Genomic DNA, 57,671 nt, shown 5'->3' with positions numbered 1-57,671 from the left:
GTTCGATTACTAAAACTTTCACAGCAACTATGATTATGCAATTGGTTGACGAAAAGAAACTGACTTTAGATACAAAACTTTCAAAATTTTATCCAAAAATTCCAAACGCGGAAAAAATCACCATTCATCATTTGTTGCATCACCGAACTGGAATTCCTGATTTTTTGAATGACGATCCAACGGTTGGAGAATTCATTTATGTAGAAAATAAAAAGGAAGATTTGGTAAAGCGAATAGAGAATTACACTTCTGCATTTGAACCCAATTCGCAACACAAATACAGTAACTCCAATTATAATTTACTCGGTTATATCATTGAAGATATTACCAAAAAAAGTTTTTCAGAAAATCTAAACACTCGAATTATTAAGAAAATAGGCTTGAAAAATACGCTATTCCCAACTAAAATTGACATTACAAAAAACGAAGGTTACTCTTATTTTTTTGATGGAAAAAATTGGGCGAAAGTTCCAGAATGGCATAGTTCATTGTCCTTTGCAGCTGGCGCAATGGCCTCAACAACTAGTGATTTGAACCTGTTTTTAGAAGCTTTATTGGAAGGTAAATTAACTTCAAAATCTTCTTTGGAACAAATGAAATCCATGGAAGATTATTATGGAAAAGGATTAATTATTGCACCATTTGAAGACCGAAAATTCTATGGCCATACTGGCGGAATTGAAAACTTTCGTGCCGCAGCAGGTTATAATCCAGAGGATAAAACGGGTTTTGCGATTATTGTAAATGGCGATAATTATAATAGAAACGACATTATGATTGGTGTATTGAGTTTGTTTTATGGTAGTGACTATTCTTTTCCTGAATTCAAGCAATTTGAAGTTTCAAAAGCGGTGTTAGAAAAATATGTTGGAACGTATAAATCGGCTGCATTTCCAATGAAAATTAAAGTTTTTGTTGAAAATGGTAATTTATTAGCACAAGCAACTGGACAAAGTTCCTTTCCATTAACAGCAAAAAGCGAAACCGAATTTGTTTTTGAAGCTGCTATGATACAATTGATTTTTGGCGAAAATAAAATGAATTTTAAACAAGGAACGATGGCATTTGAGTTTGTTAAAGAATAAAAAAGGATGACTATTGCCATCCTCTTTTATCTTATTTTTAAAAAGCTTCTTATTCTACAATCAAATTTTTAGTAACGTTTCCATAATCTGTTCTCAATACTACCAAATAATTACCTGTTTTTAAATCGGAAGTAGTTATTTGATTTTCTGTTGCTGTAATGGTTTGATTTTTTACCACTCTTCCTAAAACATCGTACATTTTTACAACTCCCGTTTCTATGTTGTTGGGCAATTCAATAACAGTTAGTCCTTGCGAAGGATTTGGATACATTTTAAAGTCATTGAATTTAAAAGTAGCGTTATCTAAAGTTACCGAATAGGCTGCTGTGGATACTGCGTTCGCCGATCCACCATGTGGCGCTAAAGTAAAAGAGGCACTCGAAGCTCTGGCACAAGCCAAATTGATAGATCCTGCAGTAGCGCTGAAAACATAATCATCAGGTTCACCAGTGTTTAGCGCTCTTGTAGAAACAACTGTTCTTACGTTACCAGTTACAGTGTTACTTATTGTAGTCCAACTCTGAACTGCATCAGCAACCGGAACTGCAAAACCACCAAGCTGTCTATCAGAAATATTGGTAGTGTTTATAAATGCCACAATGTCTCCTGAGTCCATGCCGTTATTATTAAAAGCCAAAGCATACCATCTATCACTTGGCATTATTTGCGTTAGCGTAACTTGGGTTGTTGTAACGTCAATTTTTACGGAATACTCGGGGAAAAATTGAATTGTACCAGTCGAAAAAGTTTGACTGAACAAAGAGTTGGTCAGTAAAATTGTTAATAAACTTAAAGTAATTTTTTTCATAGTTTTTTATTTTTTAGTGTTTCGATTAATTTATCATCATCAAGAAGAATCGCAGAATCTAAGGCAGATTTTCCTCGTTTGTCTTTTTTGTTACAATCAGCGCCTGCTTTAATAAGTAGCGACACTATTTCATAATTTTGAGCATTAGTAGCATAAATTAACGCTGACGTTCCATTGGCATCTTCAATTGAAAGGTCTGCATTATTTTCTATCAAATATTTTGCAATTTCAGTATTGCTTTTAAAAATTGCTGCCATTAATGGCGTTCCCATTTTTGAAACTCCGTTAATATTGCATTTATAATCAATCAACAATTTTGCAACTTCATTATTTCCTCTGTAGCAAGCCAAGGTTAGCGGCGAGTATCCGTCTTCGTTTAAAATAGTAAATGCCTTTGGATTTGATTTCAAAATTTCTCTTGCTTGTTCCAAAGTTCCTTTTCTTGCAACATCAAAAACATCATAATTTTCTTGAGCATTAGCTAATTGTACAAGTAGAAATAAGCAAAATAAAACAGCTATTTTTTCAAGATTTATAAACTTCATATTAAACTATTAAATTCGATAACATTATTATTTTGTGAAAACAATGAAGAAACCTAACTTATCTTTTTAGTGGACTCCCTTTGTCTAAGCTCTGTATTGATGACTGTAGTTTTAAAAGTAAAAGTTTCTTCTTTACTCTCTAGTTTATCAATTAAAATTTTGGCTGCAACTTCACCTATTTCTGGACCGTGCTGACTTATTGTCGATAAACTTGGTGTCATTCTTCTTGACCAAACTCCATCGGCAAAACCTATTATTGAAAGCTCATCCGGAATTTTATAACCATTTTTCAAACCTAGTTTTAATGCTGAAACTGAAGCGTGTTCATCAAGTGCAAAAATAGCGTCAACTTTATTTTTCTTAAAAAAAGTAGCTACTTTATCATCAAAATCACTTTCGTTATCAGTTAGAATAATTGATTGTTCCTCCACAGAAACACCTTTGCTTTCCATAGCTTTAAAAAATCCCTTGGCTCTTAATTTGCCAACACTTAAATTGTCTATGGCAGAGAAAAGTGCAATTTTTTTACAGCCAGTTTTAATCAAGTGATTTGTTGCGTTGACTGCAGATTCAAAATCATCAACTACTACTTTATCGCAATTTACATTATCGGAAATTCTATCGAACATTACTATAGGTGTTCCTTCATTAATAATAGTGTTAAAATGATTAAACTGTTGCAGTTTCTGTGTTTCCTCTGCAACAGAAAGAATAAAACCATCGATGGTACCGTTGCTTAACATTTCGAGCGTATTAATTTCTTTTTCTAATGATTCATTGGAAATACAAGTAATTACTTTATATCCCTTTTCGTCGGCTACTTTTTCGATACCTGTAAAAACTTTTGCGAAAAATGAATTTAATATATTTGGTATAATAACACCTATAGTTTTTGTGCTTCTGTTTTTTAAGTTTAAACCGATAACATTGGGCTTATAATTTTTTAGCTTAGCATATTCTTGCACTCTCTGTTTGGTTGGCTCACTGATTTCAGGACTTCCGTTTAAAGCTTTGGAAACAGTAGAAACTGAAACTCCTAATTCTTTGGCAATTTGTTTTAATGTGGCTTTCGATTTCATTTTTGCTTTGTGTTAAAATGTAAAAATAGCAAAATTTATACTTATTAAACATTTACAATTCAATTCTTTATTGATTTCGTGTAAATGTTTAATTGCAACAACATAAAATAATATTACGCTAATGTCATCTTTTTATTTCAACAAACAAAAACAGTCTTAACTAAACCAATTGATATGTAAGGTATTGAACTAATTTCGATTTCTTGAAAAATAATTAAAAAATCGTATTTGCTTTATTAATAATTAATTGTACTTTTGCACTCCCTTTACTGGGATAGGAATGTTTAATTAAAAAAATATTATGGACGCATTAAGCTACAAGACACAATCTGCAAGCAAAGCCACTGTTACAAAAGAGTGGATCATTGTAGATGCCGACGGTCATAACTTAGGTCGTTTTGCTTCAAAGGTCGCTATGATTCTTAGAGGTAAATACAAGCCAAGTTATACACCTCACGTCGACTGTGGAGATAACGTAATAGTTATCAACGCAGAGAAAATCAACCTTACAGGTAACAAACTTGACGACAAAACGTATATTCGTCATACAGGTTATCCAGGAGGACAAAGAAGTTTGACTGCAAAGGTTTTGCAATCAAAAAACCCTGCTGCACTTGTTGAAAAAGCAGTTAAAGGAATGTTACCTAAAAACAAATTGGGTGCTGAACTTTTCAGAAATTTAAATGTAGTAGTAGGAACTGAGCACAAATATGGTGCACAAAAACCTAAAACAGTTAACCTAAACGATCTTAAGTAATGGGAGTTATTCACAAAATCGGTAGAAGAAAATGTGCAGTAGCACGTGTTTATGTTTCTGAAGGAACAGGAAAAATTACAGTAAACAAAAGAGAGTTTGCAACGTACTTCCCAACAGCAACTTTGCAATACAAAGTGATGCAACCAATGTCTATGACAAACAATGCAGACAACTTTGATGTAAAAGTAAATGTATACGGTGGTGGTTCAACAGGTCAGGCAGAAGCTGTTAGAATGGCTTTAGCAAGAGCAATGTGTGAAGTGGAAGCTGAAAACAGAGCTATCCTTAAACCAGAAGGATTACTTACAAGAGATCCAAGAATGGTAGAACGTAAAAAATTCGGTCAGAAAAAAGCGCGTAAGAGATTTCAATTCTCTAAACGTTAATCGAATATTAGTTCATTTATTATTGAAATTAAAAACAAAGTTGTCGATATTCCTTGTAAAAAGGGAATTAGTTTAGCATCGAAATGCAGTCCAAAGTCTCAAAACCACTTGGTTTAAAGCGAAAAAGGTGACGCATTGCTAATCAAACGGAACGTAAACTATTACACAATGGCAAACAAAATTGACGTTAAAGAATTATTAGAAGCGGGTGTTCACTTTGGACATATGACTCGTAAATGGGATCCAAATATGGCTCCATACATTTATATGGAACGTAATGGAATTCACATTATCAATCTATATAAAACAGCTGCAAAAATTGAAGAAGCTAACGAAGCTTTGAAAAAAATTGCAGCATCAGGTAGAAAAATACTTTTTGTAGCTACCAAAAAACAAGCTAAAGACATTGTTTCTGAAAAAGCAATTGCTTGCAACATGCCTTACATCACTGAAAGATGGCCTGGAGGAATGTTAACTAATTTCGTAACTATTCGTAAAGCTGTTAAAAAAATGGCTACTATAGATAAAATGAAGAAAGATGGAACATTCATGACACTTTCTAAAAAAGAAAGACTTCAAGTTGATCGTCTTCGTGCAAAATTAGAGAAGAACTTAGGTTCAATTTCTGATATGTCTAGACTACCTGCTGCATTATTTGTAGTAGATATTAAAGCAGAACACATCGCCATAAAAGAAGCACAAAAATTAAACATTCCCGTTTTTGCTATGGTTGATACTAACTCTGATCCACGCGAAGTTGATTATGTTATCCCAGCCAATGATGATGCTTCAAAATCAATTGATAAAATTTTATCTTTAGTAACCGACGCAGTAAAAGACGGATTAGCAAACAGAACGTCTGATGCTGTCGAAGTTGAAACAGAAGAAGTTGCAGAAGTGGTTGCTGCTGTTGAAGCACCAATTGCTGAAGTAGAAGCAGTTGTTGATACTGCTTCTGAAGCAGATGCTACTGAGGAAACTAAAACTGAAGAATAAAACACAAAATTCCAAAAGTGAAATTCCAAATTCCAAAAGTTGTCAATCATTTGATAATTTAATAAAGTTGGTATTTGGGATTTTACATTTGGATTTTATTTTTTACAAAAAATTAATTTAAAAAAAGAAATATTATGTCAACAATCACAATTACTGCTGCAGACGTAAATAAATTAAGACAAACTACAGGTGCGGGAATGATGGACTGTAAAAAAGCTTTAGTTGAAGCGGAAGGAGATTTCGATAAAGCTATACAAAACCTCAGAGAAAAAGGGCAAAAAGTTGCTGCTAACCGTTCTGATCGTGAGTCTTCTGAAGGTGCTGCTGTTTCTTTTATCAATGCTGACAATACTAAAGGAGCAATTATTACATTAAACTGCGAGACTGATTTTGTTGGTAAAAACGAAGGTTTCGTAGCTTTGGCAAAAGAACTAGTTGAAAAAGCTATTAATTTCAGCACTAAAGAAGCATTTTTAGCATCAGATTTCAACGGAATTACTGTGGCCGAAAAATTAATAGAACAAACTGGTGTTATCGGTGAAAAAATCGAAATCGGTGGTTTTGAAATCTTAGAAGGTGCTTTCGTTGGCTCTTATGTTCACGTGAACAAAATTGCGGCATTAACTGCAATTTCTTCTCCAGTAGCAAATGCTGAAGTTTTAACAAAAGATATCTCTATGCAAGTGGCTTCGATGGGTGCTGATACTTTATCTTACAAAGATTTCGATCCTGATTTCGTGGCTTCTGAACTTGCTGCTCGTATTGCTGTAATCGAAAAAGAAAATGAAGAAGCAAAACGTCTAGGAAAAACTTTGAAAAATGTTCCTAAATATATCTCTTTCTCTCAATTAACTGATGAAGTTTTAAAACAAGCGGAAGAAGATGCTAAAGCAGAATTGAAAGCAGAAGGCAAACCAGAACAAATTTGGGATAAAATTATTCCAGGTAAAGTTCAACGTTTCATCTCTGACAATACAACTTTAGATCAAGAGAAAGCCTTATTAGACCAAAACTTCATCAAAGATGATAGTAAAAAAGTAGGCGACTATGTTAAAGGATTCAATGTTGAAATTACTGGTTTCAAAAGAGTTGCTTTAGGTTAGTTCTAAGCTAATTCAAACAAATAATAAAGCCGTTTCAAAGTATGAAACGGCTTTTTGTATATAATTAATCTAAAAATTTTTAATCATCACCGAATGACGCTTATCCATTAAGCCGCTGGAATTTACAATTAATAAACTCTAGCTTATCGACTTCTTATTAGATACAGTTCGTCGCGCTTCCTTGAAGTATTTAAAAGGAACGATGAGCATACCAAAAACTTCTCCGTCTTCTTTTCCTAAGTGTTTGTGGTGGATTTTGTGTGCTTTTCTTAATGCAAGTAAATATACATTATTGGAATTCCTGAATAATTTAAACCGTTGATGAATAAAAATATCATGCATCAAAAAATAGGACAAACCATATACGGCAATGCCAATTCCTATCGAAGTCACGTAGTAATTGAAGTTCATCATACCAAGCATAATACAAAGCCAACTAGGAATGGCAAAAATCAGAAAGAACACATCGTTTTTTTCAAAAAACCCAGGTTCGTGCTGGTGATGGTCTTTGTGAAAATACCACATAAAACCGTGCATAACATATTTGTGTGTAAACCAGGCCATAAATTCCATAAAAAAGAATGTGACCACAACTGTTAAGATGTAAAAAACTATTTCCATAATGCAAAATTAAATATTCCGAAAAAAATAAATTGTAATAAAAGTAAAAAAGGTGCTAAAGAATTTTTAGTTTCTTTCTTAAAATAGCTCAAAACATAGCAAAAGACAAATCCGATACAAAACCACGCAATATAGTTTTTAATTGGAATAGATATATTTTTCCATGTCCAAAAATCATATGCTATCGCAACGGGTTCAATTAAAAAATCCAATGCCACTAAAATTGTTGCACAAATCAGTGCTTTTAAAATGGTATTGTTAACTCTATTTCCTACTGTATAAACGACGGCGTAGGTTAACATAATCCAATTAACACCAATAATTAAAGGAGTTTCAACGAATTTCCATCCTAAAGTTTCGCCATAGGTGTATTCACCAAAAATAACTCCTGTATTCACCCCGACTAATTCTACTAAAAATCCCATGACACCAATGAAGAGAAAAATAAACCACTGTTTTAGGTTTCCATTTTCGTGATTTACTAGTAACAATGCCATATTAACAATCAAATTTAAAGGCGTTAGCGAGAGAAAATCAATAGTTTGAGAATTCGATAAAATACCTATCAATCCTGATACATAAAAAGCAATCAAGAGCATTATTGATATCGAAAACTTATATTTTTTTAATGTATCAAGCATAACTAGTCGCAATTTTAGCACTCAATAAACATAGCGGAATTCCTCCACCAGGATGAACACTTCCACCTACAAAGTGCAAACCTTTAATATTCTTCTTAAAATTTGGATGTCTTAAAAATGCAGCAAATTTTGAATTACTCGACGTTCCATAGAGCGAACCTTGATAAGATAACGTTTTGCCTTCAATTGACCTTGGATCAAGAATTTCTTCGGTTTCGATGAGATCTTCAATGTTTGTTTTCAAAACATAATTAATTTTTGAGATTATATTTTTTCTTGTTTCATTAATTAAGGTATCCCAATCTTGACCTTCATTTGCTGGAGCATTTACCATGACAAACCAATTTTCTGAATTTTTTGGTGCATCTGACTTCGCAATTTTTGAAGAAATATTGATGTATACAGTTGGGTCAGAATGCATAGATTTATTATCGAAAATCGTTTCAAATTCTTCTTTATAATTTTTAGAAAAAAAGATATTATGCAAATCTAATTCGGGAAATTCGTTCTTAATTCCCCAATAAAAAATGATAGCAGAACTAGAACGTTCTTGTGATAATGTCCTTTGCGGCGACTTGATTTTCGGAAGCAACCGTTTATAAGTAAAATAAACATCCATGTTACTGACGATTAAATTAGCTTGTAAAAAATTACCTTCAATTATTATTCCTTTTACTTGCTTTTGCGATTCATCAAGTACTATTTCATCTACTTGTTTGTTATAAATAAAATCAACTCCTAAATCCTTTGCGAGTTTAACCAATGATGTAGTAATAGAGTTCATTCCTTCTGTGGGAAAAAAAGTACCAATATTGTGCTCATAATGGGGAATTATACCCATAATTCCTGGCGTTTTATATGGATTTGAACCATTGTAAGTTGCATAACGGTCAAAAAGTTGGACCAACTTTGGATGCTTCACATCGTCTTGGTTTGCTTGATGAAGCGATTTGTGAATATCTAAACCACCCATTTTTAGAATAGCTTTAACTGTCTTCAAATTTAAAAAATTCTTAACCTGATGCAAACTTTGCTCTAAAAACAAATCACCAATTACGCTGTTGATATGAGCTGCTTTTTTTAATTTTTTTTCAATGATACTTGGACTGACTTGAAAGATTTCATTGATCTTTTTAGATAACTTTTTCACATCACTATCGGCTTCGAGTTTCGTTCCATCATCCCAAAAATAATGACACGATTTGTCATGTTTGATATACTGGAAATAATCACGTGGATTTTTGCCAGCCAGTTCAAATAACTCATCCACGAAATGTGGCATTGTGAATAATGACGGTCCGGCATCGAAACGGTATTCTCCCGATTTAAATGCAGATAATTTTCCGCCAGGATAAGAATTTTTTTCAAATACGGTTACAGCATAACCTTTCAGTTGTAAACGAATAGCACTAGCAATTCCGGCAATTCCAGAACCAATAACAATAGCGTTTTTAGTGTTTGTAGTACTATTCACTTTTCTGTTTAATTAATATGCAAATATATTAAACAAAAGAGAAAATTTAATTTATTTAACGTTAAAATATAGTCAAATTGTGGCATCATTAGGCTTACTTTTGTTTTCAGAAATTATTTAAAACTTTAAGGTTTATTCTTATTTCTATTAGATATAACATTATATGACGTTAATAAACGAAATAATCACAATTCATTCCAAAAATGCATTGTTTACTTAATGACCTAGACAAAATTTTCAACATTTTTTCCATCCCAAATTCCTTCAAATTTATAGGGAACAAATCGGGCAAACATTTCTTCTTTGTACCAATTTAATTTTCGTGTCAATATAACCACTTCTCTATGTTTTGGATTTTTATAAGCATAATCAAGCATCTCTGCTTGTGTTTTCCAAATACTAATTGTTGCTTGTTGAATTAACGGCCATTCGCCCACACCAATGGATAACATCACTCCTTTGTAACCTTCTAAACTCTGACTTACGATACCAACTTTACTCCAAAAAGACCAAAGCTTTTTAAAACGAATACTTGCTCTAGTTAAAACTACGATGGGTTTGTCCATTTCTAATTTTGCCGTTTTCTCAAATGGCTGAATTCCGTCCCAATAACCATGTGCCTCAGCTGAGTTTAAATACACTGTAAATAGTTCTGAGCTGCGCTTTTTATAGGTATTAAAAAAAGAATTTTTATTAAAAAAAAATTGTGCTTTATCCTCATTTTCCCATACTGAAAAAAGGGCATACGTGCCAAAATTAGGCGTTGCACTAAATCCATTTTTAGCACCAGAACCTAATAATTTATAAAAAAGCAAACCATCGGAACTTTTCAATTTTCGGTGACCGAGTTGCATTTGTGAAAATGCCCACCATTTATTTGACAAATTTACAACCTTAAAAAATGTAACTGTAGTTATTTGACTCATAAAATTAAAACCAATTAAATAGAAAAATACTCTTTTCTTTCTGTTTATAAAATCTGACGCGTTAAAAAAATAGTACGTATTAAAATTTATTGAATAGTTAAAAATTGATTAATCTCAAACCATTGCAAAGGTAGCATAAGAAAAAATGTATCTACCGTAAACTAATGTTAAACATACCTTTGATTTTATTCTTTTTTAAAATGTTCTTCGGTTTAAAATACATGAAAATTAAATTACGAATAAAGGCATTTTAAATTTATATAATCCTATTAAGAAAAAAAGTACATTTGAAATTATTTGAATAGTATGTTTAAATCAAGAAAAGACACTGTATACGTTGTATTGGCTGGAATTTTTATTACCAATGCAATTGTAGCAGAGTTAATTGGCGGAAAATTAATTGACGTTTTTGGCGTTCCAATGAGTATTGGAATTCTACCTTGGCCAATTGTTTTTATCACCACTGATTTAATCAATGAATATTTTGGCGAGAAAGGCGTTAGAAAACTTTCCTTAATCACAGCCTGCTTAATTGCCTATACTTTTATTATTTTATCTCTTGCAATCAAAATTCCTTCCACTGGAATAAGTTCAGTTTCTACAGTAGAATTTCAGGCTGTTTTTGGACAAAGTCAGTTAATCATTGTGGGAAGTATCGCAGCATTTTTAGTTTCTCAACTTATTGATGTTACTGTTTTTCACTTCGTGAAAAAGAAAACGGGAAACAAAATGATTTGGTTAAGAAGCACTGGCTCGACGATGATTTCTCAACTGTTTGATAGTTTTATTGTACTGGGAATTGCCTTTTATTTGCCCGGAATTATGGACACAAAAACCTATGTAATTTCTGGATTTACTGGATATAGCGTTAAACTTGTTATTGCGGTTGTAATGACACCTATGATTTATTTGGGACATTATTTAATTGAAAAGTATTTAGCCAAAGATGGAAACTAAGACACGCTGCGCATGGTGCGAAAAAGATGATTTATATCGTGATTATCATGACAATGAATGGGGAAATCCCGTTTATGATGATCAAAAACTATTTGAATTTTTAATTTTAGAAACATTTCAAGCTGGTGTTAGCTGGCACTTAATCCTGAAAAAAAGAGAGCATTTCAGAAAAGCATTTCTCAATTTTGATTACCATCAAATTGCGTTTTTTGGCGATTATGAAGTTCAAGAATTAATGAAAGATTCAGGTATTATTAGAAACACACTAAAGATAAAATCGGCGATTAGTAATGCTAAAGCTTTTTTAAAAGTGCAAGAAGAATTTGGCTCGTTTTCAAAATTTATTTGGAACTATGTTGAAGGTAAACCTATTGTTAATCATTTTAAAACTTTAAATGAAGTTCCAGCTTATACACCGTTGGCAGAAAAAATTAGTAAAGATTTAAAAAAGCGTGGATTTAAATTTATAGGTCCAACCACGATGTATGCTCATATGCAAGCAACAGGAATGGTTAATGATCATTTAATCCAGTGTTGGAAGAGAAGTTAATTTCTTCTGATTTTAAAATCTTTATGAAAGCTTCTCTTGATATTTCAAAAGCACCTAATTTTTCAAGATGGTCGTTGTGCACTTGACAATCCAACAATTTATAATTGTTTACTTTTAAGTAATTCACCAGCCAAACAAAAGCAATTTTGCTGGCATTAGGCACTTTAGAAAACATGCTTTCGCCACAAAAAACATGGCCCAAATCAACGCCATATAATCCACCAACTAAAACATCGTTTTCCCAAACTTCGACCGATTTTGCAATTCCTTTTTTGTGCAAATCAGTATAGGAAGAAATAATTCTATCAGTAATCCAAGTTCCATTTTGCTCTTTACGTTCAATCTGCTGACAATTATGAATTACGGCAAAAAAATTTTTGTTAAACGTGATTTGAAACTTATTTCGGTTAATTAAATTTCTACTACTTTTTGAAACTTTATATAACTTTGGTGAAACAACCATCCTTTGCGGTGGCGACCACCAAAGAATGGGTTCGTCATCATCAAACCAAGGAAAAATTCCATTTTTATAGGCCAGCAAAAGTCGTTCTGATGATAAATCACCACCAACTGCTAGAATGCCTTCATAAGAAGCTTCGTCAACTGGCGGAAAATATAATTCTTTAGTTAAAAAGTACATTGTTCAATTTCAAAATTCAATTTTAACGAAAAAGTCAGAAATTCAAGTGCTACGCTCAAACTTCCGACTTATATCTTCTGACTTATATCTTTTTAAAAAGGTAAATCGTCGTGTTCTTCTTCTTTAAAATCAGTTGCTGGAGCAAAAGCTTCAGCTGGTGGCATTGGAGGCATGGCTGCATTTGGCAATTCTGCTTGCAGCTTCTCAATTCTCCAACCTTGAATATCATTAAAATATTTTGTTTCACCTTGTGGACTAAGCCATTCTCTTCCTCTTAAGTTGATAGACACTTTAACTGCTTCACCAACATTGTAATTGTTTAACATATCACATTTATCTTGCACAAAATTAATGCTGATAAACTGTGGATATTGCTCTTCTGTCGCTACCACTAATTCTCTTTTTCTAAAGCTAGCACTAACTTGTTGCTCTGCATTAATCACTTTAATTTTTCCGGTTACTTCCATAATTATTGTTTTGCTAAAAGTACTTTCCAAGCCGAAAGTACGTCGTTATTGTTCAAATATTCTTTTGCTTTTTCGTGTATTTTTTGCTCGTCATCGGAACTTAAAACACCCTTAACCGCAAAATTTTGTTTTACAAATATAGTAATTTCTTCTTGTGTTGGCAATGCTTCTATATTCCCTAATTTACCTAAATCATTGCCGTCAAAAACAGCACTTTTTTTGATAAAATCAGGAATAGCATCTACTCCAATTCCTAGTGTTACCAATGGTTTTTCGACTTCAAACAACCCTTGATTGGAACGTGAATACCAATTGCCACCAAGTCGTGCAACCAAATCAATCTTGTGTTGGTCAATCATATTTTTTTCGTCCAACACTTTTTCGCTAATATGAATTTTTACCACTTCACATATAACTAAATTTCCTGCACCACCTTGATTTCCTAGAGCAATTATCTCATTCACTTTGCACTCAAACTGCACTGGACTTTCAGCCACACGATAGGGTTTTATCATGTCCGAAGGTAACATGGTCAATCCCGATTTTATAAACTCATTCACACCATCAGGATATTCAGTGCTAGAAAGCGACATTTGCTGCACAATGTCATAATTCACCACATTAATTACTACTTCTCTAGTAGCTTCACAGTTTTCTAGTGTATGTTTGGTTGTATTATTTCTCACGCGTCGTGCAGGCGAAAAAACCAAGATTGGCGGATTGGCACTAAAAACATTAAAGAAACTAAAAGGCGACAAATTGGGCTTGCCATTTTTATCAATAGTACTAGCAAAAGCTATTGGTCTTGGCGCAACCGCACTTTGCAAATAGCCTTGTAATTGCGCTGGTGATAGCGTATGTGGTTCGAAACTGAGCATCTTGTTTATTGTTTTTACAAAAATACACCGTTTTAAAATTACTATTATAGAGTTGAGATAAAACTTTACAACTTTTGTTATATTTATAAAAATTTTCTAAATGCAGTTTTCCGAAAAAAGAAATATTACCCGTTGGATTATCATCATGGCTTCGTTTGTCATTGTAAGTTTGATTTTGTGGAATACTTATACTTTTTTTCAAATTTTCAAGAATGAAGAACGTGTCAAAATGGAACTTTGGGCAGAAAGTTTAAAAACTTTTAATAATGCCAATCCAGAAACAGATGATATTGCATTACCACTGAAAATAATGAGTAATAACAAAACCATACCCATTATCTTAACGGAAAAGGGAGAAATTATAAATCACACTAATATTGATGAAAATATTTCTAATGACAAAGCCAAACTTAAAGATTATTTAGAAATTTTAAAAAAAGAAAATAATCCAATTATCATAGAGTCTAATCCAGGCAAATTTTGGTATCTATATTATGGAAATTCATCATTGCTTAACAAATTGAAATATTACCCTATTGCCTTATTATTAATTATCTTTTTGTTTGGAGCTTTAGTCTATAATTTCTACAAAACCACAAAAATGGCTACCCAAAACAAGCTTTGGGCCGGAATGGCAAAAGAAACTGCTCATCAAATTGGCACGCCTTTATCTTCTTTAATCGGTTGGCTCGAAATCATGAAAGCCGATAATGTAGATGAAACCACTATTACCGAAATTGAAAAAGACATCAACCGATTGCAAAAAATCACCGATAGATTTTCAAAAATTGGTTCTGAGCCTATTCTAGAAAAAAGGGATATAATTGAAGAAACGCAACAGTCATTCGACTATTTACAATCGCGATTTTCTAGCCAAGTGACTTTTTCATTTAAAGCGCCTAAAAATCCTATCCTAGTTTCTTTAAACCCAGCGTTACACAGTTGGACAATAGAAAATTTAGTTAAAAACGCCATCGATGCCATGAAAGGAAGAGGGAAACTGACCTTAATAATTGAAGATGATGATAAATTGGTCAATATTTTAGTAGCAGACTCAGGAAAAGGAATTCCAAAAAGTCAATTCAATCAAATTTTTGAACCTGGTTTTACTACAAAGAAACGCGGTTGGGGTTTAGGATTATCGTTAACAAAAAGAATTGTAGAAGAATACCACAAAGGGAAAATAAAAGTTTTGAATTCTGAAATTGATAAAGGAACAACGATGCAAGTCAGTTTCAAAAAGGCATAAAAAAATCTCGTTGTTCACGAGATTTAATTTTATAAATGTTGCTGAATAGCTTTTGCTAAATCCTCAAACTCTTCTTTGGTTAAAGCAATTTTTCGTTGAAAACGCATATCATCCATATCGTGTAATGGAATTAAATGCACATGAGTATGTGGCACTTCCAAACCTACCACAGCAACGCCTATTCTTTTACAAGGAACCGTTTTTTCTAATGCAATAGCTACTTCTCTTGAAAATTTCATCAATCCCAAATAAAGTGCTTCCTCCATGTCAAAAATCTTGTTAATTTCTTGTTTCGGGATACAAAGAGTATGTCCTTTTGCATTTGGATTTACGTCCAAGAAAGCCAGATAATCTTCGGTCTCAGCAATTTTATAACAGGGAATTTCTCCGCTGGCTATTTTAGAAAATATTGAACTCATAAAAAATTGATTACTTAAAACTGACTACTGAACACTCTATGTTTAGTCTCTAGAAATTTCTAAAATCTCGAAATTCAATTTCCCGTTAGGAACGCTAATTTCTGCAATTTCTCCCACTCTTTTCCCTAAAAGGCCTTTGCCAATTGGTGAACTTACAGATATTTTCCCTGTTTTTAAATCGGCCTCACTTTCTGCAACTAAAGTATATTTTAATTCCATTCCGTTCGCTTGATTTTTAATTTTTACATTCGACAAAACCAATGCTTTAGAAACGTCTAATTGCGACTCGTCAATCAAACGAGCGTTGGAATATACTTCCTCTAATTTAGCAATTCTCATTTCTAGCATGCCTTGTGCTTCTTTAGCAGCATCATATTCTGCATTTTCAGATAAATCCCCTTTATCTCTTGCCTCAGCAATGGCTTGAGAAGCTTTTGGTCTTTCTATGCTTTTTAATTGGTCTAATTCTTCTCTCAATTTCTTTAATCCTTCTGCGGTGTAATACGATATTGTACTCATAATTTCATTATTTATATAAATAGAAAAAATCCCATAGCAACGGGATTTCTTTTTACAAAGATACTCTTTTTTTAAACTATTTCAATTTTGTTCCCTATAAGTAAGGTTTTTCAAAGTTAATTAATTTAAATTTGTTACACTATTGAATTTAAAAAAAAATATATGAAACAAATTTTGTTTTTACTACTGATTATCCCTTTTGCTTTTAGTTGTGACGGCGGAAATATTAATAACAACAATCCAAATATTCCGAACTTTCCAGTCAATCTGCAAATAAACTTAAATCTTCCTGCCAATAGCAACTTACAATTTCCTGGAAATCGAATTATAGATTTTTCGCAAGGCGCGCGAGGTATTGTAGTTTTTAATACCGGAAGTGGTTTTGTTGCTTATGATTTAGCTTGCCCAAATATTGCTTTCGACTTGTGTACAACCCCAATGACGATTCCACCTGGAGCTATTGATGCCACTTGCGACTGTGATGATACTGTTTACAGTTTATACTCAGGACAAAGTGCTGGACAACCTTATCCCATGAGACAATATCGCGTTATTCTAAACGGAACTGTTTTAAGTGTTACCAATTAAAAAACGCCTTTACTGCACAAGTGGCTTTAAAGGCGTTTTCTTCTTACTTCCTAAAACCGCAACGTAGCTCCAGCCAAGAAATTAATTCCGGCTTGAGGATAAAATCCTGCACCTTCAAATGTGGTTATATTTCCTAAACTGTCTGTATCATCAAAGGTGTAGAAAAAGCCGTTAGACTCATATTCTACATTGAAAATATTATTGATTAGTGCTGAAAAAACGATTGATTTCAGCCCTTTATTGATATTCCATTGGTAAGTAAAATTTAAATCATTGACAAAAAAAGCATCTAGAACAGAGTTTTGCGAATCGATATTACCCATAAACTGCTCGCCTACATATTTTGAAAATAAGGAAACCTGAACCGTTTTTGAAGGTTGATAGGTAAATCTATTTCCAAAAATAACACTTGGCGAAAAGGCAATATCGGTATTTCCTAAATTTTGTAAAACACCATCTCGCTGGAAATTAAAGTCTCTGTTTCTGTTTTGGCTTAACGTTATGTTAGGATTAAGCGCTAACTTGTTTGTGAGTGTAATCAACGACTCGATTTCTAAACCCAAACGGTAACTGCTTCCACTATTGGTAAAAATTGGCGAACCTACATCGTTCAGCGCACCCGTTAAAACCAATTGGTCTCTATAATTCATGTAAAATGCATTGGCAGTAAAATTTACTTTCTTAGAATTGTATTTCCATCCAAGTTCATAATCCAACAATCGCTCTGGTCTTGTACTCCCGTTTTCATAATCATCGCGGCGTGGTTCTTTATTGGCAACACCAAAAAATCCGTAAAACGAATTTTTCTCATTGAGTTGATAATTTAAACCCATTTTTGGATTAAAGAATAAAAACCTATCGTTTACATCGTCAAATCGGAAACTCGTAGCTTCATAAAAAACCATTCGGTATTGTAAATCGGCAAAAACATTTACTTTACCTACTTGTTGCGATGCTTTGGCATAAAAATTCACATCGTCTTTATTCCCAATGTTATCATAATACCTGTTTTCATCGGGCGTATAAAATTGTGTCCAAACTACTTCGCCAAAATGGTCACCCAGGTAACGATTTGCCGCGCCACCAATTAAAATATCGGTGTCGGGCGTTCTATAATTTAAAGAAAAAGTAGCCCCAAAAAAATCATTATCGAGCCATCTTTTTCGAACTAAATCAGCAATTGAATTGCCATTAAAATCGGGTAAGTTATAATCGGCTAATGTTTCATCTTCGCGGTATTGTTCAAAATAACCTTTCCCGATGGTGTAATGCAAGGCCGCGTTTGAAATCCATTTTTCGGACCATTTTTCAGACCAATGCAACTGAAAATGATTTTGGGTATAATTATCAGTTTCATCATCATAGAATTGTGTGTTGCCAAATTCATCAGTATACATTCCTGCAATATTATAGGTTCGGTCGTTTTCTAGTTTTTCTGGATCTTCAAGACCATACCATGCTTGATAGGTTTTTTCTGTTCCGCCAAAAGCAAAGAATTTAATTTGTCGTTTTTCGGTGATATAATTGGCATTAAAAAAGTAGCCCGTCATGTTAGTTGAAGCCCTATCAATAAAACCATCGGAAGCAATGTTAGACAAGCGCGCATTCATTTCAAAGTTGTTGTGCAACCCTGTGCCAAAGGACAACGTATGTTTTCGCGTACCAAAACTTCCGGCCGAATTGGCAATTTCGGCATAGGCTTTTTCCTGAAACGATTTAGTTTGCATGTTTAAACTCGCGCCAAAAGCACCAGCACCATTGGTAGAAGTTCCAACACCGCGTTGCAATTGCACACTTTCGAGCGAGGAAGCAAAATCGGGTAAGTTCACAAAAAATGTGCCCTGACTTTCGCTGTCGTTAAACGGAATTCCGTTTAACGTTACGTTAATCCTTGAACCGTCAGAGCCACGAACGCGCAGATAGGTATAGCCCACTCCGTTTCCCGCATCGGTTGTGGAGACTACCGAGGGTAAAAAATTTAAAAGTACTGGGATGTCTTGACCCAGATTTCGCGGTGCAATTTCTTCTTTAGAATAATTGGTAAATGTAATTGGGTTTTTGCCTTTGGCTCTAACCGAGGATACCGTTACTTCATTGAGCGCATTGACTTTGGTAGTGTCTTGTGGCTTTTCTTGCGCTGTTGAGAGAAAAGAAAATAGAGAAAAGAAAATAGAACAAGAGATTGTTCTGGTTTTTGTGCTTCGCACTTCGTACTTCGTACTTTTTTTAAATAATAATTCCATTCGTAAAATAAATTATACGAATAAAAAGAGGTAATTATTCTTTGGTTAAAAAATAAAAAATGTTTGTTTCCTGTGACAAAGTCAGCGTGCACTCTGTTTTGTCACTTTTCCCTAAACAGCATTACCTGTTCTAGGTTCATTGGGTATAATCTCAGCCCTTAGTAGAGCACCCCTTTTGAGACGAGGCAAATATAAGAAAGTATTAAGATTGTAGTATTAAGTAGTAAGACTTTTTTTGTATTGCCATTAATTTTTGCCATTGCTATTGAAATTTACAACTCAGGCTTTCTTCGGTTTTGTTTTGTTTCAGAGAGGTTGCGTTTGGCTTTGATTATTGGCATTACCAAGGATGGCTGAGCAGGAATTTGTTTTCGATACAATAAAAAAAACAGTGAAAAAACTGCAGGAAGCTTCCGTAGTGCTCCGCAAGGCTCTCGCAGTTCTGTTTGGGGCTTTCGTAGCACTCCGCAAGGCTCTTGCAGTTCTGTTTGGGGCTTCCGTAGCACTCCGCAAGGCTCTCGCAGTTCTGTTTGGGGCTTCCGTAGCACTCCGAAAGGCTCTCGCAGTTCTGTTTGGGGCTTCCGTAGCACTCCGCAAGGCTCTCGCAGTTCTGTTTGGGCATTTCGGAGGAGTGTACTCGGTTTTGACACTTTTTTTTTACTTTTTATTTTGATAAATAATTATTCTTCTGTAACTTAGCTTTTAATAATTCTAAAATCTACTTGTTATGAACGAAGTTAATTCCTTTGCAGTTACAAAATTAAACAATGGCGATTTTTATCAATTTATTGAAAATAGCGTAAACATTGTACAAACCGAACCTCTCGCCGCTGGTATTATCGCAAAGCTAGCAGCAGAACGCCCGATATTGTTAGATTCATTTAAAAAAGAAACGCTTACCGAGGATACTAAGCAAATTGTTTTGTTGGACGAACGTCGTGATCGCGCGTTTACAAAATTGAGATGGATAGTAACTGGTTATACTTTTGATGATGAGAACGTAGGATTTTCGGCGGCAGCTAATAAATTAATGACTTTTATAGACCAGCATGGTGGCGGACAACTCATTCGTTTTAATTATAACAAAGAAACCGCCAGCATTAGCAGTCTTGTGCTCGATGTTCGTAATCATGCTAGTGATGAGTTGGCTACATTACAATTAGCTCCTACGCTAGATTATTTGGAAACAAACAACAACAAGTTTAAAGAATTCTATGCCACTCGAAACGATGCAGCGGCGGAATTGACCGATGTGCCTCCGTTTTACAAATTGCGCAAAGAAGCAACGGCAAATTATAAAAGAATGACAAACGACCTTGAAAGTTTGCAGCGTTTTGTGCCACCTGCCGATAGTCAAAAAATTACAGAGGTAATCACGCGTTTGAATGTAGAAATTGATAAATTTAAATTGCTAGTGCCAAAAACACCTCCGCCAACTCCACCAACACCTTAAATAACAAAGCATCCGTAAAAGGATGCTTTTTTTATGCTATAAATCAGGCTTTCTTCGGTTTTGTTTTATTTCAGAGAGGTTGCGTTTGGCTTTGATTCGCTTCTCGATAACTGAACGTGGGATTTTGGTTGGTTTTCTTTTTTTGGGTACAATTAAAGCATTTTGTATTAATTTTAAAAAACGTTTGGTCACTATTTCTTTATTGCGCAGCTGGCTTCTGTCTTCGTCGCAATTTAAAATTAGCATAGCATCAGCTGTTAATTTAGTAGCTAGTTTGTGGCTAAGTAATTCGATTTCTTCCTCTGAGAAGGCTTTAGAAGTATTTAAATTAAATGTCAGCACTACTTTTGACGAAACTTTGTTCACGTTTTGTCCGCCAGCACCTGAACTTCTTACGGCTTTAAATTGTAACTCCGAAAGTAGTATATCAGTTTTCATATTGTGGTTGATGGGCCGGTTTTAATAAATCGTTGACCGTTTTCACGGGATTAAAAGTAACTAAGGGTACTTCAACAAAAACGGTAATCCATTTTGCCATCGCGCCGTTCCATAAACCGGGCAATTCATAGGCTTTTAATTCTTTCCCTTTGTTGTTTTTATGAACAATAAATCCGGTACTGTTATCAACAAATTGCAGTAAATCAAACTTTTCGCCTCTGTAATTATTGATGCCACAAACTAAATCTACGGGATTAAAATGTGTGGCTTTTGATAAAATCTTCGCTTGTGCCGGGTTGTTTATATCAACTTGAGAACTTTCTACTATTTGTAACGAAATAGTTCCTTTGCCGCTTTTCACCCAAAAAGGTCCGCCGCCAGGTTCGCCTTCATTTTTTACCATTCCACAAACACGAATTGGTCTGTTTAATTTCTGTTTTATGAACTCAATCTGGTTTTCAAGGGTAAATTTAAAGAAATCTTCATCAATAATGATATTCAACTCTTGGGTCATAAAGTTGAAAATAGCTTTAATAGTAGTACTGTCTACTTTTTGATTATCAATGGCAAAAAGGATATCGAAAATTTTATCCTGCAATTCAATTAATAAACCACCCAATGCTTTTTTATACAAAGTAGTTTGCTCAATATGATTTTGAATGATGTTATCTATGTTTTTAATAAAAACGATATCGGCAGTAAGACCGTTTAAGTTATTTATTAGTGCGCCATGCCCGCCAGGACGAAAAACTAGTTCATTTTTTTCGTTGCGAAAGGGCTTATTTTGCATAGTAACCGCTATGGTATCGGTGCTTTTGTCTTGATAAGAATATCTAATGTGGAGTTTAATATTGGCTTTGTTTTCAACTTGCTCTTTTACGTCGTCCACAATTTTGTGAAACAATTCTTCATGGTTTTCTGAAATGGTGAAATGCAAATGAGATACCGCATTAGAGGAAGCATAGTAGGCACATTCGTTTAAATGTTCCTCAACCGGTGTGGCAATATGCGTGTCATATTTATGAAAATTCAATACTCCTTTTGGTTTATTGGCAAAATCAAAATAGTCAGCAGCCAGCATGGTTTTGATAAAATGATAGCTTTTCTCGTGGCTTTCTAAGGAGTAATAGTTGTCGACAATTTGTTTTACTTGTGATTTAACTTCCTCAAAAAAGGGAAACTTTTCAATTCCTGCCAAAAAAACGGGAAGATTTTTATCTTTTTTTCTATTGATGTAGGCATTGATGGTTTCGGTTTCGGGAGAAAACTCGATTAAGAATTCATTCAGGAATTTAAACATTCTCGTGGCAGCTCCAGAAGCAGGGACAAACTTTTTAAGTCTAAAATTTGATTTTTTGGCGTCAAATAAATTAGCAAATTGTTGAAAATCATCTTTGCTGAGTTTTCGAATACCATCATTAATAGTCGCTGGTTTTTCGAGATAAATGTTTGGTATTCCGTTTTGAAATAACAACAACTCTCCCTCTATTTTATCGAGTGAAATGCCGTGGGCTTCAATTTGTTTAAAATCAGCTTCGGTAAATCCATATTTTTTTGCTAAATTATCTTTTCTTGTAAAATTCTCTTCCATTCTAAATAGCCATAAACGGCAATAATTGTAAAAATTAAATATTGTATACTGGTAAAAGTATACCCTTTGGCAAAATACATTGGGATGGAAATTAAATCACCTATTATCCATAAAATCCAATTCTCGATTTTCCGCTTTGCCATTAGCCACATTCCCACAAAGAAAATTCCTGTAACTAGAATATCCAAATAAGATGTCCAATGGGTAAATTTATCAAAAAATGTGTAAACAGCTACTACAAAAACAATAGTTGCAATAAAAATGACTGGTGCTGTTTTCTTTTCTGACAAAGTCATCACCGAAATGGGAAATTGAACTACCGCTTCTTTCTTTCGTGTCCAATGATACCATCCATAAATACTCATGATGACATAGTAAAAATTGATCATCATGTCACCAAGCAAAGACCATTTCCAAAGCAAATAAACATAAATGGCCGTGTTGATAATTCCTGTTGGGAAAACCAAAATGTTGTTTTTTTTAGCAAACCAAACACTTAGCAAACCAAAAAAAATAGCTGTTAGCTCTAATGTAATTTCATAGCTGGGGTAGTTTTTATACTGAGCAAAAAGGAGATCGAACATTAGTCAAAAAAGTTAGGGTAATTTTCAAATGCTGTTCCTATAACAACCATTGTTGCGCCTGCATTGAAGGCATCATCTATAGCTTTTCTCGACCGAATGCCGCCACCAACAATCAAAGGAATTGAAATTCTTTTCGCAACGTTTGAAATCATTTCTAAAGGAACGGCATTTATTGCACCACTTCCTGCTTCGAGATAAATAAGTTTGTTGCCAATTAATTCTCCTGCTTTGGCTGTTTGAGAAACAAAATCGTGATTGCGTCTGTCTAAAGGTTTGGTTCTGCTTACTCGCTCCACAGCGGTTTCACTGCCACTTTCTATTAAAATATATCCAGTTGAAATGATTTCTAAATTGGTTTTTTCTAAAACAGGAACCGACTTAATTTGATGCTCAATCAAATAATCCGGATTTCGTCCTGAGAGCAATTGTAAAAATAAAATTCCGTCTGCTTCTGCGGAAATTTGGTTTGAATTTCCTGGGAAAAGTAAAATTGGCAATGGGCTATTTCGCTTTATAATCCTTATTAAATCGCATAGATGATTTCCATTAAAAGAACTTCCACCAACGAAAATATGTGTGGCTGGCGATTGATTTATTTTTGAAGCTACTTCTTTTGTTTGTTCCAAATCTAACTTGTCTGGATCAAGAAGAATGGCTAGCAGTTTTTTATTCTGATATACAGCTGAAAGTAGGTTTTGATAAATGTCTTTCATGTTATTTTTTACCTGAATTGGAATTAAAAGCGCAAACAAAAATATACTCTTCGAAGAAATCAAAAAGAATATCAAAGTGTGATACGGTGTTGTTAAATCGCAATTCTGCCTTGCACTTTTTATCTTGTAATAAAAAATCGTGTTCAAAAATATGTTCAGGAAAGCTAATCCCTTTTTCGTTTTTGATTTTAAAAATTGCTTCTTTTATTCCCCAAACTACTGTTGCCTTCTGAATTTTATCTTCATAGGATAAACTTTCAAGATGAGCGATATCCATAAAACGCGGTGCAATTTTTAGTGTTTTTTCTTTTTTGATTTCTAAATCAATGCCAAGCACTACCTCGCTGACTGCTATCGCAGAAAAATCGTGAGAATGGGAAATAGAGATGTGCTTACCATCTTTCAAATGTGGTTTTCCAAACTCGTCATAATATAAATCAAAATCCGAATATCCAGCTTCCATCAATAATCTTCTTACACTCAAAAACCCTTTTTGATGACTTTCTGATTTCATTCCTTCCAACCTTATTAGCGAATTATCGTTTAGTTGAACACTATCAAACAACTCATTGTAAGTTTCCGTGATTTTCCATACAAAAATCGTGGTGAACACGTTGATATTACTTTTTCGGAATAATGGCATGAGTATAATTAAATTATCTAATTGTAATTCAGAAAATTAAGCAAGTGAACAAATAATAAAAAAACAGAAAACACTTTTTTAATTCTAAGCTATGTTGTAAATTTGGACGCAATTTAAAAACAAATATACATAATAGATGAGTACACAAACATTACCTTTTGTAGCTTACAAAGTTAAAGACATTAACTTGGCGGCGTGGGGAAGAAAAGAAATTGAGTTAGCAGAAGCAGAAATGCCAGGATTAATGGCACTTCGTGCAGAATATGGCGCGAGCCAACCATTAAAAGGAGCGCGTATTGCAGGTTGTCTTCACATGACAATTCAAACTGCGGTTCTTATAGAAACATTAATTGCCCTTGGAGCAGAGGTTACATGGTCTTCTTGTAATATTTTCTCTACCCAAGATCAAGCTGCTGCCGCAATTGCTGCTGCAGGAATTCAAGTTTATGCTTGGAAAGGTTTGGACGAAGAATCTTTTGATTGGTGTATAGAGCAAACGTTGTTCTTTGGTGAAGATAGAAAACCTTTAAACATGATTTTGGATGATGGTGGTGATTTAACCAATATGGTTTTTGATCGTTACCCAGAGTTAATTCCAGGAATCAAAGGATTGTCAGAAGAAACTACAACAGGTGTTCATCGTTTATATGAAAGAATGAAAAACGGCACATTATACATGCCAGCTATCAACGTTAATGATTCAGTTACTAAATCTAAATTTGACAACAAATACGGTTGTAAAGAATCAGCAGTTGATGCGGTTCGTCGTGCTACCGATGTTATGTTGGCAGGAAAAAGAGTAGTTGTTTGTGGATATGGTGATGTTGGAAAAGGAACTGCGGCTTCTTTCCGTGGTGCTGGTTCTATTGTTACGGTTACAGAAATTGACCCAATTTGTGCTTTACAAGCTGCCATGGACGGTTTTGAAGTAAAAAGATTAAATACTGTTATCGCAACTGCAGATATTATCATTACTACAACTGGTAACAAAGACATTGTTTTGGGTAGTCATTTTGAACAAATGAAAGACAAAACTATCGTTTGTAATATTGGTCACTTTGATAACGAAATTGATATGGCATGGTTGAACAAAAACCACGGTGCGTCTAAAGTAGAAATCAAACCACAAGTTGATAAATATACTATTAACGGAAAAGATATTCTTATCCTTGCTGAAGGTCGTTTAGTCAACTTAGGTTGTGCAACTGGTCACCCAAGTTTTGTAATGAGTAACTCCTTTACTAACCAAACTTTAGCTCAAATCGAATTGTGGACTAATTGTGCGGCTTATAAAAATGAAGTTTACATGTTACCTAAACATTTAGATGAAAAAGTAGCTGCATTGCATCTTGAAAAATTGGGTGTTGAATTAGAAACGTTGAGAGACGATCAAGCAGCATATATTGGTGTTGAAGTTCAAGGACCATTCAAACCAGAATATTACAGATATTAGTATTAAGATTAAGGTACTAAGTATTAAGACTAAAACCCTTGCTAGATTGTGAGGGTTTTTTGTTTGCAGAAATGAAAAAACCCGTTTACTGAGGTAAACGGGTTTTGAATTTAAACGAGCGTACTATTTATGCTTCGAATGGAATAATAGAAACAAATGATTTGTTATCTTTTTTCTTTTGGAACTTTACAACTCCATCTACTTTTGCATGCAAAGTGTGATCTTTACTGATGTAAACATTTTCACCTGGATTGTGCTTAGAACCTCTTTGTCTAACAATGATATTACCAGCAATTGCAGCTTGACCACCATAAATCTTTACGCCTAAACGTTTCGATTCTGATTCTCTACCATTTTTAGAACTACCGACACCTTTCTTGTGAGCCATGACGTATAAGTTTTATATTGTTATTAATCTTGTGTATCTTCTTTTTTAGCCTTTGGAGCTTTTTTTGCTTTTTGTGCTTCTTCAGCAACATCAGTAGCATCAGCTTCAACAACTGCTTTTTTTGGTGCAGCTTTTTTAGCGCCTGTAGCAGAAATACCTTCAATCACAATTTGTGTTAAAGATTGTCTGTGTCCATTTCTTTTTTTGTAACCTTTTCTTCTTTTCTTTTTGAAGACGATTACCTTATCTCCTTTTAAGTGCTGTAACACTTTGGCTTCTACTGAAGCACCTTCTATAGCTGGGGCGCCTAAAGTAATGTTTCCATTATCGTCTACTAAAAGAACTTTATCAAAAGAAACTTTTGAACCTTCTTCATTAGCCAAACGGTGAACATAAACCTTTAAGTCTTTGCTTACTTTAAATTGTTGCCCTGCTATCTCTACGATTGCGTACATAACAATACTATTTAGTTAATTATTAAATCCCGACTTTTCGGGTTGCAAATATACTATTATTTGTTTTACACACAACTCTTTGTGAAAAAAAATTCTGTTTTGCTTTTAGAGCATAAAAATGTTAAGAAATTTTAAATTTTTAACAACCCAAACTAAATTAAAGTACTTTTGATGTAACAAATTAAATAGTTTGTTAACTAATAAATCAACTGAACAAAAAATTTAAATTTTTTATGAAAAAATCACTAATCGCTTTAAGTGCATTGCTTATGCTTGGAGGAACAGCTCATGCCCAAAAGGTTGCTTTTGAGGAGTACGATTTACCTAACGGGTTGCACGTTATCTTGCACAATGACCCATCTGCGCCGGTTGTAATAACATCCGTTATGTATCATGTAGGTGCAAAAGATGAAAATCCAGAAAGAACTGGATTTGCCCACTTTTTTGAACATTTATTATTTGAAGGAACTGAAAACATTAAACGTGGAGAATGGTTTAAAATTGTAACAGGTAATGGTGGTGTTAACAATGCCAATACTACTGATGACAGAACTTATTATTATGAAGTTTTCCCTTCAAATAATCTTGAGTTAGGATTATGGATGGAGGCAGAAAGAATGTATCACCCAGTGATTAATCAAATAGGAGTTGATACTCAAAACGAAGTGGTTAAAGAAGAAAAACGGCTACGTGTTGACAATCAACCCTATGGTCAAATTCTTGCCGAAGTAAAGAAAAATATGTTTAAAGTGCATCCATATCGCTGGGCAACTATAGGTTCTATGGATCATTTAGATGCTGCAAAACTAGAAGAATTTCAAGCTTTCTTTAAAAAGTTTTATATTCCAAACAATGCCGTTTTGGTAGTGGCAGGAGATTTTGAAAAAGCCCAAGCCAAAAAATGGATTCAAAAATATTTTGGTGCAATTCCAAAAGGAACTCCAATTACAAGACAAACCTATACCGAAGCTCCAATTACAACAACTATTAAAGCTGAATTTCAAGATCCAAACATACAATTACCAATGTTAATTTCTTCTTATAGAACTCCATCTATGAAAACGAGAGACGCTCGAGTTTTAGACATGATTTCTACCATTTTATCTGATGGCAAAAGCTCAAGATTGTACAAAAAAATTGTTGATGATAAAAAAGTAGCTTTGGAATTAGGTGCCATTAGTTTTAATCAAGAAGACTATGGAACTTATATTATTTATGGTTTACCACAAGCTCCAAACACTAGTGAAGATTTTATTAGAGAGATTGACGAGGAAATCCTAAAACTTCAAAACGAACTAATTTCTGAAAAAGAAATGCAAAAATTACAAAACAAATATGAAAACCAATTTGTGAACCAAAACTCAACTATTGAAGGGATCGCAGACAATTTAGCTACTTTTTATATGTTGTATGGTGATATAAATCTTATTAATACAGAGATAGATATTTATCGTTCTATTACCAGAGAAGAAATTAGAGATGTTGCCAAAAAATACCTCAACCCTAATCAAAGATTATTACTCGATTATATACCATCAAAAGACAAAGCTCAAAACTAAAATATATTCATTATGAAAAAATCATTAGTTATTCTATCAAGCTTGTTTTTAACTTTAACTATGCAAGCACAAAATACACCTCAGCCAAAAAAAGAGAATCCAGAAACCTTCAAAGAAAATGGATTAGAAATAAAGACTGAAAATAAACACAAAATTGCTCAACCAAAACCAGGACCAGCTCCAACAATAAAAATTGGGAAACCTCAATCGTTCAAATTAGCAAACGGATTAACTGTTTTGGTAGTAGAAAACCACAAACTTCCTAGGGTTTCTTTCAGTTTGAGCATCGATAATTTGCCATACGTAGAAGGTGATAAAAAAGGAGTTGCCGATATGACAAGTGCCATGATTGGTAGCGGAACAACCAAAATTTCAAAAGATGCTTTCAACGAAGAAGTTGACTTTTTAGGTGCAAGCATAAATTTTGGATCAAATGGCGCTACCGCTAATGCCTTGTCAAAATATTCAAAAAGAGTTTTAGAATTAATGGCTGATGGTGCATTAAACCCCAATTTTACTCAAGAAGAATTTGATAAGCAAAAAGAAAAAATGATAGAGTCGTTAAAAACCGAAGAAAAAAGTGTTGCCGCTGTTGCTGCTAGGGTTGGCGATTTCTTGACTTTTGGTAAAGACCATCCGAGTGGAGAATTTTTGAGCGAAGCTACTTTAAAAAATGTAACTTTAGAAGACGTAAAAAAGAATTATGACACTTATTTTGTTCCAGCAAATGCTTACTTGGTAATTGTTGGCGATGTAAATGCAAAAGAAACTCAAAAAACAGTTGAAAAATTATTTGGTAACTGGAAAGCAGAAAAAGCGCCAGAGGTTAGTTATTCTGAACCAAAAGATGTTGCTTACACTCAAATTAATTTTGTGGATATGCCAAACGCGGTGCAATCTGAAGTATCGGTTGGGAATTTGACCGACCTAAAAATGACTGACCCAGATTATTTTGCGGCGATTGTAGCCAACCAAATTTTAGGTGGCGATTTTAACAGCTATATAAACATGAACTTGAGAGAAGCTCACGGCTGGACTTATGGAGCAAGGTCATCGGTTTCGGGAAGCAAATACACTTCAAAATTTGAAGCAACAACCCAAGTTAGAAACATGGTAACTGACAGCACCGTTACCGAAATTTTCAAAGAATTCAAAAGATTGAGAACTGAAAAAGTTACAGACGAAATGTTGGCTAATGTAAAAGCAGGATATGTGGGAAGATTTGTAATGCAAATTGAAAAGCCACAAACAGTAGCAACCTATGCTTTGCGAAAAGAAACACAAAAATTGCCAGCCGATTTTTATGAAAACTATATCAAAAATATCAATGCAGTTACAGCAGATGATATTATGAGAGTTGCCAACAAATATTTTTTAGCAGACAACGCTAGAATTGTAATTGTTGGAAAAGCTACTGATGTTTTACCAAGTTTAGAAAAATTGAAAATACCAATTCTCTATTTTGACAAATTCGGGAATCCTACAGAAAAGCCAGCTATGAAAAAACCGGTTCCAGCGGGAGTTACGGTAAAGACGGTTTTAGATAATTATTTAAAGGCCATTGGTGGAGAAAAAGCAATTGCAAGTGTTAAAACCACAATGCTTGTAGGTTCTGCAAAAATCCCTCAAGCGCCAGCACCAATTTCAATGACACAGAAAAAAGATGCTAAAGGAAAATCATCTATGATTATTGCAATGGCAGGAATGGGCGAATTATCAAAACAAGTTATGACTGAAAAAGGAGGTTACTCTGTTGCTCAAGGTCAAAGAAAAGAAATGACGGCTGAAGAATTTGCAGAAGAAAAAGCTTCATCAGGATTATTTGACGAATTAACATTATTGAAAAAAAATGGTCTAACAGTAGACGGAATTGAGCCTTTCAACGGTAGTGACGCTTATATTGTAAAAGATGGTAAAACAACTTTATATTACGATGTTAAATCTGGTCTAAAAGTTGGCGAGAGCAAAACACTAGAGCAAGGTGACCAAAAAATGACAGTTACAACCAATTATGGTGATTATAGAGAAGTGAAAGGAATTAAATTTCCCTATTTAATTTCTATCAATCAAGGTTTTGAACTTAATTTCATTGTATCTGATGTTAAAATCAATGAAGGAGTTTCTGATGCTGATTTTCAGTAGGTAATTAACTTATATATTTTTAGAAAGACCATTAGCAATAGTGGTCTTTTTTTATTTCTTACTCGAAAGATAAACTCCAATAAGTATTACAAAAGCACCTAAAAATTGAACTGGCGTGAGCATTTCATTATCTAATAATCCCCAAAAAAAAGCAACAACAGGAATCAAATAAGTTACTGATGTAGCAAAAACAGGCGATGATATTTGTATTAATTTATAAAATAGAATATTGGCTATTCCTGTTCCAATTATTCCGAGAACTGCAATAAATAGCATCGCGTGTGTAACTTTTTCATGAAAAATAATGGTAGAAAAATCAGTTAATAATAAAATTAACAATGCCGGAAACAACATTACAAGAAAATTTCCTGTGGTAATGGACAACGGTTTAATTTCTGATAAATATTTTTTTATAAAATTTACATTCAAAGCATAACAAACAGAGGCAATTATGATTAAAATAGTGTAGAAATAATTCTGATTTGGGTGATTTATTGCTCCGTTAAATATTAATAAAATCGTTCCAAGAAAACCTACAGCCACACCGAAAATTTGAGTTCGTTTAAAATCTAGCCCAAAAACAACAGCTCCAAGTATCAATGTATTTAGCGGTGTCAAAGAATTTAATATTGAACTTACCGAGCTATTGATTTGAGTTTGTGCTATTGCAAAAAGATAGGCAGGTATAAACGTGCCAAATAACGAAGTTAAAGCAATATATTTCCATTTACCAGAAGGAATTGCCGTTAGACTTTTGAACCCAATAATCAAAAGAAAAATGGCACAAAAAATAATTCGAAGCGAACCTACTTGAAAAGGACTCAAGGCAATCAATCCCCTTTTTATAAGTATAAAAGAACTTCCCCAAATTAGGGCAAGAGCTACAAGTAATACCCATTTTAATTGTTGTGATTTCATTGCACTGATTATAATTTGTAAATTTTGTAAAAATTTTAAGAATCTGAAACTTTAATTTTCTCTAATTTTGTAATGTGTTACTTAATTAAATAATCGATAAATTAAACAAAATGAATTTCTCCAAATCTTTATTTTTATTAGCAACGGCTTCTACTCTATTCTTAAGCTGTAAAGATACTGCAAGTAAACCGCTTCCTGATAATTTAAAAGCTACTGCAACTGAAACTCAAAAAAAGAATACAGTTGAACAAAAACCATTGACTGCCAACCTAAAAATTGACGGCATGACTTGTGCGATGGGTTGTGCTAAAACTATTGAAAATAAACTTTCAAGAATGGATGGTATTCAAAAAGCCACGGTTGATTTTGACAAAAAAGAAGCTATCGTCAATTTTGATGCTGCAATCCTTTCCTCAAAAGATATTGCCAACGCTGTGCAAGCAACAGCCGATGGAAAGACGTACAAAGTTGTAGCGGTTACAGAAAATTAAAAAAACGCTTTTTACTTTTTATAAAGGAACTCTGTGAGTTCCTTTTTTATTTCCATTTAATAGTTTCTAATAAACGTTGCATATCGTTTTTTACATAACTTTCTGCTGGTAGAATCGAGTCAAAATTGGGTTTTGCGTAAAAATATATCGATCCTGTTACAAAATGTTTAATACTATCTGTAGCATAAAATAAGGAATTAGTAGCGGCATTTCCTGTAACATCATAAAACATTCCATACACTTTTCTTTCTCCATTTATAAAAGGTTGTTCCATGATTGCATCTGCTTTTTGCGTATGCAATTTATAAGTTAAATTTTGTGCATCTCTCAACAAAGAGGCAATATCGTTATTGACTGTTTTATAAGTGAGATAAATAGTAGCTTTCATTTTGGGATATTGAATGGTAAAACCACAATTTTTATCTTCTTTAATAATAACATCGTCATTTATTTCAAATTCAAATGGGCAATTGTTGTTAAAAGTGGCATATCGAGCTTCAGGATAATCCAACCGTAGCTGACTTGCTGGTTTTGGCAATACATCATTCTTACAGCTTATAATGAAGACTGCTAGCGTAAAAAGACCAATTATTTTTTTAATCATTTTAGTTATTCTAAAGTTACTTTGATTTGTTTTATTCTCTTTTTATCAACGGATTCAATGGTGAAAAACAGACTTGTAAAATGTATTTTTTGCCCTTTTTTAGGAAAATTTCCTAAGATTTCTAAAATAAGTCCGGCCAGCGTTTCTGCTTCTCCCTTAGAGTTTTCGAATGCATTTTCATCAACATCTAAAATTCTGTAAAAATCTTTTAAATTAATTTTTCCTTCAAACAAGAAATTCTTGTCATCTATTTGTGAGAAATTTAAATTTTCATCGTCAAATTCATCCGATATATCACCCACAATTTCTTCAATTACATCTTCCAGCGAAACCAATCCCGATGTGCCACCATACTCATCAACTACTATGGCCAAATGACTTTTTAAACTCTGAAAGTCTTTTAATAAATCGTCCAGTTTTTTATTTTCGGGAACAAAAAAAGGTTCGCGCATTAATTTATTCCAATCAAACTCCTTTTTATGAATATGTGGAATTAAATCCTTAACAAATAAAACGCCTTCAATTTGATCGATATTTTCGCGATAAACCGGAATTCTCGAATAACCTTTATCAACAATTTTGGTATATATTTCGGCAAAAGTTTCTTCAATTTCTATTGCAAATATATCAATTCTAGGACTCATAACTTGTTTTGTATCGGTGTTCCCAAAAGACACAATCCCTTCGAGAATTTTTTGTTCATCTGATGTTGTATCATCAGAAGAGGTCAACTCGAGCGCTTGAGATAATTGATCAACGGAAATATTCGTTTTTTGTTTTGCAAGCTTTTCGTGAAGATAAACCGTTACAACCCGCAGCGGAAGACTTATCGGTGATAGTATTTTATCGAGAAATGAAATGGGAACTGCAATAAACTTTGAAAACTTTACATTATTCCGACTGGCATACACTTTTGGTAAAACTTCGCCAAATAATAAAATCAAAAAAGTAATTAGGATTACTTCTATAATAAATTTGAACAATGGCGAATCAACAGCTTCAAAAAGTGCATTCCCCACAAAGGAAAAAATGATAACTACACCAATATGGCTGAAGTTATTGGCAACTAAAATGGTTGCTAGTAATTTTTTTGGCCGAGAAAGTAAATTGGTGATTAAGTTTGCTTTCGCCAAATCTTGCTGAGTTAACATATTTATATCTTTTGGTGAAAGCGAAAAAAGAGCAATTTCGGCAGCCGAAACCATAGCCGAACAAAATAACAAGAAAACAATCGCAATGATTCCAAAAAGTAAATTGGTATCAATTGAAGCAAGAAAAGTAAAACTGGGCTCAGAGTCCAATAGAAAAAAATTAGTTATACAAAATTAAAACGGCAAGTCATTTTCTAGATTAGAAGTGTTGGGCATTTCTGAATTAGGAGCTTTATTCTCATAGTTAGGAGTTTGCTTTGCTCCGTCCATCTCTTTTTTGGTAGTCAAAAAAGTGAATTCTGTCACTTGAATTTCGGTAGTATATTTTGTAGTTCCGTCTTCTGCTTGCCATTGACGTGATTTTATTCTGCCTTCTACAAATATTTTATCGCCTTTTGACAAATATTTTTCGCAAATTTCTGCCGCTTTATTTCTCACCACAAGATTATGCCACTCAGTAGAGGTAATTTTCTCGTTAGTTTGCTTGTTAATATATACTTCATTGGTAGCCAATGGAAAACGACCAATACAATTTCCTCCTTCAAAATAATGCATTTTTACATCATCACCAAGATGACCTATTAACATTACCTTATTTAATGTGCCGCTCATTATTTTATAAATTTACTTAAATCAAATTTACTACTTTTTTTGCAACGTAAAACTATTGGCTACTAATAAAATTATGAATTACAATCGGAAAAGGCATTTTTTCTATTGATTTCCAGTTTATTCCGTTTTGTATCTTACCTTCTACTTTTACTTTCCAAAATTTTATATTTAAATGCTGGTGCGAAAGTTTATGAACAATACTCTCAGAATTATATAAATGAATAGCTGTGATTTTATTTGAAACAAAATCTTGCTTTTGAATTGAACTAATGATATTCTCATCTGCTATAGCACTTTCAGTTTCTAGCAGCGGAAATTCATATAAATTTTGCCAAATTCCTTTCTGAGTGCGCTTTGTAATTATGGAATCATCATTTTCATCCAAAAAAACCAAATAATTAAAAAAACGGCTGGTCACTTTCGTCTTTTTTAATTTTACTGGTAGTAGTCCTACCTTTTTATTTTGCAAAGCCAAACAACTATCATTAAAAATACAAATATTGCAATCAGGATTTTTAGGCACACATTGCAAAGCACCAAATTCCATGATTGCTTGATTAAATAGATTAGCTTGTCCAATTGGCAACAATTGCTGTGCTATTTGTGTAAACTCTTTTTTTGCCGATGCTGAAGCAATATCGGTATCGATATCAAAATAACGTGCCAAAACTCGAAACACATTTCCGTCTACCACGGGAACATTTTCATTGTAGGCAAACGAAGCAATTGCAGCAGCAGTATATTCGCCAATACCTTTTAGTTGCAATAAATCTTTCGATGTTTTAGGAAATTCACCGTTAAATTCATAAGCAATATGCTTAGCGGTTTGGTGTAAATTTCGAGCACGCGAATAATAACCTAAACCTTGCCATAACTTTAAAACTTGTTCTTCGTGAGCGTTGGCTAGGTCAAAAACAGTGGGAAATGCTTTGGTAAAACTTAAAAAATAAGGCAATCCTTGTGCAACTCTTGTTTGCTGCAACATTATTTCAGATAACCAAATAAAATAAGGATTTGTTTGATTGCGCCATGGTAAATCGCGTTTGTTTTGTAAATACCAATGAATTAATGTATTGGAGAATTTCATAACTGAATTTAGGTTTGTAAAAATAAATGTTTATGTGATTAAATTTTAATAGATTATGCTTGAAATATTGTTTTTTTAATTCATATATTTGCAACTTCAAAAAAATTACATAACATTTATAAATACGAAAGAAAATGACGAAAGCAGATATCGTAGCAAAGATTTCAGAAAAATTAGGTCTTGAAAAAGGAGATGTTCAAGCAACAGTTGAAGCGTTTATGGAAGAAGTGAAAGCTTCATTAGAAACAGGAGATAATGTTTATTTAAGAGGTTTTGGTAGTTTTATTATTAAAACAAGAGCTGAAAAAACAGGAAGAAATATTTCTAAAAATACAACAATTAAAATTCCTGCACATAATATTCCAGCATTTAAGCCTGCCAAAGTATTTGTTGAGGCAATAAAAACGAATACAGAAGTAGCGATATAAACTTATTTATTAATAACAAAAACACCAACCTATGCCAAGTGGTAAAAAAAGAAAGAGACATAAGGTAGCGACGCACAAACGTAAAAAAAGAGCAAGAGCTAACCGTCACAAGAAGAAAAAGTAGTTCTTAACTACTTTTTCTTGTTTTTAAAAAATCGTTCATTGAAATTGAAGTTTAGTAAAAAGTATTCAGTCGCAGTTGGCAATATGCTTACTGAAAACTGCTACTGCCAACTAAAATTCGCCGGGTAATAACATACCTGTTTAAAATGTTTAATCCATCTGTATATAAAGTTGGAAGCTTGAAGCTGGTAGTTGGAAGATTTAGTTCTTTCATCTACCATCTGACATCCGACATCTGACATTACAGATAAAAATTTACAACATGAATAAAGAATTAATCATCCGTAGTGGTGAAGATGCTGTAGATTTTGCCTTATTAAAAGATGGAAAACTAATTGAATTGCATAAACAAGAAGAAAAAAGCAACTTTCAGGTTGGCGATATTTTTATTGCTAAAATCAGAAAACCAGTTGCTGGATTGAACGCTGCTTTTGTAAATGTAGGCTACGAAAAAGATGCCTTTTTACATTATCACGATTTAGGTCCAAACTTAGCTTCTTATATGAAATTCATAAAACTTGTAAGCGCAGGTAAATTAAAAGATTTCTCCCTAAAAAACTTCCAGTTTGAAAAAGAGATTGATAAAGACGGTTCTATATCAGATATTCTGACAGCCAATCAATCAGTATTAGTTCAAGTGGTGAAAGAACCTATTTCCACTAAAGGTCCAAGAATAAGCACTGAGCTTTCATTCGCAGGACGATTTGTGGTTTTAGTTCCATTTTCGGACAGGGTTTCTATTTCTCAAAAAATAGAGTCTAAAGAAGAAAAAGATCGCTTAAAAAAACTAATGCAATCTATCAAACCAAGGGGTTTTGGTGTTATTGTGAGAACAGTAGCCGAAGGCAAAAACATAGCCGAATTAGAAAAAGATTTGCAAAACCTTTTATCAAGGTGGCTTGCAATGAGTAAAAAATTACCAACCGCTCATCATCCGTCCAAAATATTGGGAGAGATGAATAAAGCATCTTCCATTTTGAGAGATGTTTTTAATGATACATTCACCAGTATTCAAGTAGATGATGCCGAGTTGTACCAAGAAACAAAGGACTATTTAGCCGAAATAGCTCCTGAGAAACAGAAAATTGTTAGGTTTTATCAGTCGAAAGACACGCCATTGTTTGAGAAATATCATATCGAACGACAAATAAAAACCTCGTTTGGTCGAACAGTTTCGATGAGTAAAGGTGCTTATTTGATTATTGAACACACCGAAGCTTTACACGTTATAGACGTAAATAGCGGAAATCGTTCAAATAAAGCCAATAATCAGGAAGACACAGCAATGGAAGTAAATATGATTGCTGCTGCCGAAATAGCCAGACAATTGCGTCTGAGAGATATGGGTGGTATTATTGTAGTTGATTTTATTGATTTGCAAAATCCTGATAATCGACAAACGTTGTTCAACTTTTTAAGAGAAGAGATGAGCGATGATAAAGCTAAACACAAGATTTTACCGCCTAGTAAATTTGGATTAGTTCAAATTACAAGGCAAAGGGTAAGACCAGAAGTAAATATTGAAACAAGGGAAGAAAATCCAAACAATTTGGCAGGTGATGTTGATGCACCTATCCAAATTATCGATAAGATTGCTTTTTCTCTTGAAAAAATTATTAAAGACCACAAAAAAGTGAAACTGAATGTTCACCCTTTTGTGGCAGCATACCTTAAAAAAGGTTTTCCATCATTACGCTCAAAATGGTTTTTTGAGCATAAAAAATGGGTGAAAATCATACCTCGTGACGCTTACACGTATCTTGAATATCGTTTCTTTGATGAAGAAGGAACGGAAATTAAGGAATAATTCCAAAATAAATATGGAATGACAAAGGACCGCTTTTCGAAAGATTAGCGGTTTTTTTATTTGGAGAGATCTGCAGCTAACCGTTGCAAGCTTGCTTTATAAGTACTGTTTTTATAAACAAAATCAGCTTCTTTGGTCGCTAGCTCTTGTTATTAAAAATTAGCATTTATCTTCACGAGGATTTACACTTCTATTTGGGCTGTTGCTAGCTATAAATCAGTCCGTTATGCCTTTTTTAAAAAGCAAAAATCATTCTCTAACAATCTCAATTTTTCTTGAAATTTCATTTCCCTGTTCATCTACAACTGTTATTCGATGTACACCAGTTTTAGCTTCAACAGGTAGATCGTGAAATGTTTTTGTTGTTCCTTTGTATGTACTATCTAGATACCAAAACAATTTAGTCTCTCTATTAGTATGCGCCACTTTTATTATTACGGGCTGAATTTTACTTTCAAAATCTCTAGTCAAGTAAACTTTACTATTCTTTTTTGGATAAATAAAATCCATTACTAGTTGATTTCCATCTTGACAATCCGCCCGAAAAGGTGGCAAAGGTTGATAATCCGCATGACCATTTTTGTAATACCATTCCATAACTGGTGGCAAAACAAACCATGTTTTTGAAACTATATTTTCTATCAATTCACAATTGCTGTTTACTCTAAACTGTTGCGAACTATCAAGATGGATTATTTTATGATATGGACAAAGCTGAGTTTTCTTTTTACTTTTCGGTATCAATTGTGATACTTTTGGACAATCTTCTTTAGCCAAATGACCACTGTGTTGACAAACTTCGGCGGTTTCTAAATCGTTCATTGGTTTAGTAAACCATCGGCTTTTTGGCAGAGCACTAAAAATGTCAAACAAAATCGGCGCTGCACTATCAACTCCTGTTAACGCAGCTCTCCCTTCTCCAGAGGCATTTCCAACCCAAATACCAACAACATAGCGAGAATTTGTTCCAATTGCCCATGCATCGCGATTTCCAAAACTGGTTCCGGTTTTCCATGCAATTTCTAGAGATGAATCATAAAACTTCCAAGCTTCGTCCCCTTCTGGGCGATTGACTTCTTTCATGGCTTCATACGTCAGATAAATGGAACCTGCGCCTAAACTATTTTTTTGTTGGGATTCAGTTCCAAAATCGCGCGGCATATCAGCGTTATAATTCAGTTCACAAAATTCACCTGAACGATACTTGCCACGAGAACGAGTGTAATGATTTACCGTAGCCGAAAGATTGGCATACGTTCGACACAAATCCCAAAGATTACTTTCTGCTCCACCCAAAATCAATGATAAACCATAATGATCAGGATGTTGATTAATATTTTTTAATTTAAATTTTATCAATGTTTCATAAAAATTAGCTACACCGTGTTGCTGTAACATCAATACCGCTGGAATATTTAATGAACGTGACAACGCACGCTGTGCTGGAACGGCACCATCAAACGTTTGATTGAAATTTTGAGGCGAATATCCCGAGATTTGGGTTGGAATATCGGCAACTAAAGTTGTTGGCAAAAGCTCGCCGTTATCGAGCATATCGGCAAAAAGCAATGGCTTTAAAATACTTCCTGTACTTCTTGGTGACGTGATTATATCAACATCTTTATCATGGTCGCTGTTGGTTGGTGAATTCCCTACATAACCAACAATATTTCGAGTTTTAACATCAATAACTAAAATTGCAAGATTATGAACTTCATTTTGCTTGTACTGATTATAATAGTATTCCCCTAGTTGATTTATTCTGTTTTGAAGGGAAACATCAATGGTTGTTCGAATTCGCTTTCCTTCATTGGTTTTAGCGATTTGTTGTAATAAATGAGGTGCAATTTGCGGCACATTATATGGTTTTTGAGGCAACGGTTCTTGAATGGATAGCTCATAGGTCAATTTATCCATCAAATTGTTTTGGTACAATTTAAGCAACAAAGCATTACGTTTTTTACGCAGTTTTTCTTGATTTTTTCCCGGATAAATTAAACTCGGTGCATTGGGCAAAACCGCCAAAGTTGCACTTTCTGCCCAAGATAATTGATGTGATTGCACACCAAAATAACGCCAAGCTGCCATTTCTAAACCTACAACATTTCCACCAAAAGGTGCGTGAGCTGCATATAAATCTATTATTTCGGATTTGGAATGGCGAAATTCCAATCGGGTTGAAAGGATAATTTCGAGGATTTTTTCAAAATAGGTTCGTTTACTTTTTCGTGACATTCGAATGACTTGCTGAGAAATTGTACTTCCGCCACGAACTACTTTGCCAGCTTTTCGATTTTGTTGAAATGCTTTGAACATCGCCACGGGATTGAACCCAAAATGCTGATAAAAATGTTCGTCTTCATAGTAAACCAAACATTTTTTGAACTTATCTGGAACGCTATCGTTGGCAGGAAATCGCCATTGTCCATCACGAGCAATTTTGGCAGCCAATAATTCACCATCACTACTTTCAATAACAGTTGCATAAGGTTCGTTGAAAAGTGTTTGCGGCAATGAAAAGTAATAAACTACAAGAAGAATAAATGTTATTGTCGATTTCTTCGGGTTGTTTTTAACCCAAGTAGAAATTTTAGCAAAAAGCTTTTTCAAACTATTTATTATATCTGAAACAAAAGTCATTTACTTTTAATTAGTCTATTCCTTTTATAGAAAAAATTATACATCAAAAATATCTATCACGTTTATAAAACCTTCATAACGGATACTATTTTCATTGTGAAAATGAACGAAATTATCTTTCCCTCCAAAAAGTTCTAAAATATAATTTCTTTCAAGACTAGTCTGTTTTTCTGATAAAAATGAATTGTATGAAGAATGTCTGTAAGTTGTAAAATCGTTTGTAAAATTATGTTTCAATGGATTTAAATGAATATAAACTATTAACTGTCGCAAATAATCTTCGTCTTCAACCCTATTTCTTTGTGGATGTTCCTGAAAAAGACTACCAAATCTATCATAAGCTTTATTGACACTTTTTGTATAAGTATTAAACAAATTGGAAAACGGTAAATGAACTTTGTCCTTATATTTTTCAGGCAATTCGTGATTTTCTCTAATCTTTAAAGCCAAATGAAAATGATTTTTTAGCAAACAATAAGCATAAATCTCAGAAATAGGCAAAAGATATTTTTTTACTAACTGAAGAAAATAACTGTAATTTCTTTCTTCTATAAATATATCTTCTTTGTTATTTCCTCTATTATAAAAATGATAAATTCCACCTGGTTCTAACACATCTTTTTTCATACTATTTTTTGCCTTAATTATTCCTAACAGGTCTTTTTCGACCTGTTAGGTTTTAATTTTAAGATTATCATAACCTTCTTTTTATACCTAACAGGTTTTGAAAACCTGTTAGGAAATTTATTTCACTATTTCAACCCATTTTCCGGCGGTTCGAGCAATGAAACTATGGTCATACATGGCTTCGCATTGCAATCCTGGCAAATAATATTTACCTAGATAGGAAGCGTTCAAAACCATTCTGAAACGTCGGGTTTCATTGGCTTTTAAGCTAAAATAATAATTGGCTCTGTCGTCGCGAATATCGATGTAATCGGCGTTGTTTTCGGCGGCGTTGCCAAAATCGGTGTAACGCGTGTTGACGATTTCAAATCCGGACGGAACGATTTGTGTCAATGCTATATTTTCGACAAATTCGTTCTTTTGGTTGGTTAAAACCACTTCGGCAATGCATTCGGTTCCTTGGGTAATTTTGGACAAATCGATGGTTTTTCCTTTTCGGTCTTTGAACTGAATGGAAGCAGACAAATTATTTGACATTGGCTGTTCGTTTCCAACAGGAAGAATTCCGCTGTTGATAATTCGGATGAATAATGTGTTGTTTTTGTTGTTCTTCAAAATAACACCATTATTTCCTGTTTTGACAGAAAGATTTCGCTGAACGATGGCTTTGGTCGTGTTGATGTTTTGCACATTTTTACCATCAGTCAGTTGAACGGTTACACCTTTTCCACCATTGATTTTTGCAAATTTTGACATAGCATATAATCCATAAGCTGTAGTTTGTGTACTCATCCACGTAGCAGAAGACAGATTTTTTGCCAATTTGGTTGCCATTTCAAAAGCCTTTTGTTTTTGTCCTAAAAGCAACAATGTTTCCAATGCCATGGCACGGTTTCTTTCGGCGGAACCATACCAATAATAATAGGTTTCGGTATTTTCATCAATAATTGATTTTGACAACAATGCTAATCCAGCTTGGTTTTGTTTTACCAAAGCATACGCCGCTGCGAGACGAAGCTTGCTTTCATTGGAAATTCCGGCAGTTTCGCGCAAACGGTTCATCGAAGCCAAATCGGGCGAACTTGCCAAAGCTAAAGTATAAAGACGATAGGCTTGTGCTTCATCATTTCTATATTGACTTTCAAATCGCCATTGTTTTGCCATTTTTTGTTGATAGGAAATCCATTTGCTTTTGAAATTTACTGGTAGAACATATCCTTTTTTCTCTGCTTCAATCAGGAAATGTCCGGCATAACTTGTTCCCCAATCATCGGCCGTTGTATTCCCTTGCCAATAGGAGAAACCTCCGTTTGGCAACTGGAAATTTCCTAATTTTTGAATTCCGGCAGTGACATTTTTCTGGATATTTTGTTTTTTGGTGGCATCCAAATCTAAAACATCATTCAAATACAACTGCGGAAATACTGATGATGTAGTTTGCTCCACACAACCATGTGGATATTGAATTAAATAATTCAAACGACGACCAAAATCGATAGTCGGCATGGATGAAATTTCGATAATCGCTTTGTTGCTTCTGGCTACGCCAAATGTTTTCCAATTAAGCGATTTTGTTTCGTTGGCTTTCAACACATAATCTGAAAATGCGTTGGTTACCGGATTTGGATTGGTCACATCAACCTCAACTTCATAGACTGATTTTTCTTTCCCCGAAGTAGCTATAATTCGAATTTTTTCAATTCCGGTTACTTGTCCAACTTCCAAATTGAAATACGTCATTTTCTCATCAGGTTGCGCAAAAGAAACTATTTGACTTGCGTTTCCTAAGACTTTTACTAACCCATTAGTTTTTACTTGAACGGATACATTTTTAATGTTTTTTTCTGTAGCAAATAGTGTTACTGGCAGAGTTACTTTTTCCGACGGAGATATTTTTCGCGGAAGCGAAGCCAATAGCATCAACGGACTTTTTACTGTAGTTGTTTTTTCAGCACTTCCATAAGCAGCTTCTTCGGCATTGGCAGCCACAACCATTGTTCGAACAGAACCGATATATTTTGGTATCTTAATTTGATGTGACTTTGTTTGTCCTTTTTCTAATTTAAATGGTCCAAGATAAATTACTACCGGTTTGAAACGATTCGCTTTTTTGGCTTTTCCACCACCTAAACTGGCATCACCACCAATACTGAAAACCTGATTTACTTTTCCGCCATAAGCTCCGATTACATCATCATAAATATCCCAAGTTCTCACTCCAAGTGCTTCACGTTTATAAAAATCAGTCCAAGCATTTGGTGTTTTAAAACGAGTTAAATCAAGTAATCCATCATCCACAACAGCAATCGTATAGGTCATTGGTTTTCCGTTTTTCTCGCTTACTTTGATGGTAGTTTTTTGTTCCGGTCGTACGACATCAGGCATAACTAATTTAGGTTCTAAAACCGTATTTTTATTAATCACCTCCAATGAAACAATGCCATACATTCTGATTGGTGCATCATTTTTAGTCGAAGCATGAGGTTGCAACAAGGTTACATTTACATAAACATTTGGTGCCATATCACCCGTAATTGGTAAATCAACTAAAGTTTCGGTTTTTTTAGTTTTAGTCCAAATGGTTTTCAGCACTTTAGTTCCGTTTTCAATTGAAATTAAAGCTCTTCCGCCTTCACTTGATGGGAAGAAAATTTTTGCGGTTTCGCCTACATTGTATTTTTCTTTATCTGTTGAAAAACGAAGCATTGTCGCTTCCTGACCGTTTGTATTTCGAGATTTTGCCGACCAATATGGATAATCTAGAAAAACTGTTTGTGCCGCAGCATGTCCATCCATTGGATCATAAACTCTAATCATATATCTTCCCCAATCATCATCAGGAACAGAAAATTGAATATGGGCTTTACCCAAAGCATTAGTATTTACACGGTAAAATTTATAAGTTGTAGTTGAATTTGAAGTATTATAATTCGACAAATTATCATTGGACGAATCCCACCACCAACGCGATTCCATTCGGTAAACGCTCACTTCAAGATTGCGAACCGATTTTGGTTTTCCATTTTCAGAAAGGGTAACAATATCAAATTTGTTTGTTCTTCCAGTTTCTAATAAGCCGTATTTATTTGGTTCTGGTGATTTAACTCCAACATATGTTTGATATGGCGAATAAGATGCCGAGGCTACATCGGTACTGAAATCACCTCCATTTTCATATACTTTTGTAATGAACGCAGCGCGCAACATTCCTGGTGCTTGACCTTGTAAAGTTGGATTGATATTAACTTTTGCTTTTCCATTTTCATCTACTTTACCCGAGAAAATGTTAAACTCTTCGGTATAAAAACTTCGCGTTGGATCATCAAAAACGTATTTATCAAATCCTTTGAAAGTAGTTACTTGCTGAGAAAATTTTGCCTGAACATCAAGCTTTAAATTTTTAGCAACGGCACCGTGTAACCACAATACTTGAATATTATTGATGTTAGTTTTGGATGCTGATAAAATCGGTTCGTTGAAACTGTTCTTAATTTTTAATCGATTGGGTTTAATGGTTTCAATCTTGATGCTTTTGTAAAATTTGGCGCCACCAACACTAACCATCGCTTCCCAATTTCCGGTTAATGCCGAAGATTGCGTAGGAACGATAAATTTGTAATGATTTACTTCATTTCCAGTTTGTACCGTTTGAAATTGTGTTTTTCCGTTGGGATCATTCAATCGAAATTTGATTGGATGATTTTTGGGTAATGGATTGGCTTTGTCATTCAAAATAAAAGAAACAAAAAGCGTATCGCCTGGACGCCAAACACCTCTTTCACCATAAATGTAACCTTTCAAACCTTTTTCGAGCGTTGCTCCAGAAACATCAAAATTACTTACTGATAATGAAAGGTTGTCGTCCAATTTTACATAAGTCGAACTTTTTCCATCCGTAACAATAGCAAAATAAGCGTATTTGTTTAACGAAAAATTTGCCATTCCATCGCCATCTGTTTTAGAATCGGCTATTTTTTGTTGTTGAAAATTATACAATTCAACCGTTGCTCCAGAAACTGGCTCGGTATCCACAATATTACTAACGGCAACCGCTATCGATTTATCATTGCCGCGTTTTACAATCACACCTAAATCGGAAGCTAAAATATTAGTTCCTATTTTGGTATTGTAGAAATAATATCCAGAACACGGATCTTGACTTTCGCGCCATTCATAATCTTGCTCATAGTAGTAATCATAGCCATTGTTACTATAATTCACATCGTCTTCATTAACTTCTTCTTCGTTTTCTTCATAAGCATCTTCATCTATCATGGCACTGCATTTGTACAACGAGTATTTTTTCTTATAGGAGAATTCTACTCGATAAATTGCTCCGGGTTCGGGTGTTACAAATTTTGCAATGTCCAAAGCATAGACATTCCATTTAGAATAGTCAATCAGATTATTTTGCTTGAGTTCAATCGTTCCTTTGGCAATAGGTTGACTTACTTGACGAAGATTTCTTGTCCCGTTCAATTCGTTATCTTGAAGAAATTGCAGAATATTATTCTTATAGATTTTATAGATTTTGACATCAACCGCATTCAAATTTGCCGCTTCAAAATTAATTTTCAAATTATTGGAACTTGGCAAAATTGTACCGCTTTTCAATAGTTTTACACCCGGTTTTATTTGCTCGAATGTTAGTTTTTCTGAATAATTGGCTTTCATTTTAAAACCGTCAAAACTTTCAATTCCTTGAAAAATTTCGACCAACTTAATTCCTGAAAAACCAGTTTCATTCGTTTCATTTATTTCCTGAACTTCTTCAACATATTCTTCTTCATAAGCAACGGCTGCAGTATCAATAGCAGCTGAAACGGTATCGGTAACAATCGCGGTTTCGCCTTTATCTACTTTGGATGTTGGTTTTTTATCAAAAAACACTTTGAGAACATTTCCCATTGTAGCAAATTTCAAATTATCGGTGTTTTCAATCGCTACCAATCCACTAAAATCCTGATCTTTCTTCAACGGATCAGAAAAATTAATTAAAATCGACTGATTGTTTACATCGCCAATTTTTATATCCAAAACTTTAAACTGATTTTTACCCGGAATAAGTACTGATGCCTTTCCGCTTTGTTCAATATCTACTTTATCGCCATCCCATTCTAGCTCAATATTAGTATCATTTGTTGATCGTTGAATACTGTCAACCATAAACTTGAATTCAGTTGGTGTACTTGTGGCTTTATCAAATTTAATTTTCAAATCTTTGCCGTCTTGTTTTGCTTCGATTATTTTTTGAGCATCTTCAAAGCTAAGATTATCCGCTGTTTTAAGTGTTCCATTCAAGTAATAAAAATCCTTATTATACGATTGCAAATCTTGAGTAGAAACAATAAAATCCTGCTTAATTGTTCGCAAAGAAAATTTAAAATCTTCCAATTCCTTTGGAACTGCATTCAACTTGGACAAGTGTAATGTAATTTGATACAACGTATTTTGTTCCAATTTTTCATTTGGCAAAAAAGCAATAGTATTATTGGATAAAGCAACTACTTTTCCTTTTACACTTGGCGAAATATCAAATATATTTGGATCCAATTCTTGATTAGGTTTCCAATCACTTTTGCTGAAAGCCAGTTGTACTCTGACATCCGAATTGACCGAGACATAACCCGATGAAAAACCCGTGATGTAATCTTTAAAAAGTGAAAAATCAGAGTCGAAATCGGCTATCGATTTTTTAGAACAGGAATGCAATAGAAAAATTGCAAAAAGCAAACCGATAATCTTTTTAGTTTTCATAGTCGGATAAAGGAATTATTTGTTAGAACTTGTTACTTGAAAGTATAAAACTCCAATTAACATCATAACGTTAAAACTATGAAAAAAAGTACTTGACAAGGATAGAATGTTCAGAATCTTTTTCTGTGAAAATTATTTTCTTCTTTGTGCAAAAAAACGAGTCATCAATTCCGATGATTCTTTGGCTAAAATACCAAATCTTACTTCAGTTTTTGGATGTAATTGAGTTCCTAAAGTCATAAAACCACGTTGTTCATCGCGTGCGCCAAAAACAATTTTTGAAATTTGGCTCCAATATAAAGCTCCAGCACACATTTGGCATGGTTCGAGCGTAACATAGAGCGTGCAACCTTTTAAATATTTTCCACCAATAAAATTGGCTGCCGAAGTAATGGCTTGCATTTCGGCATGAGCAGTTACGTCGTTAAGCATTTCGGTCAAATTATGACTTCTCGCAATAACTTTATTGTCAATTACAATTACTGCACCAACAGGAATTTCCCCTTTTTCAAAAGCAGTTTCAGCTTCTTGCAAAGCTTTTTTCATAAAATATTCGTCGGTAAAAGGGTTTTCCATAAAACAAAAATACAATTTCAATTCGTACATTTGTTCTATGTCAAAAAAATTGCTCGAACATATCACCAGCCCAACTGATTTACGAAAATTATCCCTTTTGGAATTGCCTCAATTGGCTAAGGAATTGCGCGATTTTATAATCGATATTGTTTCTGTAAAAGAAGGTCATCTTGGCGCAAGTCTTGGTGTTATTGAACTTACAATTGCTTTGCATTATGTTTTTGATACGCCAAATGATTTATTAGTTTGGGATGTTGGACATCAAGCATATGGCCATAAAATTTTAACCGAACGAAGAACCAAATTTGATACCAATCGGCAACTTGGCGGCATTTCGGGTTTTCCAAAACGAAGTGAAAGTGTGTATGATACTTTCGGTGTTGGACATTCTTCCACTTCTATTTCTGCAGCTTTAGGAATGGCAATTGCTTCGCAACTGAAAGGTGAAAAAAAACATCACATTGCCGTGATTGGCGATGCGTCAATTGCAAGCGGAATGGCTTTTGAAGGTTTAAATCACGCTGGAGTTACAGATGCTAATTTATTGGTGATTTTGAACGATAATGCTATCGGAATTGATCCAAGCGTTGGTGCGTTGAAACACTATTTGACTTCGGTTAAAGAAGGGAAAAACCCGAAGCAAAACAACATGATTAAGTCTTTGAATTTCGATTATTCTGGTCCGATTGACGGGCATGATTTGCCGCTTTTAATTCAAGAATTAGAGCGATTAAAAAAAGTAAATGGCCCTAAGTTTTTACACATTATTACGACTAAAGGGAAAGGTTTACAACAAGCTGAAGAAGACCAAGTAAAATATCATGCGCCAGGAAAATTTGATGCTGCAACGGGAGAAATTCAAAAGAAATCAGAAGAGGATTTACCACTTAAATTCCAAGATGTTTTTGGGTTAACACTAGTAGAATTAGCAAAAAATAATCCTAAAATCATTGGAATCACACCAGCCATGCCCAGTGGAAGTTCGATGAAGTTTATGATGGAAACTTTTCCTGAACGTGCATTTGATGTAGGGATTGCAGAACAACACGCCGTGACACTTGCTGCTGGAATGGCTACACAAGGTATGGTCGTTTTTTGTAACATCTACAGCACATTCATGCAACGAGCCTATGACCAAATCATTCATGATGTAGCTTTGCAAAATTTGCCTGTTATATTTTGTTTGGATAGAGCAGGTTTAGTAGGCGAAGATGGCGCAACGCATCATGGCGTTTTTGATTTAGCATATATGCGTTGTATTCCTAATATGATTATTTATGCTCCAAAAGACGAAGTAGAGCTGCAAAACATCATGTTTACCGCTTCTTTAGGATTGAAACATCCTATTGCTATTAGATATCCAAGAGGAAGAGGATTTTTGAAAGATTTCAGATTTCAGATTTCAGATTTCAAATTTGAAAAAATCGAAATTGGCAAAGCTAAAAAATTAAAAAAAGGCAAAAAAATAGCCGTTTTGTCTACCGGAACTATCGCGCATAATGTCACTACAGCACTTGCCGAATTAGACAATCCTAACGAAATAGCGCACTATCATTTTGGGTTTGTAAAGCCGTTGGATGAAAAAAAGTTACACAAGATATGTGATAAATTCTTAACCGTAATCACCGTTGAAGATGGCGTGACGACAGGTGGTTTTGGGAGTGCTATTCTTGAATTTGCTGCCAAAAATGATTATGTCAACGAAGTTTTTTTATGTGGCATTCCTGATTATTTTATTGAACATGGCACTATTGATGAATTACAACAATTTTGCAACATTGATGTTGATGGTTTAAAATCGTTGTTTTCTAGCTTGCTTGAGGAAGAGTAAGTATAAATTTTATTGCGGTTTAGTCTTTGTATATTATTATGCCAAAAGAAGCGGTTGGACAGTTTTTGTATACGACATCTTCTTTTACCTTATCTTTAAACCTTTCCATATTTTTCCACGGATAAAAAGAAAAAACGTCCTGTTGGAATGTGTCGCAGTTTTCCGAAACGTCGTTCAATTCAATGTAGCCATTTTGGAAGTCCACGCTTTTGAACGTGCTGTTTTCTTCGTTTAAAACACCAAACCATTCTATGCCCACAAAAGCACCTTTAGCTGGAAATTCTATATTATAACGTGAAACATCGTGATCAATTAGTTTTCTGCTCTTACCGTCCAAAATTACAATTATTTCCTGCTGCAATAGTTCCTTTCCAGGCGTATTTGTAATTGTATCTTTTTCAAATAAATGCAATTTGAAACCCACTTTTGTAGGATAGAGATTTCCTATTCTCAATAAGAAAGAGTGAATAATTTTAGGCTCGTTTAAAGGATTATCTACAAAAGTGCAAATTTTTCGCCCCTTGCTCGCGCTTAAATGTGATTTTCGTTTGCTTTTTGAATAGCCTAAAGTAGTGAACTCTTCTTTTTTACTTGCTTTAATTATAACCTCTTTAAGCGGATACACTGTTGGTGTGAGCAACAGTGTATCAGTACTTAAGTTGTTTTTTAAAACTTCAAGATTTTCATATCCTAAACTTGTCACTTTGATTTTATTAAATAAAATGTCTTTCGGTATATTTATTTTACCATTATCAGAGCAGTATCCGCCATGCACAAATGCACTATCAAGAAATAAAAAATAGTTTGCAAAAGGGATGATATCTTTTTTTTGCACATCTTTAACAAATAAACTTTGTGAATTTACAAGTAAAAAGTTGAGAAAAAATGATAAAATAAAAATAGATTTTTTACGCATTGAATTTAATTTAGTAACATATTAACACGGAACTTCATTGTATTGAACAACATTTTTAACCCTAAAATATAATGAGTTCGTACCACTGTTTGAAAACCTTCATCACATCCGCCAACAGGTGTCCAGGCTGTCCAACCCCAAAACCTTCTTCTCTCTGAGCTTCCTGCGGCAATCTCCGCGTTGTAACCTTCAAATAGTTTAATAAAATCGAACCCATTACTACTTGCCCATTCTTGCAAAAGGTCAATATTTTCTTTTACTAAGGTTTCATTGATTGCGACATTATAAGCAAACAATTTTAAATCGTCTCTATCGACATCTACGAAATACAAAAATTCATCAGTTTCTTTATCTGTAACAATATATCCTCTAGCTCTCTCATCAACGCCTACAAAGATTTCTGAAAGCTTAACACTCTCAAATTCCACAGTTCGCGCATCTGCTAAACTATTTGAATTACTAAGTTTTGTTTCAACCGTTTTACCAATACGGAAATCGGTTTTATAAAATGATTTTAAATAAGCTGCAACTTTAGCATTACTGCCCACATTTTGACTTTCCTCTTATTTACTGCAGCTAATTAAAAATAAAGAAACGGATAAAAATAAGACTACGGATTTTAAAAAACATTTTTTCGTAAAAAAAATTTAAACTAATGATTTCAAACTTACAATTAAATTTAAAATAATGACAAATATGTAATTATCTTTTTCACTTGCAATAATCACAACTTGGAATCATGCCAAAACAAATTCAAAACATAACTTTAACCAAAGCAATAGTTAGTTGTATCAAAGAAATAAGAAAATCAAAAAAAATAACTCTTGAAGTTTTTTATTTTGATACTGGCATTCATTTAGCAAGAATAGAACAAGGAAATCAAAATATTTCAGTAGCTACGCTGGCTAAAATTTGTGACTATTTACAAATTTCTCTAAGTGATTTTTTTCTAATGGTTGAGAAAAAGAGATAATTACTATTTTCCGCATCATAGACTATATTTTAATGTTTATTTATGTTTCACTATTTTATTTTTGTTTTAAAAAACCGATTTTTGTCGCGCATAATCGAGGTTTATTCATGAAATACTTAAATTTTAGTTTGTTTTTTATCTTTTTTACAACAACTTGCTTTTCGCAAGACATTGTAAAAACAAGTGCTCCAGACACCATTTCGAATTGGGAAAAAAAGAATATGTTAGGGTTAGATATCAGTCAGATTGCATTTGTAAACTGGAATGCTGGTGGTATAAATTCGATCTCAGGATTGTTAAAAGGACATTTTATTAGAAATTATCGAAAAAATAATTTAAAGTGGAGTAATGAAATGATTTTTCGATATGGTATTAACAAGCAGGAAGGTGTTGAATTACGAAAAACAGATGACGTATTTTCTCTTAACTCTACAGTAGGCTATAAAAAGAGTGAAAATTCAAACTGGTACACTACTGGACGATTTAGTTTTAATACTCAGTTTACTAATGGATATGCTTATCCGAACACTGATAATCCCATTTCGAGATTGTTTGCTCCAGCATATGTTTTTCTGGGAATTGGCTCAGAATATGCCAATAAAGAAAAAAAACTGAATGTATATATTTCGCCCTTAACCATGAAAACCACGTTTGTTTTAGATCGCAATTTGGCCAATCAAGGTGCTTTTGGAGTTCAAAAAGCCGTTGTTGATACCGCAGGAAATATAATCCAAGATGGCGAATTTTATCGGTTAGAACTTGGCTTTCTTTTGACTTCTAGTTATAAAAAAGAGATTTACAAAAACATTTTTTGGGATAATCGAATTAGTTTGTATTCCGATTATATCAATCGGTTTGGGAACATTGATGTCGATTGGCAAATGCAACTTGATTTAGTGGTCAACAAATATGTGAGAGCAAATATTGGCGCTCATTTTATCTATGACGATGATATAAAAGCAAAAGAAGAGGTGAACGGTGAGCAGATTACTGTTGGTCCAAAATTACAATTTAAACAATTGCTTGGTGTTGGAGTTGTTTACAGCTTTTAAGCCGAAACTATTTTAAATAATTCTACTGCTTTTCCATCCGTTAGCATAGAAATATAATGACAAATATGGAGCAATCGCTCGTATAGATTTTCTTTTTTGAGATGGTGTTTTTCAGGAAGGATTTTTAGCAAGAGTTTATCATAATTGGTTGCTTTTCCTTCATGATTATTATTAAATGCGGTAATGAATTTATCGAGCAAAGTATTGATAATTTGATACCCCGAAAGTTCTTTTTCAATGACTTCTCGACTTTGGTAGATATTCTTTACACTCAATTTAATGATGTCATCCATTTGCGCTTTGTATTTGCTTTTATCGGTTAAAGCAAAATGGAATCTTCCTTGCAAAATAGCTTCTTCATTTTCAATAAAAACACGAACAGCGTCATTGATTAAATTTCCAATTGCCAAGGCGCGCAAATAACTTATTCGGTCTTCTTTGGTAGTTAAAGTTTGGTATTTTGCAGCATCAATCGTGTCTTTTACCAACTTGATTAGATATTCCAAAGCATAATCTTCTGAAACCAAACCTAGATTTATTCCGTCTTCAAAATCGATAATTGTATAACAAATATCATCGGCAGCTTCCACTAAAAAGGCTAATGGATGACGCTCGTAACCAATGTCTTCTCCCGATTTGTTGGGAATCATACCTAATTCGGTGGCTACTTCTTTAAAAAAATCGGTATCTGATTGGAAGAAACCATATTTTTTATCCGAAATGTTTTTGGTGGGTTTTTTAGGTAAACTTTCCTTTGGATATTTAGTAAACGCACCGAGTGTTGCATAGGATAATCGCAAACTTCCTTCTATCCCTGGACGTGAACTTGTTAAAACCGAAAAACCATTCGCATTTCCTTCAAAATCGATTAAATCCTGCCATTGTTTTGGCGTCAACTGCTCTTTGAATTGTTGCCCTTTTCCAATAGAAAAATATTCTCCAATGGCTTTTTCACCTGAATGTCCAAAAGGCGGATTCCCAATATCGTGTGCCAAAGCTGCTGCGGCAACTATAGCACCAAAATCATTGGCCTGAAATCCGTGAACATCCTTAAGATATGGGTATTTTTCAATGATTTTTTTTCCTACTAATCTTCCGATGGAACGACCAACGACCGAGACTTCCAAACTATGCGTTAATCGAGTATGGACAAAATCGGTTTTTGATAATGGAATAACCTGTGTTTTATCTTGTAAACTTCTGAAAGCTGACGAAAAGATGATGCGGTCATAATCAACTTCAAAACCTAATCGCGTGTCGTCTTGCTCTATACGTAAACGTTTACTTGTGTCGCCTTGCCTTTTTAAAGATAAAAGTTGTTCCCAGGTCATTTTGATATTAGATTTTAGATATTAGATTTTCAAATGTTCAGCTAATGGATGTTAAGATGTTTGGATATCTGATTTAATATTAGACTGCATTATCTTTATAAAACAAACGTTTTTTTTCTTCTAATTGATTTTTATTGACTACATACGTTTTTGAAATGGTGTCGTGCCAACCTCTTCCGGAAATTCCTAGAAAAGACAAGGCATTGAAAGGTATCAACCTGCATAATGAACGAATTAATATAGTTTCATGATTAGGCTTTTCGCCGTTCTCATCGACTACGATGGTTTGGGTCAAATATTTGCCTACTGTTCTTGCTGTAACTATTTCGAAAAAATTATAATAAACCAAAGAAATGACAGTTGTAATCGTGTACTGTAAAATGGTATTTTTCTCCAAATTAGAAATAAATGTCACGTCACCATTAGCTTGAGCATTGGCTACCATAAACATCAGGACTACAAAAAACAACAAAAGTTGCATCACCGTGTCGATTATTAAATTAATAAATCGTTGACTGAGCGATGCAAAAATATCCGATGAAACTTGAAATTTTTTGCTGGTTTTACTTTGCATAGTATTATTCCTTTTGATTGGCTAAAAAGAAATTTCTCGATTTTTTCGGATACTGATTATAACTTTTATCACTTGGATTAGCAATCACCGATTTGATGTTGATTTCATCACCGAGTTTAAAATTTTTCTCCACATGTTGATAGTCGAGTAAATATTCGCCACAAAAATAGTTGCCGTTTTCGTCTTTTTCTATAATTCCGGTGTAAACTCCTTTTTCTTTTGACATGGTAATTTTTTATTGTTTCAAAAGTAGTTAAAATGAAAACAGCTATCAAATTGACAGCTGTTTTTATATTCAAATCTAATATCAAATATTAACTTCCACACATTTCACAATCATCACCAACATTTCCAGCGGCGTTTCTGGCGCGTTCTACCATTGCGGCAAAATCTTCGGCAGTCATTTCGCCATTTTCAGTTGGCGCCACTACTTCTACTGCTACTGCAGCTGGTTTTTCAATAATAGTAGGTTCTGCTTTTTTATCGTTGTTCAATGTAAATTTGATAGCGTCAACCGCAGCTTTGGTTCTCAAGTAATACATTCCTGTTTTCAAGCCGCTTTTCCATGCGTAGAAATGCATTGAAGTCAACTTAGCATAATTTGCATCTTGCATAAATAAGTTCAACGACTGCGATTGGTCAATAAAATAACCTCTATGACGACTCATGTCAATGATATCTTTCATCGACATTTCCCAAACCGTTTTGTATAATTCCTTCAAATCGGCTGGAATTCTTTCAATATTTTGTACTGAACCGTTGTGTCGCATTATTTCTTGTTTCAAGGTTTCGTTCCAAAGTCCTCTTTCTACCAAGTCATTTAGCAAGTGCTTGTTCACTACTATAAATTCTCCTGACAACACTCGACGGGTGTAAATATTTGAAGTATAAGGTTCGAAGGCTTCATTATTTCCTAAAATCTGTGAGGTAGAAGCTGTTGGCATTGGCGCAACCAAAAGGGAGTTTCTTACACCGTTTTCTAACACTTCTTTTCTCAAATTTGCCCAATCCCATCTTCCTGAAAGTTCTTCATCTTTTATATTCCATAAATTGTGTTGGAACAATCCTTCCGAAATTGGCGAACCTTTAAAACTGGAATATGGTCCTTCTTCTTTTGCCATTTCCATCGAAGCAGTAACCGCAGCAAAATAAAGCGTTTCGAATATTTCTTGATTTAATTTTTTGGCTTCATCGCTTGTAAATGGTAGTCGCAATAAGATAAACGCATCGGCCAAGCCTTGAACACCTAATCCAACTGGACGGTGACGCATATTGGAATTTTCGGCCTCTTTAACTGGATAGTAATTTCTATCAATTACTTTATTTAAGTTTCTAGTAACGCGTTTGGTCACATTGAATAATAGTTCGTGGTTAAACTGGCCATTTTCAACAAACATTGGTAATGAAATTGAGGCTAAATTACACACTGCAATTTCATCTTCTGATGTATACTCCATGATTTCGGTACACAAGTTGGATGAGCGAATAGTTCCCAAATTCTTTTGGTTTGACTTTCTGTTTGCTGCATCTTTATACAACATATATGGTGTTCCAGTCTCTATTTGCGACTCTAGGATTTTTTCCCAAAGTTCACGAGCTTTGATAGTTTTTCTTCCTTTTCCTTGCGCTTCATATGAAGTATATAACGCTTCAAATTCATCCCCATAAACATCATATAAACCCGGACATTCGTTAGGACACATCAAAGTCCAAGTGCTATCTTCTTCCACGCGTTTCATGAACAAATCAGAAGTCCACATGGCAAAAAACAAGTCACGTGCACGCATTTCCTCTTTTCCTGTATTCTTTTTTAAATCTAAAAAGTCAAAAATATCAGCATGCCAAGTTTCAAGATAAATAGCAAAACTACCTTTGCGTTTTCCGCCACCTTGATCTACATAACGTGCTGTATCATTGAACACACGCAACATGGGAACAATTCCGTTTGAAGTTCCGTTTGTTCCACGGATGTATGAACCAGTTGCACGAACATTATGGATAGATAATCCAATTCCACCTGCAGATTGAGATATTTTAGCGGTTGATTTCAACGTGTCGTAAATTCCATCAATACTATCGTCTTTCATTGATAATAGGAAACAAGATGACATTTGCGGTTTTGGTGTTCCAGCGTTAAATAACGTTGGCGTAGCATGTGTAAAGAATTTTTTGGACATCAAGTCGTACGTTTCTATCACAGAGTCCAAATCGTTCAGGTGAATTCCTACTGCAACACGCATCAACATATGTTGTGGACGTTCTACAATCTTTCCGTTTATTTTTAATAAATATGAACGTTCTAGGGTTTTAAAACCAAAATAATCATAATTAAAATCACGGTTATAAATGATGTGTGAATTTAAAAACTCCGCATTTTCTTTAATCACATTATATACTTCTTCTGAAAGTAGTGGTGCTTTTTGATTCGTTCTCGGATTTACATAGTGATACATTTCACTCATGGTTTCAGAGAACGATTTATTGGTATTTTTGTGTAAATTAGAAATGGCAATTCTGGCAGCTAATTGTGCATAATCGGGATGAGCAATGGTCATAGAAGCGGCAGTTTCTGCTGCAAGATTGTCTAATTCTGAAGTTGTAACTCCATCATACAAACCCTCGATTACGCGCATGGCTACTTTTACAGCATCTACTAAATCATTTAAACCATAACATAGTTTTTTAATTCTATCCGTGATTTTGTCAAACATTACTGGCTCTTTGTGGCCGTCTCTCTTTACTACGTACATATTTTCTTTTTTTGTGAAATAGAAAATCCCTTCTCTATTTCGGGTTATTTGTGTTTAATGCTGTCCCGAAACTTCGGGATCGTTTCAGCATCTATTTTTGTTAAGAGCTATTTCGTTGTGAAACAACTTTCATTTGATTTTGAAAAAATCTGAAACAAGTTTACATTAAAAATCGGCGTCGAACGTAATTTTGCTTGCTTCAGCATCGGTATTCATTACTCCTGCTTTTTGGTATTCGGCTACTCTTTTTTCGAAGAAGTTGGTTTTACCTTGCAACGAAATCATATCCATAAAATCAAAAGGATTATTGGAATTGTATACTCGATCACAACCCAATTCTACCAGTAATCTGTCGGCAACAAATTCGAGGTATTGTGTCATCAGAGTAGCATTCATTCCTATCAAACTTACAGGAAGCGACTCGGTAATAAATTCTCTTTCAATATTTAAAGCATCAGTAATAATTTCTGTTATTCTTGCTTTTGATACTTTATTTACAAGATGATGGTTGTGTAAATGAACGGCGAAATCGCAGTGAACACCTTCATCACGAGAAATCAACTCGTTAGAAAAAGTCAATCCTGGCATTAAACCACGCTTTTTCAACCAATAAATCGAACAAAATGCTCCTGAAAAGAATATTCCTTCTACAGCTGCAAATGCAATTAATCTTTCGGCAAACGAGTCAGACGATATCCATTTTAAAGCCCAGTCGGCTTTTTTCTTAACCGCCGGAAATACATCAATAGCATGGAAAAGTTGATTTTTTTCCGCTTCGTCTTTCACGTAAGTGTCAATCAATAGCGAATAGGTTTCACTATGAATGTTTTCCATCATGATTTGAAAACCGTAAAAGAATTTTGCTTCAGGATATTGCACTTCGTTTACAAAGTTTTCGGCTAAATTTTCGTTCACAATTCCATCCGAAGCGGCAAAGAATGCTAAAATGTGTTTAATAAAATATTTCTCATCATGGTTTAACTTATTATTCCAATCTGAAAGATCTTGGTGCAAATCAATTTCTTCGGCAGTCCAAAAACTTGCCTCCATCTTTTTGTACCATTCCCAAATGT

General features: G+C 34.0%; 55 protein-coding genes (2 of these 55 cut by a window edge). 19 read left to right on the top strand and 36 right to left on the bottom strand.

The annotated features are described in order from the left end of the window. Positions 1-1,085 carry the 3' portion of a serine hydrolase domain-containing protein gene (locus WFZ85_RS08190; RefSeq protein WP_342695801.1) on the top strand. It extends 226 nt beyond the left edge of the window, so only the last 1,085 of its 1,311 coding nucleotides appear in the window; its start codon lies beyond the left edge, outside the window; it ends in the stop codon at positions 1,083-1,085. Between the two features lie 49 nt (positions 1,086-1,134). Here the strand turns inward: WFZ85_RS08190 and WFZ85_RS08185 are convergent, their stop codons facing one another. Genes WFZ85_RS08185 through WFZ85_RS08175 form a run of 3 tightly spaced genes read right to left on the bottom strand, consistent with a single transcriptional unit; the run spans position 1,135 to position 3,517 of the window. Beyond that, a complete protein-coding gene (locus WFZ85_RS08185; protein WP_342695800.1) occupies positions 1,135-1,893 on the bottom strand; it encodes a T9SS type A sorting domain-containing protein in 759 nt (252 codons plus the stop codon). Then, positions 1,890-2,438 carry an ankyrin repeat domain-containing protein gene (locus tag WFZ85_RS08180; protein ID WP_342695799.1) on the bottom strand — a complete coding sequence of 183 codons (549 nt, stop codon included), beginning with the start codon at positions 2,436-2,438 and terminating at the stop codon, positions 1,890-1,892. Before WFZ85_RS08180 ends, WFZ85_RS08185 begins: the two co-directional genes overlap by 4 nt. Positions 2,439-2,491: 53 nt before the next feature. Continuing rightward, positions 2,492-3,517, bottom strand: a complete 1,026-nt coding sequence (locus WFZ85_RS08175; protein WP_342695798.1) for a LacI family DNA-binding transcriptional regulator — start codon at positions 3,515-3,517, stop codon at positions 2,492-2,494. Between the two features lie 301 nt (positions 3,518-3,818). Here WFZ85_RS08175 and rplM point away from each other — a divergent pair, with 301 nt between their 5' ends. The 4 genes from rplM (at position 3,819) to tsf (ending at position 6,759) form a co-directional block, all read left to right on the top strand. Further along, on the top strand, positions 3,819-4,274 hold the full coding sequence (gene rplM, locus WFZ85_RS08170) for a 50S ribosomal protein L13 (RefSeq protein ID WP_342695797.1): 456 nt from the start codon (positions 3,819-3,821) through the stop codon (positions 4,272-4,274). Continuing rightward, positions 4,274-4,660, top strand: a complete 387-nt coding sequence (rpsI, locus tag WFZ85_RS08165; protein ID WP_342695796.1) for a 30S ribosomal protein S9 — start codon at positions 4,274-4,276, stop codon at positions 4,658-4,660. Before rplM ends, rpsI begins: the two co-directional genes overlap by 1 nt. A gap of 168 nt (positions 4,661-4,828) precedes the next feature. After that, a complete protein-coding gene (gene rpsB, locus WFZ85_RS08160) occupies positions 4,829-5,656 on the top strand; it encodes a 30S ribosomal protein S2 (protein ID WP_342695795.1) in 828 nt (275 codons plus the stop codon). A 134-nt stretch (positions 5,657-5,790) separates the two neighbouring features. Continuing rightward, on the top strand, positions 5,791-6,759 hold the full coding sequence (tsf, locus tag WFZ85_RS08155; RefSeq protein ID WP_342695794.1) for a translation elongation factor Ts: 969 nt from the start codon (positions 5,791-5,793) through the stop codon (positions 6,757-6,759). A gap of 138 nt (positions 6,760-6,897) precedes the next feature. On the opposite strand, the gene WFZ85_RS08150 is transcribed toward tsf, so the two are convergent. The 4 genes from WFZ85_RS08150 to WFZ85_RS08135 form a co-directional block, all read right to left on the bottom strand. Beyond that, entirely contained in the window at positions 6,898-7,380 is a 483-nt protein-coding gene (locus tag WFZ85_RS08150; protein ID WP_342695793.1) for a sterol desaturase family protein, read from the bottom strand. Continuing rightward, positions 7,371-8,021, bottom strand: a complete 651-nt coding sequence (locus WFZ85_RS08145; protein WP_342695792.1) for a carotenoid biosynthesis protein — start codon at positions 8,019-8,021, stop codon at positions 7,371-7,373. Before WFZ85_RS08145 ends, WFZ85_RS08150 begins: the two co-directional genes overlap by 10 nt. Then, positions 8,014-9,495, bottom strand: coding sequence for a 1-hydroxycarotenoid 3,4-desaturase CrtD (gene crtD, locus WFZ85_RS08140; protein ID WP_342695791.1), 1,482 nt, complete (start codon positions 9,493-9,495; stop codon positions 8,014-8,016). Before crtD ends, WFZ85_RS08145 begins: the two co-directional genes overlap by 8 nt. A gap of 224 nt (positions 9,496-9,719) precedes the next feature. Beyond that, positions 9,720-10,421: a DUF3291 domain-containing protein gene (locus tag WFZ85_RS08135; RefSeq protein WP_342695790.1), complete on the bottom strand. Its 702-nt coding sequence runs from the start codon at positions 10,419-10,421 to the stop codon at positions 9,720-9,722. A gap of 306 nt (positions 10,422-10,727) precedes the next feature. Here WFZ85_RS08135 and WFZ85_RS08130 point away from each other — a divergent pair, with 306 nt between their 5' ends. Together WFZ85_RS08130 and WFZ85_RS08125 are read left to right on the top strand one after the other, a co-directional pair. Further along, entirely contained in the window at positions 10,728-11,378 is a 651-nt protein-coding gene (locus tag WFZ85_RS08130) for a queuosine precursor transporter (RefSeq protein WP_342695789.1), read from the top strand. Continuing rightward, complete coding sequence (locus tag WFZ85_RS08125; protein ID WP_342695788.1) at positions 11,368-11,928, top strand: DNA-3-methyladenine glycosylase I; 561 nt, start codon at positions 11,368-11,370, stop codon at positions 11,926-11,928. Before WFZ85_RS08130 ends, WFZ85_RS08125 begins: the two co-directional genes overlap by 11 nt. Here WFZ85_RS08125 and aat read toward each other — a convergent pair. The 3 genes from aat to WFZ85_RS08110 form a co-directional block, all read right to left on the bottom strand. Further along, entirely contained in the window at positions 11,891-12,568 is a 678-nt protein-coding gene (gene aat / locus WFZ85_RS08120) for a leucyl/phenylalanyl-tRNA--protein transferase (RefSeq protein WP_342695787.1), read from the bottom strand. The genes WFZ85_RS08125 and aat overlap by 38 nt on opposite strands. 92 nt (positions 12,569-12,660) lie before the next feature. Further along, positions 12,661-13,035, bottom strand: a complete 375-nt coding sequence (locus tag WFZ85_RS08115) for a DUF3127 domain-containing protein (protein WP_342695786.1) — start codon at positions 13,033-13,035, stop codon at positions 12,661-12,663. 2 nt (positions 13,036-13,037) lie between these two features. Further along, on the bottom strand, positions 13,038-13,913 hold the full coding sequence (locus tag WFZ85_RS08110; protein WP_342695785.1) for a flavin reductase family protein: 876 nt from the start codon (positions 13,911-13,913) through the stop codon (positions 13,038-13,040). Positions 13,914-14,013: 100 nt separating this feature from the next. Between WFZ85_RS08110 and WFZ85_RS08105 the strand changes: the two genes are divergently transcribed. Further along, positions 14,014-15,162 carry a sensor histidine kinase gene (locus WFZ85_RS08105; protein ID WP_342695784.1) on the top strand — a complete coding sequence of 383 codons (1,149 nt, stop codon included), beginning with the start codon at positions 14,014-14,016 and terminating at the stop codon, positions 15,160-15,162. A gap of 29 nt (positions 15,163-15,191) precedes the next feature. Here the strand turns inward: WFZ85_RS08105 and WFZ85_RS08100 are convergent, their stop codons facing one another. Further along, positions 15,192-15,581, bottom strand: a complete 390-nt coding sequence (locus tag WFZ85_RS08100; RefSeq protein WP_342695783.1) for an HIT family protein — start codon at positions 15,579-15,581, stop codon at positions 15,192-15,194. A gap of 42 nt (positions 15,582-15,623) precedes the next feature. Next, a complete protein-coding gene (greA, locus tag WFZ85_RS08095; RefSeq protein WP_342695782.1) occupies positions 15,624-16,100 on the bottom strand; it encodes a transcription elongation factor GreA in 477 nt (158 codons plus the stop codon). 162 nt (positions 16,101-16,262) lie between these two features. Here greA and WFZ85_RS08090 point away from each other — a divergent pair, with 162 nt between their 5' ends. Continuing rightward, positions 16,263-16,688: a Rieske (2Fe-2S) protein gene (locus WFZ85_RS08090; RefSeq protein WP_342695781.1), complete on the top strand. Its 426-nt coding sequence runs from the start codon at positions 16,263-16,265 to the stop codon at positions 16,686-16,688. Between the two features lie 50 nt (positions 16,689-16,738). Here WFZ85_RS08090 and WFZ85_RS08085 read toward each other — a convergent pair whose 3' ends face one another. Continuing rightward, positions 16,739-18,931: a TonB-dependent receptor gene (locus WFZ85_RS08085; RefSeq protein ID WP_342695780.1), complete on the bottom strand. Its 2,193-nt coding sequence runs from the start codon at positions 18,929-18,931 to the stop codon at positions 16,739-16,741. Between the two features lie 727 nt (positions 18,932-19,658). Between WFZ85_RS08085 and WFZ85_RS08080 the strand changes: the two genes are divergently transcribed. Then, positions 19,659-20,384: a DUF6261 family protein gene (locus WFZ85_RS08080; protein WP_342695779.1), complete on the top strand. Its 726-nt coding sequence runs from the start codon at positions 19,659-19,661 to the stop codon at positions 20,382-20,384. 36 nt (positions 20,385-20,420) lie between these two features. On the opposite strand, the gene arfB is transcribed toward WFZ85_RS08080, so the two are convergent. Genes arfB through WFZ85_RS08055 form a run of 5 tightly spaced genes read right to left on the bottom strand, consistent with a single transcriptional unit; the run spans position 20,421 to position 24,353 of the window. Then, positions 20,421-20,822, bottom strand: a complete 402-nt coding sequence (gene arfB, locus WFZ85_RS08075) for an alternative ribosome rescue aminoacyl-tRNA hydrolase ArfB (protein WP_342695778.1) — start codon at positions 20,820-20,822, stop codon at positions 20,421-20,423. Next, positions 20,812-22,413, bottom strand: coding sequence for a DUF4301 family protein (locus tag WFZ85_RS08070; protein WP_342695777.1), 1,602 nt, complete (start codon positions 22,411-22,413; stop codon positions 20,812-20,814). Before WFZ85_RS08070 ends, arfB begins: the two co-directional genes overlap by 11 nt. Then, positions 22,380-22,997 (bottom strand): nicotinamide riboside transporter PnuC, encoded by a 618-nt coding sequence (pnuC, locus tag WFZ85_RS08065; RefSeq protein WP_342695776.1) that lies wholly within the window; start codon positions 22,995-22,997, stop codon positions 22,380-22,382. Before pnuC ends, WFZ85_RS08070 begins: the two co-directional genes overlap by 34 nt. After that, the gene (locus WFZ85_RS08060; RefSeq protein ID WP_342695775.1) at positions 22,997-23,710 is read right to left on the bottom strand and encodes a phosphoglycerol geranylgeranyltransferase; all 714 of its coding nucleotides are present in this window, start codon (positions 23,708-23,710) and stop codon (positions 22,997-22,999) included. Before WFZ85_RS08060 ends, pnuC begins: the two co-directional genes overlap by 1 nt. Position 23,711: 1 nt before the next feature. Further along, a complete protein-coding gene (locus WFZ85_RS08055; RefSeq protein WP_342695774.1) occupies positions 23,712-24,353 on the bottom strand; it encodes a 4'-phosphopantetheinyl transferase family protein in 642 nt (213 codons plus the stop codon). A 136-nt stretch (positions 24,354-24,489) separates the two neighbouring features. On the opposite strand from WFZ85_RS08055, the gene ahcY reads away from it, so the two are divergent. Beyond that, the gene (ahcY, locus tag WFZ85_RS08050) at positions 24,490-25,806 is read left to right on the top strand and encodes an adenosylhomocysteinase (protein WP_342695773.1); all 1,317 of its coding nucleotides are present in this window, start codon (positions 24,490-24,492) and stop codon (positions 25,804-25,806) included. Positions 25,807-25,933: 127 nt separating this feature from the next. On the opposite strand, the gene rpmA is transcribed toward ahcY, so the two are convergent. Both rpmA and rplU read right to left on the bottom strand, forming a co-directional pair. Next, positions 25,934-26,194, bottom strand: a complete 261-nt coding sequence (gene rpmA / locus WFZ85_RS08045) for a 50S ribosomal protein L27 (RefSeq protein WP_342695772.1) — start codon at positions 26,192-26,194, stop codon at positions 25,934-25,936. Positions 26,195-26,217: 23 nt separating this feature from the next. Further along, complete coding sequence (gene rplU / locus WFZ85_RS08040) at positions 26,218-26,649, bottom strand: 50S ribosomal protein L21 (protein ID WP_342695771.1); 432 nt, start codon at positions 26,647-26,649, stop codon at positions 26,218-26,220. Positions 26,650-26,882: 233 nt separating this feature from the next. On the opposite strand from rplU, the gene WFZ85_RS08035 reads away from it, so the two are divergent. Beyond that, entirely contained in the window at positions 26,883-28,208 is a 1,326-nt protein-coding gene (locus WFZ85_RS08035; protein WP_342695770.1) for a M16 family metallopeptidase, read from the top strand. 12 nt (positions 28,209-28,220) lie between these two features. After that, complete coding sequence (locus tag WFZ85_RS08030; protein ID WP_342695769.1) at positions 28,221-30,350, top strand: M16 family metallopeptidase; 2,130 nt, start codon at positions 28,221-28,223, stop codon at positions 30,348-30,350. Between the two features lie 51 nt (positions 30,351-30,401). On the opposite strand, the gene WFZ85_RS08025 is transcribed toward WFZ85_RS08030, so the two are convergent. After that, entirely contained in the window at positions 30,402-31,268 is an 867-nt protein-coding gene (locus WFZ85_RS08025; RefSeq protein WP_342695768.1) for a DMT family transporter, read from the bottom strand. A 110-nt stretch (positions 31,269-31,378) separates the two neighbouring features. Here WFZ85_RS08025 and WFZ85_RS08020 point away from each other — a divergent pair, with 110 nt between their 5' ends. Next, complete coding sequence (locus tag WFZ85_RS08020) at positions 31,379-31,759, top strand: heavy-metal-associated domain-containing protein (protein WP_342695767.1); 381 nt, start codon at positions 31,379-31,381, stop codon at positions 31,757-31,759. A 46-nt stretch (positions 31,760-31,805) separates the two neighbouring features. On the opposite strand, the gene gldD is transcribed toward WFZ85_RS08020, so the two are convergent. The 4 genes from gldD to mutY are packed head-to-tail and all read right to left on the bottom strand — an operon-like array spanning position 31,806 to position 35,213. Further along, complete coding sequence (gldD, locus tag WFZ85_RS08015; RefSeq protein WP_342695766.1) at positions 31,806-32,363, bottom strand: gliding motility lipoprotein GldD; 558 nt, start codon at positions 32,361-32,363, stop codon at positions 31,806-31,808. 5 nt (positions 32,364-32,368) lie between these two features. Further along, on the bottom strand, positions 32,369-33,664 hold the full coding sequence (locus tag WFZ85_RS08010) for a gliding motility-associated protein GldE (protein WP_342695765.1): 1,296 nt from the start codon (positions 33,662-33,664) through the stop codon (positions 32,369-32,371). Between the two features lie 24 nt (positions 33,665-33,688). Beyond that, the gene (locus tag WFZ85_RS08005) at positions 33,689-34,126 is read right to left on the bottom strand and encodes a single-stranded DNA-binding protein (RefSeq protein ID WP_342695764.1); all 438 of its coding nucleotides are present in this window, start codon (positions 34,124-34,126) and stop codon (positions 33,689-33,691) included. Positions 34,127-34,178: 52 nt separating this feature from the next. Then, positions 34,179-35,213, bottom strand: a complete 1,035-nt coding sequence (gene mutY / locus WFZ85_RS08000; protein WP_342695763.1) for an A/G-specific adenine glycosylase — start codon at positions 35,211-35,213, stop codon at positions 34,179-34,181. A gap of 134 nt (positions 35,214-35,347) precedes the next feature. Here mutY and WFZ85_RS07995 point away from each other — a divergent pair, with 134 nt between their 5' ends. Both WFZ85_RS07995 and WFZ85_RS07990 read left to right on the top strand, forming a co-directional pair. Then, the gene (locus WFZ85_RS07995; RefSeq protein WP_342695762.1) at positions 35,348-35,641 is read left to right on the top strand and encodes an HU family DNA-binding protein; all 294 of its coding nucleotides are present in this window, start codon (positions 35,348-35,350) and stop codon (positions 35,639-35,641) included. Positions 35,642-36,026: 385 nt separating this feature from the next. Continuing rightward, a complete protein-coding gene (locus WFZ85_RS07990; RefSeq protein ID WP_342695761.1) occupies positions 36,027-37,571 on the top strand; it encodes a ribonuclease E/G in 1,545 nt (514 codons plus the stop codon). A gap of 249 nt (positions 37,572-37,820) precedes the next feature. Here WFZ85_RS07990 and pbpC read toward each other — a convergent pair whose 3' ends face one another. The 4 genes from pbpC to WFZ85_RS07970 all read right to left on the bottom strand — a co-directional run bounded on the left by pbpC (position 37,821) and on the right by WFZ85_RS07970 (position 47,171). Continuing rightward, a complete protein-coding gene (pbpC, locus tag WFZ85_RS07985) occupies positions 37,821-40,211 on the bottom strand; it encodes a penicillin-binding protein 1C (protein WP_342695760.1) in 2,391 nt (796 codons plus the stop codon). A 36-nt stretch (positions 40,212-40,247) separates the two neighbouring features. Further along, a complete protein-coding gene (locus WFZ85_RS07980; protein ID WP_342695759.1) occupies positions 40,248-40,838 on the bottom strand; it encodes a transposase in 591 nt (196 codons plus the stop codon). Positions 40,839-40,955: 117 nt separating this feature from the next. Beyond that, positions 40,956-46,595, bottom strand: a complete 5,640-nt coding sequence (locus WFZ85_RS07975; RefSeq protein WP_342695758.1) for an alpha-2-macroglobulin family protein — start codon at positions 46,593-46,595, stop codon at positions 40,956-40,958. Positions 46,596-46,727: 132 nt separating this feature from the next. Continuing rightward, a complete protein-coding gene (locus WFZ85_RS07970; protein ID WP_342695757.1) occupies positions 46,728-47,171 on the bottom strand; it encodes a nucleoside deaminase in 444 nt (147 codons plus the stop codon). A gap of 37 nt (positions 47,172-47,208) precedes the next feature. On the opposite strand from WFZ85_RS07970, the gene WFZ85_RS07965 reads away from it, so the two are divergent. Then, positions 47,209-49,002 (top strand): 1-deoxy-D-xylulose-5-phosphate synthase, encoded by a 1,794-nt coding sequence (locus WFZ85_RS07965; protein ID WP_342695756.1) that lies wholly within the window; start codon positions 47,209-47,211, stop codon positions 49,000-49,002. Positions 49,003-49,021: 19 nt separating this feature from the next. Here the strand turns inward: WFZ85_RS07965 and WFZ85_RS07960 are convergent, their stop codons facing one another. Both WFZ85_RS07960 and WFZ85_RS07955 read right to left on the bottom strand, forming a co-directional pair. Further along, a complete protein-coding gene (locus WFZ85_RS07960; protein ID WP_342695755.1) occupies positions 49,022-49,918 on the bottom strand; it encodes a hypothetical protein in 897 nt (298 codons plus the stop codon). Between the two features lie 5 nt (positions 49,919-49,923). Continuing rightward, positions 49,924-50,466 carry a hypothetical protein gene (locus tag WFZ85_RS07955; RefSeq protein WP_342695754.1) on the bottom strand — a complete coding sequence of 181 codons (543 nt, stop codon included), beginning with the start codon at positions 50,464-50,466 and terminating at the stop codon, positions 49,924-49,926. Positions 50,467-50,657: 191 nt separating this feature from the next. Between WFZ85_RS07955 and WFZ85_RS07950 the strand changes: the two genes are divergently transcribed. Both WFZ85_RS07950 and WFZ85_RS07945 read left to right on the top strand, forming a co-directional pair. Next, complete coding sequence (locus WFZ85_RS07950) at positions 50,658-50,891, top strand: helix-turn-helix domain-containing protein (protein ID WP_342695753.1); 234 nt, start codon at positions 50,658-50,660, stop codon at positions 50,889-50,891. Between the two features lie 107 nt (positions 50,892-50,998). Next, the gene (locus tag WFZ85_RS07945) at positions 50,999-51,943 is read left to right on the top strand and encodes a DUF3078 domain-containing protein (RefSeq protein WP_342695752.1); all 945 of its coding nucleotides are present in this window, start codon (positions 50,999-51,001) and stop codon (positions 51,941-51,943) included. Here the strand turns inward: WFZ85_RS07945 and WFZ85_RS07940 are convergent. From WFZ85_RS07940 to WFZ85_RS07920, 5 genes are all read right to left on the bottom strand, one after another. After that, positions 51,940-53,274, bottom strand: coding sequence for a deoxyguanosinetriphosphate triphosphohydrolase (locus tag WFZ85_RS07940; protein ID WP_342695751.1), 1,335 nt, complete (start codon positions 53,272-53,274; stop codon positions 51,940-51,942). The two genes, WFZ85_RS07945 and WFZ85_RS07940, sit on opposite strands and share 4 nt — an antisense overlap. A 79-nt stretch (positions 53,275-53,353) precedes the next feature. Next, the gene (locus WFZ85_RS07935) at positions 53,354-53,848 is read right to left on the bottom strand and encodes an RDD family protein (protein WP_342695750.1); all 495 of its coding nucleotides are present in this window, start codon (positions 53,846-53,848) and stop codon (positions 53,354-53,356) included. Between the two features lie 4 nt (positions 53,849-53,852). Continuing rightward, the gene (locus WFZ85_RS07930) at positions 53,853-54,074 is read right to left on the bottom strand and encodes a hypothetical protein (protein WP_342695749.1); all 222 of its coding nucleotides are present in this window, start codon (positions 54,072-54,074) and stop codon (positions 53,853-53,855) included. A gap of 88 nt (positions 54,075-54,162) precedes the next feature. Continuing rightward, positions 54,163-56,598, bottom strand: coding sequence for a ribonucleoside-diphosphate reductase subunit alpha (locus WFZ85_RS07925; RefSeq protein ID WP_342695748.1), 2,436 nt, complete (start codon positions 56,596-56,598; stop codon positions 54,163-54,165). Between the two features lie 165 nt (positions 56,599-56,763). After that, positions 56,764-57,671, bottom strand: partial view of a ribonucleotide-diphosphate reductase subunit beta gene (locus WFZ85_RS07920; protein WP_342695747.1) — the 3' portion only. Its footprint extends 70 nt past the window's final position; 908 of the gene's 978 nt are visible here — the last part of the coding sequence; its start codon lies beyond the right edge, outside the window; its stop codon occupies positions 56,764-56,766.

The organism is Flavobacterium aureirubrum, from assembly GCF_038739835.1.
Lineage (GTDB): Bacteria > Bacteroidota > Bacteroidia > Flavobacteriales > Flavobacteriaceae > Flavobacterium > Flavobacterium aureirubrum.
The sequence above is the reverse complement of the archived record's forward strand: the minus strand, read 5'-3'. Positions and strand labels throughout refer to the sequence as shown.

Excerpts from the sequence above, each read along its gene's own strand:
- WFZ85_RS08185 (WP_342695800.1), bottom strand. The coding sequence starts at position 1,893 with ATGAAAAAAATTACTTTAAGTTTATTAACAATTTTACTGACCAACTCT.
- WFZ85_RS08180 (WP_342695799.1), bottom strand. The coding sequence starts at position 2,438 with ATGAAGTTTATAAATCTTGAAAAAATAGCTGTTTTATTTTGCTTATTT.
- WFZ85_RS08175 (WP_342695798.1), bottom strand. The coding sequence starts at position 3,517 with ATGAAATCGAAAGCCACATTAAAACAAATTGCCAAAGAATTAGGAGTT.
- rplM (WP_342695797.1), top strand. The coding sequence starts at position 3,819 with ATGGACGCATTAAGCTACAAGACACAATCTGCAAGCAAAGCCACTGTT.
- rpsI (WP_342695796.1), top strand. The coding sequence starts at position 4,274 with ATGGGAGTTATTCACAAAATCGGTAGAAGAAAATGTGCAGTAGCACGT.
- rpsB (WP_342695795.1), top strand. The coding sequence starts at position 4,829 with ATGGCAAACAAAATTGACGTTAAAGAATTATTAGAAGCGGGTGTTCAC.
- tsf (WP_342695794.1), top strand. The coding sequence starts at position 5,791 with ATGTCAACAATCACAATTACTGCTGCAGACGTAAATAAATTAAGACAA.
- WFZ85_RS08150 (WP_342695793.1), bottom strand. The coding sequence starts at position 7,380 with ATGGAAATAGTTTTTTACATCTTAACAGTTGTGGTCACATTCTTTTTT.
- WFZ85_RS08145 (WP_342695792.1), bottom strand. The coding sequence starts at position 8,021 with ATGCTTGATACATTAAAAAAATATAAGTTTTCGATATCAATAATGCTC.
- WFZ85_RS08135 (WP_342695790.1), bottom strand. The coding sequence starts at position 10,421 with ATGAGTCAAATAACTACAGTTACATTTTTTAAGGTTGTAAATTTGTCA.
- WFZ85_RS08130 (WP_342695789.1), top strand. The coding sequence starts at position 10,728 with ATGTTTAAATCAAGAAAAGACACTGTATACGTTGTATTGGCTGGAATT.
- WFZ85_RS08125 (WP_342695788.1), top strand. The coding sequence starts at position 11,368 with ATGGAAACTAAGACACGCTGCGCATGGTGCGAAAAAGATGATTTATAT.
- aat (WP_342695787.1), bottom strand. The coding sequence starts at position 12,568 with ATGTACTTTTTAACTAAAGAATTATATTTTCCGCCAGTTGACGAAGCT.
- WFZ85_RS08115 (WP_342695786.1), bottom strand. The coding sequence starts at position 13,035 with ATGGAAGTAACCGGAAAAATTAAAGTGATTAATGCAGAGCAACAAGTT.
- WFZ85_RS08110 (WP_342695785.1), bottom strand. The coding sequence starts at position 13,913 with ATGCTCAGTTTCGAACCACATACGCTATCACCAGCGCAATTACAAGGC.
- WFZ85_RS08105 (WP_342695784.1), top strand. The coding sequence starts at position 14,014 with ATGCAGTTTTCCGAAAAAAGAAATATTACCCGTTGGATTATCATCATG.
- WFZ85_RS08100 (WP_342695783.1), bottom strand. The coding sequence starts at position 15,581 with ATGAGTTCAATATTTTCTAAAATAGCCAGCGGAGAAATTCCCTGTTAT.
- greA (WP_342695782.1), bottom strand. The coding sequence starts at position 16,100 with ATGAGTACAATATCGTATTACACCGCAGAAGGATTAAAGAAATTGAGA.
- WFZ85_RS08090 (WP_342695781.1), top strand. The coding sequence starts at position 16,263 with ATGAAACAAATTTTGTTTTTACTACTGATTATCCCTTTTGCTTTTAGT.
- WFZ85_RS08085 (WP_342695780.1), bottom strand. The coding sequence starts at position 18,931 with ATGGAATTATTATTTAAAAAAAGTACGAAGTACGAAGTGCGAAGCACA.
- WFZ85_RS08080 (WP_342695779.1), top strand. The coding sequence starts at position 19,659 with ATGAACGAAGTTAATTCCTTTGCAGTTACAAAATTAAACAATGGCGAT.
- arfB (WP_342695778.1), bottom strand. The coding sequence starts at position 20,822 with ATGAAAACTGATATACTACTTTCGGAGTTACAATTTAAAGCCGTAAGA.
- WFZ85_RS08070 (WP_342695777.1), bottom strand. The coding sequence starts at position 22,413 with ATGGAAGAGAATTTTACAAGAAAAGATAATTTAGCAAAAAAATATGGA.
- pnuC (WP_342695776.1), bottom strand. The coding sequence starts at position 22,997 with ATGTTCGATCTCCTTTTTGCTCAGTATAAAAACTACCCCAGCTATGAA.
- WFZ85_RS08060 (WP_342695775.1), bottom strand. The coding sequence starts at position 23,710 with ATGAAAGACATTTATCAAAACCTACTTTCAGCTGTATATCAGAATAAA.
- WFZ85_RS08055 (WP_342695774.1), bottom strand. The coding sequence starts at position 24,353 with ATGCCATTATTCCGAAAAAGTAATATCAACGTGTTCACCACGATTTTT.
- ahcY (WP_342695773.1), top strand. The coding sequence starts at position 24,490 with ATGAGTACACAAACATTACCTTTTGTAGCTTACAAAGTTAAAGACATT.
- rpmA (WP_342695772.1), bottom strand. The coding sequence starts at position 26,194 with ATGGCTCACAAGAAAGGTGTCGGTAGTTCTAAAAATGGTAGAGAATCA.
- rplU (WP_342695771.1), bottom strand. The coding sequence starts at position 26,649 with ATGTACGCAATCGTAGAGATAGCAGGGCAACAATTTAAAGTAAGCAAA.
- WFZ85_RS08035 (WP_342695770.1), top strand. The coding sequence starts at position 26,883 with ATGAAAAAATCACTAATCGCTTTAAGTGCATTGCTTATGCTTGGAGGA.
- WFZ85_RS08030 (WP_342695769.1), top strand. The coding sequence starts at position 28,221 with ATGAAAAAATCATTAGTTATTCTATCAAGCTTGTTTTTAACTTTAACT.
- WFZ85_RS08025 (WP_342695768.1), bottom strand. The coding sequence starts at position 31,268 with ATGAAATCACAACAATTAAAATGGGTATTACTTGTAGCTCTTGCCCTA.
- WFZ85_RS08020 (WP_342695767.1), top strand. The coding sequence starts at position 31,379 with ATGAATTTCTCCAAATCTTTATTTTTATTAGCAACGGCTTCTACTCTA.
- gldD (WP_342695766.1), bottom strand. The coding sequence starts at position 32,363 with ATGATTAAAAAAATAATTGGTCTTTTTACGCTAGCAGTCTTCATTATA.
- WFZ85_RS08005 (WP_342695764.1), bottom strand. The coding sequence starts at position 34,126 with ATGAGCGGCACATTAAATAAGGTAATGTTAATAGGTCATCTTGGTGAT.
- mutY (WP_342695763.1), bottom strand. The coding sequence starts at position 35,213 with ATGAAATTCTCCAATACATTAATTCATTGGTATTTACAAAACAAACGC.
- WFZ85_RS07995 (WP_342695762.1), top strand. The coding sequence starts at position 35,348 with ATGACGAAAGCAGATATCGTAGCAAAGATTTCAGAAAAATTAGGTCTT.
- WFZ85_RS07990 (WP_342695761.1), top strand. The coding sequence starts at position 36,027 with ATGAATAAAGAATTAATCATCCGTAGTGGTGAAGATGCTGTAGATTTT.
- pbpC (WP_342695760.1), bottom strand. The coding sequence starts at position 40,211 with ATGACTTTTGTTTCAGATATAATAAATAGTTTGAAAAAGCTTTTTGCT.
- WFZ85_RS07980 (WP_342695759.1), bottom strand. The coding sequence starts at position 40,838 with ATGAAAAAAGATGTGTTAGAACCAGGTGGAATTTATCATTTTTATAAT.
- WFZ85_RS07975 (WP_342695758.1), bottom strand. The coding sequence starts at position 46,595 with ATGAAAACTAAAAAGATTATCGGTTTGCTTTTTGCAATTTTTCTATTG.
- WFZ85_RS07970 (WP_342695757.1), bottom strand. The coding sequence starts at position 47,171 with ATGGAAAACCCTTTTACCGACGAATATTTTATGAAAAAAGCTTTGCAA.
- WFZ85_RS07965 (WP_342695756.1), top strand. The coding sequence starts at position 47,209 with ATGTCAAAAAAATTGCTCGAACATATCACCAGCCCAACTGATTTACGA.
- WFZ85_RS07960 (WP_342695755.1), bottom strand. The coding sequence starts at position 49,918 with ATGCGTAAAAAATCTATTTTTATTTTATCATTTTTTCTCAACTTTTTA.
- WFZ85_RS07950 (WP_342695753.1), top strand. The coding sequence starts at position 50,658 with ATGCCAAAACAAATTCAAAACATAACTTTAACCAAAGCAATAGTTAGT.
- WFZ85_RS07945 (WP_342695752.1), top strand. The coding sequence starts at position 50,999 with ATGAAATACTTAAATTTTAGTTTGTTTTTTATCTTTTTTACAACAACT.
- WFZ85_RS07940 (WP_342695751.1), bottom strand. The coding sequence starts at position 53,274 with ATGACCTGGGAACAACTTTTATCTTTAAAAAGGCAAGGCGACACAAGT.
- WFZ85_RS07935 (WP_342695750.1), bottom strand. The coding sequence starts at position 53,848 with ATGCAAAGTAAAACCAGCAAAAAATTTCAAGTTTCATCGGATATTTTT.
- WFZ85_RS07930 (WP_342695749.1), bottom strand. The coding sequence starts at position 54,074 with ATGTCAAAAGAAAAAGGAGTTTACACCGGAATTATAGAAAAAGACGAA.
- WFZ85_RS07925 (WP_342695748.1), bottom strand. The coding sequence starts at position 56,598 with ATGTACGTAGTAAAGAGAGACGGCCACAAAGAGCCAGTAATGTTTGAC.